Annotated in this window: 62 protein-coding genes and 4 pseudogenes (1 of these 66 cut by a window edge); 30 read left to right on the top strand and 36 right to left on the bottom strand. The window is 64.2% G+C overall.

From position 1 onward, the window contains the following. Positions 1-162, bottom strand: partial view of a monocarboxylate uptake permease MctP gene (mctP, locus tag AC1DKQ_RS18245; protein ID WP_476851064.1) — the start only. It extends 1533 nt beyond the left edge of the window; the window shows 162 of its 1695 coding nt (coding positions 1-162); it begins with the start codon at positions 160-162; its stop codon lies beyond the left edge, outside the window. Then, entirely contained in the window at positions 159-440 is a 282-nt protein-coding gene (locus tag AC1DKQ_RS18240; protein ID WP_476851065.1) for a DUF3311 domain-containing protein, read from the bottom strand. The genes mctP and AC1DKQ_RS18240 overlap by 4 nt, the downstream gene beginning before the upstream one ends. Positions 441-934: 494 nt before the next feature. Between AC1DKQ_RS18240 and AC1DKQ_RS18235 the strand changes: the two genes are divergently transcribed. Together AC1DKQ_RS18235 and AC1DKQ_RS18230 are read left to right on the top strand one after the other, a co-directional pair. Beyond that, complete coding sequence (locus AC1DKQ_RS18235; protein WP_476851066.1) at positions 935-1201, top strand: GlsB/YeaQ/YmgE family stress response membrane protein; 267 nt, start codon at positions 935-937, stop codon at positions 1199-1201. 598 nt (positions 1202-1799) lie between these two features. Beyond that, on the top strand, positions 1800-2093 hold the full coding sequence (locus tag AC1DKQ_RS18230) for a YsnF/AvaK domain-containing protein (protein WP_476851109.1): 294 nt from the start codon (positions 1800-1802) through the stop codon (positions 2091-2093). A 419-nt stretch (positions 2094-2512) separates the two neighbouring features. On the opposite strand, the gene AC1DKQ_RS18225 is transcribed toward AC1DKQ_RS18230, so the two are convergent. Beyond that, on the bottom strand, positions 2513-2683 hold the full coding sequence (locus AC1DKQ_RS18225; protein WP_476851067.1) for a helix-turn-helix domain-containing protein: 171 nt from the start codon (positions 2681-2683) through the stop codon (positions 2513-2515). A 126-nt stretch (positions 2684-2809) separates the two neighbouring features. Between AC1DKQ_RS18225 and AC1DKQ_RS18220 the strand changes: the two genes are divergently transcribed. The 3 genes and pseudogenes from AC1DKQ_RS18220 (at position 2810) to AC1DKQ_RS18210 (ending at position 5454) form a co-directional block, all read left to right on the top strand. Then, positions 2810-3649, top strand: coding sequence for a sulfurtransferase (locus AC1DKQ_RS18220; protein ID WP_476874432.1), 840 nt, complete (start codon positions 2810-2812; stop codon positions 3647-3649). 122 nt (positions 3650-3771) lie between these two features. Continuing rightward, positions 3772-4773: pseudogene (locus AC1DKQ_RS18215) on the top strand (IS30 family transposase); the annotation flags it as partial. Between the two features lie 504 nt (positions 4774-5277). After that, complete coding sequence (locus tag AC1DKQ_RS18210; RefSeq protein ID WP_476851069.1) at positions 5278-5454, top strand: hypothetical protein; 177 nt, start codon at positions 5278-5280, stop codon at positions 5452-5454. Between the two features lie 191 nt (positions 5455-5645). Here AC1DKQ_RS18210 and AC1DKQ_RS18205 read toward each other — a convergent pair whose 3' ends face one another. Together AC1DKQ_RS18205 and AC1DKQ_RS18200 are read right to left on the bottom strand one after the other, a co-directional pair. Beyond that, positions 5646-6164 carry an SRPBCC domain-containing protein gene (locus AC1DKQ_RS18205; protein ID WP_476851070.1) on the bottom strand — a complete coding sequence of 173 codons (519 nt, stop codon included), beginning with the start codon at positions 6162-6164 and terminating at the stop codon, positions 5646-5648. Continuing rightward, complete coding sequence (locus tag AC1DKQ_RS18200; protein ID WP_476851071.1) at positions 6161-6487, bottom strand: ArsR/SmtB family transcription factor; 327 nt, start codon at positions 6485-6487, stop codon at positions 6161-6163. The genes AC1DKQ_RS18205 and AC1DKQ_RS18200 overlap by 4 nt, the downstream gene beginning before the upstream one ends. Positions 6488-6829: 342 nt before the next feature. Here AC1DKQ_RS18200 and AC1DKQ_RS18195 point away from each other — a divergent pair, with 342 nt between their 5' ends. Together AC1DKQ_RS18195 and AC1DKQ_RS18190 are read left to right on the top strand one after the other, a co-directional pair. After that, entirely contained in the window at positions 6830-7990 is a 1161-nt protein-coding gene (locus AC1DKQ_RS18195; RefSeq protein ID WP_476856338.1) for an alkaline phosphatase family protein, read from the top strand. Between the two features lie 146 nt (positions 7991-8136). After that, positions 8137-8307, top strand: a complete 171-nt coding sequence (locus tag AC1DKQ_RS18190; protein ID WP_476884087.1) for a hypothetical protein — start codon at positions 8137-8139, stop codon at positions 8305-8307. Between the two features lie 156 nt (positions 8308-8463). Here the strand turns inward: AC1DKQ_RS18190 and AC1DKQ_RS18185 are convergent, their stop codons facing one another. From AC1DKQ_RS18185 to AC1DKQ_RS18165, 5 genes are all read right to left on the bottom strand, one after another. Beyond that, a complete protein-coding gene (locus AC1DKQ_RS18185; RefSeq protein ID WP_476851073.1) occupies positions 8464-8844 on the bottom strand; it encodes a VOC family protein in 381 nt (126 codons plus the stop codon). A 128-nt stretch (positions 8845-8972) separates the two neighbouring features. Beyond that, entirely contained in the window at positions 8973-9311 is a 339-nt protein-coding gene (locus AC1DKQ_RS18180) for a YciI family protein (protein ID WP_476851074.1), read from the bottom strand. Further along, positions 9308-10675 carry an RNA polymerase sigma factor gene (locus AC1DKQ_RS18175; protein ID WP_476851075.1) on the bottom strand — a complete coding sequence of 456 codons (1368 nt, stop codon included), beginning with the start codon at positions 10673-10675 and terminating at the stop codon, positions 9308-9310. Before AC1DKQ_RS18175 ends, AC1DKQ_RS18180 begins: the two co-directional genes overlap by 4 nt. Continuing rightward, positions 10675-11001 carry a YciI family protein gene (locus AC1DKQ_RS18170; RefSeq protein WP_476851076.1) on the bottom strand — a complete coding sequence of 109 codons (327 nt, stop codon included), beginning with the start codon at positions 10999-11001 and terminating at the stop codon, positions 10675-10677. Before AC1DKQ_RS18170 ends, AC1DKQ_RS18175 begins: the two co-directional genes overlap by 1 nt. Positions 11002-11335: 334 nt before the next feature. After that, positions 11336-12115 carry an alpha/beta fold hydrolase gene (locus AC1DKQ_RS18165; RefSeq protein ID WP_476851077.1) on the bottom strand — a complete coding sequence of 260 codons (780 nt, stop codon included), beginning with the start codon at positions 12113-12115 and terminating at the stop codon, positions 11336-11338. A 520-nt stretch (positions 12116-12635) separates the two neighbouring features. Here AC1DKQ_RS18165 and AC1DKQ_RS18160 point away from each other — a divergent pair. The 3 genes from AC1DKQ_RS18160 to AC1DKQ_RS18150 all read left to right on the top strand — a co-directional run bounded on the left by AC1DKQ_RS18160 (position 12636) and on the right by AC1DKQ_RS18150 (position 13697). Then, positions 12636-12800: a hypothetical protein gene (locus AC1DKQ_RS18160; protein WP_476851078.1), complete on the top strand. Its 165-nt coding sequence runs from the start codon at positions 12636-12638 to the stop codon at positions 12798-12800. Between the two features lie 354 nt (positions 12801-13154). Next, positions 13155-13316 carry a hypothetical protein gene (locus AC1DKQ_RS18155; RefSeq protein ID WP_476851079.1) on the top strand — a complete coding sequence of 54 codons (162 nt, stop codon included), beginning with the start codon at positions 13155-13157 and terminating at the stop codon, positions 13314-13316. Positions 13317-13394: 78 nt separating this feature from the next. After that, positions 13395-13697, top strand: coding sequence for a putative quinol monooxygenase (locus AC1DKQ_RS18150; protein WP_476851080.1), 303 nt, complete (start codon positions 13395-13397; stop codon positions 13695-13697). Positions 13698-13800: 103 nt separating this feature from the next. Here the strand turns inward: AC1DKQ_RS18150 and AC1DKQ_RS18145 are convergent, their stop codons facing one another. After that, positions 13801-14412 carry an ANTAR domain-containing protein gene (locus AC1DKQ_RS18145; protein WP_476851110.1) on the bottom strand — a complete coding sequence of 204 codons (612 nt, stop codon included), beginning with the start codon at positions 14410-14412 and terminating at the stop codon, positions 13801-13803. Next, a pseudogene (locus AC1DKQ_RS18140) lies at positions 14389-14499 on the bottom strand (response regulator receiver protein); the annotation flags it as partial. The gene AC1DKQ_RS18145 and the pseudogene AC1DKQ_RS18140, both read right to left, overlap by 24 nt. A 36-nt stretch (positions 14500-14535) precedes the next feature. Between AC1DKQ_RS18140 and AC1DKQ_RS18135 the strand changes: the two are divergent. The 5 genes and pseudogenes from AC1DKQ_RS18135 (at position 14536) to AC1DKQ_RS18115 (ending at position 18003) form a co-directional block, all read left to right on the top strand. Continuing rightward, positions 14536-15078, top strand: coding sequence for a hypothetical protein (locus AC1DKQ_RS18135; RefSeq protein ID WP_476851081.1), 543 nt, complete (start codon positions 14536-14538; stop codon positions 15076-15078). 219 nt (positions 15079-15297) lie between these two features. Beyond that, positions 15298-15489, top strand: a complete 192-nt coding sequence (locus AC1DKQ_RS18130) for an ANTAR domain-containing protein (RefSeq protein ID WP_476851111.1) — start codon at positions 15298-15300, stop codon at positions 15487-15489. Between the two features lie 271 nt (positions 15490-15760). Then, a pseudogene (locus AC1DKQ_RS18125) lies at positions 15761-15844 on the top strand (recombinase family protein); the annotation flags it as partial. A gap of 370 nt (positions 15845-16214) precedes the next feature. Continuing rightward, the gene (locus tag AC1DKQ_RS18120) at positions 16215-17063 is read left to right on the top strand and encodes a Rieske (2Fe-2S) protein (RefSeq protein WP_476851082.1); all 849 of its coding nucleotides are present in this window, start codon (positions 16215-16217) and stop codon (positions 17061-17063) included. A gap of 190 nt (positions 17064-17253) precedes the next feature. Next, the gene (locus AC1DKQ_RS18115) at positions 17254-18003 is read left to right on the top strand and encodes a GTP cyclohydrolase II (RefSeq protein WP_476851083.1); all 750 of its coding nucleotides are present in this window, start codon (positions 17254-17256) and stop codon (positions 18001-18003) included. A 137-nt stretch (positions 18004-18140) separates the two neighbouring features. On the opposite strand, the gene acs is transcribed toward AC1DKQ_RS18115, so the two are convergent. Together acs and AC1DKQ_RS18105 are read right to left on the bottom strand one after the other, a co-directional pair. Beyond that, on the bottom strand, positions 18141-20120 hold the full coding sequence (acs, locus tag AC1DKQ_RS18110; protein WP_476851084.1) for an acetate--CoA ligase: 1980 nt from the start codon (positions 20118-20120) through the stop codon (positions 18141-18143). A gap of 6 nt (positions 20121-20126) precedes the next feature. Continuing rightward, the gene (locus tag AC1DKQ_RS18105) at positions 20127-20801 is read right to left on the bottom strand and encodes an acetate uptake transporter (protein WP_476851085.1); all 675 of its coding nucleotides are present in this window, start codon (positions 20799-20801) and stop codon (positions 20127-20129) included. A gap of 296 nt (positions 20802-21097) precedes the next feature. Here AC1DKQ_RS18105 and AC1DKQ_RS18100 point away from each other — a divergent pair, with 296 nt between their 5' ends. Together AC1DKQ_RS18100 and AC1DKQ_RS18095 are read left to right on the top strand one after the other, a co-directional pair. After that, positions 21098-21793: a hypothetical protein gene (locus AC1DKQ_RS18100; RefSeq protein WP_441410677.1), complete on the top strand. Its 696-nt coding sequence runs from the start codon at positions 21098-21100 to the stop codon at positions 21791-21793. A gap of 272 nt (positions 21794-22065) precedes the next feature. Continuing rightward, positions 22066-23304: an IS256 family transposase gene (locus AC1DKQ_RS18095; protein WP_476851112.1), complete on the top strand. Its 1239-nt coding sequence runs from the start codon at positions 22066-22068 to the stop codon at positions 23302-23304. A gap of 78 nt (positions 23305-23382) precedes the next feature. Here AC1DKQ_RS18095 and AC1DKQ_RS18090 read toward each other — a convergent pair whose 3' ends face one another. The 6 genes from AC1DKQ_RS18090 to AC1DKQ_RS18065 form a co-directional block, all read right to left on the bottom strand. Further along, complete coding sequence (locus AC1DKQ_RS18090; RefSeq protein ID WP_476851086.1) at positions 23383-25149, bottom strand: glycoside hydrolase family 15 protein; 1767 nt, start codon at positions 25147-25149, stop codon at positions 23383-23385. Positions 25150-25231: 82 nt separating this feature from the next. Then, complete coding sequence (locus tag AC1DKQ_RS18085; protein ID WP_476851087.1) at positions 25232-26338, bottom strand: enolase C-terminal domain-like protein; 1107 nt, start codon at positions 26336-26338, stop codon at positions 25232-25234. Positions 26339-26343: 5 nt separating this feature from the next. Beyond that, positions 26344-28137 carry a thiamine pyrophosphate-requiring protein gene (locus tag AC1DKQ_RS18080; protein WP_476851088.1) on the bottom strand — a complete coding sequence of 598 codons (1794 nt, stop codon included), beginning with the start codon at positions 28135-28137 and terminating at the stop codon, positions 26344-26346. Further along, positions 28115-29776 carry a GMC family oxidoreductase gene (locus tag AC1DKQ_RS18075; RefSeq protein WP_476851089.1) on the bottom strand — a complete coding sequence of 554 codons (1662 nt, stop codon included), beginning with the start codon at positions 29774-29776 and terminating at the stop codon, positions 28115-28117. The genes AC1DKQ_RS18080 and AC1DKQ_RS18075 overlap by 23 nt, the downstream gene beginning before the upstream one ends. Further along, on the bottom strand, positions 29773-30423 hold the full coding sequence (locus AC1DKQ_RS18070) for a gluconate 2-dehydrogenase subunit 3 family protein (RefSeq protein WP_441410672.1): 651 nt from the start codon (positions 30421-30423) through the stop codon (positions 29773-29775). The genes AC1DKQ_RS18075 and AC1DKQ_RS18070 overlap by 4 nt, the downstream gene beginning before the upstream one ends. Continuing rightward, entirely contained in the window at positions 30420-30875 is a 456-nt protein-coding gene (locus AC1DKQ_RS18065; protein WP_476851090.1) for a hypothetical protein, read from the bottom strand. Before AC1DKQ_RS18065 ends, AC1DKQ_RS18070 begins: the two co-directional genes overlap by 4 nt. An 84-nt stretch (positions 30876-30959) precedes the next feature. Here AC1DKQ_RS18065 and AC1DKQ_RS18060 point away from each other — a divergent pair, with 84 nt between their 5' ends. After that, complete coding sequence (locus AC1DKQ_RS18060) at positions 30960-31445, top strand: MarR family transcriptional regulator (RefSeq protein ID WP_476919760.1); 486 nt, start codon at positions 30960-30962, stop codon at positions 31443-31445. Between the two features lie 357 nt (positions 31446-31802). On the opposite strand, the gene AC1DKQ_RS18055 is transcribed toward AC1DKQ_RS18060, so the two are convergent. Both AC1DKQ_RS18055 and AC1DKQ_RS18050 read right to left on the bottom strand, forming a co-directional pair. Beyond that, on the bottom strand, positions 31803-32822 hold the full coding sequence (locus AC1DKQ_RS18055; protein ID WP_476851092.1) for an SDR family oxidoreductase: 1020 nt from the start codon (positions 32820-32822) through the stop codon (positions 31803-31805). A gap of 370 nt (positions 32823-33192) precedes the next feature. Then, positions 33193-33338: pseudogene (locus tag AC1DKQ_RS18050) on the bottom strand (IS110 family transposase); the annotation flags it as partial. Positions 33339-33961: 623 nt separating this feature from the next. On the opposite strand from AC1DKQ_RS18050, the gene AC1DKQ_RS18045 reads away from it, so the two are divergent. The 4 genes from AC1DKQ_RS18045 to AC1DKQ_RS18030 all read left to right on the top strand — a co-directional run bounded on the left by AC1DKQ_RS18045 (position 33962) and on the right by AC1DKQ_RS18030 (position 36406). Then, the gene (locus AC1DKQ_RS18045) at positions 33962-34576 is read left to right on the top strand and encodes a hypothetical protein (protein ID WP_476851093.1); all 615 of its coding nucleotides are present in this window, start codon (positions 33962-33964) and stop codon (positions 34574-34576) included. 394 nt (positions 34577-34970) lie between these two features. Beyond that, positions 34971-35363, top strand: a complete 393-nt coding sequence (locus tag AC1DKQ_RS18040) for a GntR family transcriptional regulator (protein WP_476851094.1) — start codon at positions 34971-34973, stop codon at positions 35361-35363. After that, positions 35360-35518, top strand: coding sequence for a hypothetical protein (locus tag AC1DKQ_RS18035; protein ID WP_476851095.1), 159 nt, complete (start codon positions 35360-35362; stop codon positions 35516-35518). Before AC1DKQ_RS18040 ends, AC1DKQ_RS18035 begins: the two co-directional genes overlap by 4 nt. Positions 35519-35578: 60 nt before the next feature. Beyond that, the gene (locus AC1DKQ_RS18030; RefSeq protein ID WP_476851096.1) at positions 35579-36406 is read left to right on the top strand and encodes a DUF1648 domain-containing protein; all 828 of its coding nucleotides are present in this window, start codon (positions 35579-35581) and stop codon (positions 36404-36406) included. Between the two features lie 346 nt (positions 36407-36752). Here AC1DKQ_RS18030 and AC1DKQ_RS18025 read toward each other — a convergent pair whose 3' ends face one another. Beyond that, positions 36753-37157 (bottom strand): VOC family protein, encoded by a 405-nt coding sequence (locus tag AC1DKQ_RS18025; RefSeq protein ID WP_476851097.1) that lies wholly within the window; start codon positions 37155-37157, stop codon positions 36753-36755. A gap of 98 nt (positions 37158-37255) precedes the next feature. On the opposite strand from AC1DKQ_RS18025, the gene AC1DKQ_RS18020 reads away from it, so the two are divergent. Continuing rightward, entirely contained in the window at positions 37256-38443 is a 1188-nt protein-coding gene (locus AC1DKQ_RS18020) for an FAD-dependent monooxygenase (protein ID WP_476851098.1), read from the top strand. Between the two features lie 86 nt (positions 38444-38529). Beyond that, positions 38530-38760, top strand: a complete 231-nt coding sequence (locus AC1DKQ_RS18015) for an SRPBCC domain-containing protein (RefSeq protein WP_476851099.1) — start codon at positions 38530-38532, stop codon at positions 38758-38760. A 108-nt stretch (positions 38761-38868) separates the two neighbouring features. Here AC1DKQ_RS18015 and AC1DKQ_RS18010 read toward each other — a convergent pair whose 3' ends face one another. Continuing rightward, positions 38869-39846 carry an MIP/aquaporin family protein gene (locus AC1DKQ_RS18010; RefSeq protein WP_476851100.1) on the bottom strand — a complete coding sequence of 326 codons (978 nt, stop codon included), beginning with the start codon at positions 39844-39846 and terminating at the stop codon, positions 38869-38871. Positions 39847-40099: 253 nt separating this feature from the next. Here AC1DKQ_RS18010 and AC1DKQ_RS18005 point away from each other — a divergent pair, with 253 nt between their 5' ends. Then, positions 40100-40528: a hypothetical protein gene (locus AC1DKQ_RS18005; protein WP_441410660.1), complete on the top strand. Its 429-nt coding sequence runs from the start codon at positions 40100-40102 to the stop codon at positions 40526-40528. Between the two features lie 969 nt (positions 40529-41497). Here AC1DKQ_RS18005 and AC1DKQ_RS18000 read toward each other — a convergent pair. Both AC1DKQ_RS18000 and AC1DKQ_RS17995 read right to left on the bottom strand, forming a co-directional pair. Beyond that, a complete protein-coding gene (locus tag AC1DKQ_RS18000) occupies positions 41498-42385 on the bottom strand; it encodes a response regulator (RefSeq protein ID WP_476851101.1) in 888 nt (295 codons plus the stop codon). A gap of 25 nt (positions 42386-42410) precedes the next feature. Then, positions 42411-42839, bottom strand: a complete 429-nt coding sequence (locus AC1DKQ_RS17995; protein WP_476851102.1) for a hypothetical protein — start codon at positions 42837-42839, stop codon at positions 42411-42413. A 486-nt stretch (positions 42840-43325) separates the two neighbouring features. On the opposite strand from AC1DKQ_RS17995, the gene AC1DKQ_RS17990 reads away from it, so the two are divergent. The 3 genes from AC1DKQ_RS17990 to AC1DKQ_RS17980 all read left to right on the top strand — a co-directional run bounded on the left by AC1DKQ_RS17990 (position 43326) and on the right by AC1DKQ_RS17980 (position 44317). Continuing rightward, positions 43326-43700, top strand: a complete 375-nt coding sequence (locus tag AC1DKQ_RS17990; protein ID WP_476851103.1) for a hypothetical protein — start codon at positions 43326-43328, stop codon at positions 43698-43700. A gap of 100 nt (positions 43701-43800) precedes the next feature. Beyond that, positions 43801-43998, top strand: a complete 198-nt coding sequence (locus tag AC1DKQ_RS17985) for a hypothetical protein (protein ID WP_476919759.1) — start codon at positions 43801-43803, stop codon at positions 43996-43998. 172 nt (positions 43999-44170) lie between these two features. Continuing rightward, the gene (locus AC1DKQ_RS17980) at positions 44171-44317 is read left to right on the top strand and encodes a lmo0937 family membrane protein (protein WP_476919758.1); all 147 of its coding nucleotides are present in this window, start codon (positions 44171-44173) and stop codon (positions 44315-44317) included. Between the two features lie 455 nt (positions 44318-44772). Here AC1DKQ_RS17980 and AC1DKQ_RS17975 read toward each other — a convergent pair whose 3' ends face one another. The 7 genes from AC1DKQ_RS17975 to AC1DKQ_RS17945 form a co-directional block, all read right to left on the bottom strand. Then, positions 44773-44910, bottom strand: coding sequence for a hypothetical protein (locus AC1DKQ_RS17975; protein ID WP_476919757.1), 138 nt, complete (start codon positions 44908-44910; stop codon positions 44773-44775). Between the two features lie 155 nt (positions 44911-45065). Then, a complete protein-coding gene (gene trxA, locus AC1DKQ_RS17970; RefSeq protein ID WP_476919756.1) occupies positions 45066-45434 on the bottom strand; it encodes a thioredoxin in 369 nt (122 codons plus the stop codon). Positions 45435-45482: 48 nt separating this feature from the next. Then, entirely contained in the window at positions 45483-46046 is a 564-nt protein-coding gene (locus AC1DKQ_RS17965) for an OsmC family protein (RefSeq protein WP_476919755.1), read from the bottom strand. A gap of 204 nt (positions 46047-46250) precedes the next feature. Further along, on the bottom strand, positions 46251-46997 hold the full coding sequence (locus AC1DKQ_RS17960) for a helix-turn-helix transcriptional regulator (protein WP_476919754.1): 747 nt from the start codon (positions 46995-46997) through the stop codon (positions 46251-46253). Positions 46998-47166: 169 nt separating this feature from the next. Beyond that, a complete protein-coding gene (locus AC1DKQ_RS17955) occupies positions 47167-47373 on the bottom strand; it encodes a hypothetical protein (protein WP_476919753.1) in 207 nt (68 codons plus the stop codon). A gap of 73 nt (positions 47374-47446) precedes the next feature. Continuing rightward, on the bottom strand, positions 47447-48643 hold the full coding sequence (locus tag AC1DKQ_RS17950; protein ID WP_476919752.1) for a MalY/PatB family protein: 1197 nt from the start codon (positions 48641-48643) through the stop codon (positions 47447-47449). Positions 48644-48681: 38 nt separating this feature from the next. Beyond that, entirely contained in the window at positions 48682-49098 is a 417-nt protein-coding gene (locus AC1DKQ_RS17945; RefSeq protein WP_476919751.1) for a RidA family protein, read from the bottom strand. Positions 49099-49579: 481 nt separating this feature from the next. On the opposite strand from AC1DKQ_RS17945, the gene AC1DKQ_RS17940 reads away from it, so the two are divergent. Further along, positions 49580-51076, top strand: coding sequence for an amino acid permease (locus AC1DKQ_RS17940; protein ID WP_476919750.1), 1497 nt, complete (start codon positions 49580-49582; stop codon positions 51074-51076). A 663-nt stretch (positions 51077-51739) separates the two neighbouring features. On the opposite strand, the gene AC1DKQ_RS17935 is transcribed toward AC1DKQ_RS17940, so the two are convergent. Continuing rightward, positions 51740-52126 (bottom strand): winged helix-turn-helix transcriptional regulator, encoded by a 387-nt coding sequence (locus AC1DKQ_RS17935; protein ID WP_476919749.1) that lies wholly within the window; start codon positions 52124-52126, stop codon positions 51740-51742. Positions 52127-52208: 82 nt separating this feature from the next. Between AC1DKQ_RS17935 and AC1DKQ_RS17930 the strand changes: the two genes are divergently transcribed. Beyond that, entirely contained in the window at positions 52209-52610 is a 402-nt protein-coding gene (locus tag AC1DKQ_RS17930) for a nuclear transport factor 2 family protein (RefSeq protein WP_476919748.1), read from the top strand. Positions 52611-52659: 49 nt separating this feature from the next. Here the strand turns inward: AC1DKQ_RS17930 and AC1DKQ_RS17925 are convergent, their stop codons facing one another. Next, complete coding sequence (locus tag AC1DKQ_RS17925; protein WP_476919747.1) at positions 52660-53313, bottom strand: TenA family protein; 654 nt, start codon at positions 53311-53313, stop codon at positions 52660-52662. 73 nt (positions 53314-53386) lie between these two features. After that, positions 53387-53518: integrase core domain-containing protein (locus tag AC1DKQ_RS17920; protein ID WP_476919767.1), on the bottom strand; the 132-nt coding region annotated here is incomplete at its 5' end.

Raw genomic sequence — 53518 nt, 5'->3', positions numbered from 1 at the left:
CCACTCGTCAAGGCTGTGCAGCCCTGTCCCCTCTCCCCGCCGCCACCGCGCAGCCACGAACCCCAAGACCGCCACCAGGACGAAGAGAATGATCACAATGGTCAGTGGAACCCAGCTAATGGGCCGGTCCGGAGCGGCCAGCGGCACGGCTGCCCCGCTCATCGCTCCTCCTCATCACCGGTCACGCCGCGCACGGATTCGCGCCGGCGGCGATCCTCCTTGCCGACCAGCCAGTAGGAGATCCCCACCAGGGCCGAGGTGATCGGAATCCACATCATCTGGTACCAGTAGAAGAACGGCATACCGGCCAAACGCGGCTCACCGACAGAATACGCGGGCACATACAACGGAATCACAATGGCGATGGCCAACAGGATTCCGGTGACGACATATGGACCGGGTCTGGCCGGCCCGCGCGTTGGCACATCGGGACTGGACATCGACGCCTCCTCATTGAGACGGGCCCCCGGAGCGGGAGGACTTCCCGGGACGTGCCGGCGGCCTGTGGACCGTCTGTCACAGCGGTCTTTACACACAGGATAGACACTGGATTTATTCTCCAACAGGGCAAATGCATCCGCCTCCGACGGCGAGGAGCAAGCCAACAGCGGCGCCGATGTCCCCAATTCAGGTTGGTTGCCCAATCAGCCCCCCACGCCAGACTTCAGGCCGTCGACACGAGCTGAATACGATCCGCCAGCCGATCGACGCTCAGCTACGGTTTGGCCTTGTCCGCCACCGCGCGGGACCGTCTGGCATGAAAGGGTCGCCCCGGCGGAGTCCCAACGATCCAGTCTGATCTGTGAGGCCACTAGCGGCGGATATTGAGCACTGACGCGCCACCGCCCACGAGGTATTGCGTGCTACTAAGCATGCTGATTAGATCTTGATATCGGCCGCATTCCACGACCGGCAACCGAAAGGACGGACAGTCATGGGAATTCTTGCATTCCTCATTCTCGGCCTTATCGCAGGAGCTATCGCCAAGGCGGTCCTTCCCGGCCGGCAGGGAGGCGGCTGGGTGATCACACTCGTAATTGGCGTCGTGGGCGCCATCCTCGGAGGCTGGATAGGTTCGTTGATCTTCGGCGGAGGCCTCGCTGACTTCTTCGATTTGCGGACCTGGCTCCTCTCCATCCTCGGGGCCGTTATTGTGCTCTTGATCTATGGCGCCGTTGCCGGCCGCAGAAGCAGGGCATAAGGTCCACCGGCCCATTGCTGCCCCTGCTCAACCAAGGCGCAAATGTTCTTTCAGAGGACGGAGAATAGATCGGCTCCATCGGCCAGGCCTTCGTGGACAACAATGACGGACAGCCGAGCTGGGTAACCGCCAGGACGGGCCTATTCGGAATGTCCGAATCCTTCGTACCCCTGGAAGGAGCCCGAACAGAGGGAAATGACATCGTGGTCCCCTACAGCAAAAACCAGGTCAAGGACGCGCCGAGGATCGACGCCGATCGGCCACTGGAGCCTGCCGAGGAAGGCCGGCTCTACCAGCACTATCAGCTCGACACCGGACGCACTTACACCGAGGCGACGGCAGATGCGGCAGATTCCACCCCCGACCCCGGAACGCAACGCACCGGGACACCGACCACCACCGGGTACAACGCCACCACCGACGAGACCTTGGCCCCCGCCACACAAGACACCACCGCAACAGACCGCAGTACTCCCCCTGCCGCCACCGGCACCCCGGATACGACGCCACCGCGCCCACCACTGAAGACACCACAACCCGGCCCCAGCCGCGCCCGGCAGGGGGCGGCGCCGAACAGCCGGCCGCGGGCGGGGCACGCCTGCGCAAATACGTCACCTCGGAATACGAAACCAGGACCGTTCCAGTGCAGCGCGAAGAAGTACGGATCGAGCGAGAACCGATTACGGAGGAAAACCGCAACGACGTAGCGGACCGTGCGGACGATGAGAACGAGATCATCCTCCACGAGGAACGAATCATCGTCACCAAGGAGACTGTCCCGGTCGAACGGGTCCACATCGGCACGGAAACGGTCACCGAAGACGTGACCATCAAGGAGAAGGTCCGCAAAGAACACATCGACACCGAAGGACCCGAGGAGAGCGGCGGCTAAACCCTAGAACCAGCAAATGCCCCCAGGCAGGAACAGTCGCACTTGCCTGGGCGTTGGATCGAGCCCGTTGGAATAGGATCGGGCCTACCTGCGCCTTGGCACTGAGCTCCATTTCGGTGGCGCCAGGGAGTACTTGAGCACCGGTTCCATTGCCCCGCATTGGGACTAGTCTGTTGGCAAGATCTTCATAGAGGAGGGCCCTCATGAGCGCCTCTGACGAATTGGCCGCAATCGAAGCGGGGTCGTCGACAAGAACGTCCGGGACCGGCCCTACCTCCTGAATATGCCAGTCTGATGGGTGCCCGCCAGGACGGCCAGACCGGCACCCACCGGCGGGACGTGCCGGACATTCGCGGACGAGGGCTGGGCGGACCGCTTGGATGTCATCGCCGCGTTGTCGGGATCGCTCTCCGCGTTGCCTATATAAGGTATCGGTAGACCGTGGCGCGGGATGCTCCGAGCATCTTGCCGATGTCGCGGGCGCTGATTCCTTTGCCCTTGAGTTCCTTGGCCCTGGCAGCGGCAGCGTCGTCCACTTTGCGGGGTCTTCCGCCGTGGCGGTTGTTGGCGGCGGCCAAGACGTGCGGCACGTTTCCTGGGCACGGTGATCGACCGGCTTACGGGCGCCTGCCGTGGTGCGGCGCATCCTCTGCAGAATGTCCACATCATAGAACATTTTTGCTCAAATTATGGACACATCCTCTAGCCTGCACTGTATGGACGACAGCCGGATAACCCAAGAAGATCTTCCACCCTTTATTGATGCCGCGTGGCTCGAGGCGAACCGACGTAACGTTGTCACCGCTGATGTTCGCTGGTACCTCGACGGCGGGTCGGGCCGTGCAGCGTACGACGGCGGGCATCTTCCAGATGCGGTGTTCGTGGACCTGGCCGCATGGCTGTCGGGCAATTCGGGACCACACGGGCTGAACCCGCTTCCCGACTCTGAAGTGTTCGCACATGGAATGTCCTCCTTGGGAATCGGCGACGACACGACCGTCATCGCCTACGACGACGCGGGGGGAGTCATCGCCGCGCGGCTCGTGTGGATGCTGCGTGCGCTCGGGCACCGGGCGGCGTTGCTCGACGGCGGGATTGCCGCATGGACGGGACCGCTGGAGACGACGCCCGTGGAGCCGGCGCCCGCGACCTTCACGCCGTCTCCGTGGCCCGAGGCCCGTCTCGCCCAGCTTCAGGACATCACCGCAGGGGCTGCCGGGATCATCCTCGACGCCCGCAATGCCGACCGCTTCGACGGAAGCGTCCAGCTGCCCACCGATCCCCAAGCCGGACACATCCCCGGCGCAGTGAACGTCCCGTGCCGTGGGAACCTCGCCCCCGATGGACACCTGCGCCCGATCGCCGAGGTCCGACGAGCGTTTGCGAAGGTTGGGATCGAAGACGCGACTGCCGTCATCTCCTACTGTGGCTCAGGCGTCACGGCCTGCCACAACCTTCTCGCTCTCGAGCATGCAGGACTCGGCCGCGGCCGTCTCTACGCAGGCCGGTGGTCAGAGTACGGAGCCGAGCCTCGCCGCCGAGCCGAGCTTGGCTGACAACCGACCTACGATGCCCGCTCGGGTCGAAACCACGACCTCCATCCTGAAGAGTGGAGACAGTCTCAGTCTGGCCCGGTAAGGGATCCTTGGGTTCTTGCGGTGATTGCAACACTTAGCGGATGGGTGTTGTCGTGGCGAGGTATTCAATTTATGTAAGACCGGATCTTCTGCAGCTGTTTTGGGCCGGGATGCAGGCCGGCGATTTCATCACGGACGCTGTTGTGCCGATCGATACGAGCAGGCGGACCGGTCGCCGGGTCCTGGCCGAAGCCGGGGGTGTCAGGCCACGCCGCGGCCGGGATCTGAAGGGCAGGTGCCTGACCTTCGCCCAGCGTGAAGAGATCGCGGTGCTGCGCGCCCAGGGACACTCGCTGCGCCGGATCGGGGTCGTGATCGACAGGTCGGCCTCGACGGTGTCCAGGGAGCTTCGGCGCAATTCGGTGGCCGGGTTGCCCTGCCGGGCAACATCGGCTCACGCGTTGGCGTATGAGCGGGCTTCGCGGCCGAAACCGTCGAAACTGCACACGAACACGGTGTTGCGTGCGAAGGTGGAAGAGGACCTGAAAAAGAAGTACTCGCCGGAGCAGATCGCAGGACGCCTGCGGGTTGAGTTTCCCGATGAACCGGAGATGCGGGTGTCACCTGAGACCATTTACCAGTCCCTCTACGTTCAGTCCCGCGGAGCACTCAACCGTGATCTGGCCGCGTGTTTACGCACCGGACGTGCGCTCCGGCAGCCCTGCAGGAAGGCCGGTCAGCGGAAGAACCGGATCCCGGGGATGGTCAATATCTCCGAGCGTCCCGCGGAGGTTCAGGACCGTGCGGTGCCAGGGCATTGGAAGGGTGACCTCATCATCGGCAAGGGCAACCAGTCCGCGATCGGGACCCTCGTGGAGAGAACCACCAACTACACGATGCTCGTTCACCTGCCGGATAGATACAAAGCAGAACAAATGCGTGACGCCCTGGCAGCCAAGATCAAGACGCTCCCCGAGGCGCTGAGGCATTCCCTCACCTGGGACCAGGGCATCGAAATGCAGGACTGGAAAACCGTGAAAGTGGACGCCGGTATCGACATTTACTTCTGCGATCCGCACTCACGCTGGCAGCGGGGCATCAACGGGCCTAGTTGTTGCATGCGAAACGGAAGGCAGTCCCGAGTCCTATCCATTCCAGGTGCTTTTTGACTCTGCAGGGGGCGACGTGATGCCCGGCCGCACGCCGGTTGAGGAGAGCGTGCGGCCGGAGTCTTTGGGTCGAAGGCGGAGCAGGGGTCGGCATTTCGGGGCTATTTTCAATGTCCCTCTTCGCGCTGAGAACAGCCTGAGAGCCGACCCTCCACTGTCCCGCATCCCACCGGCCGGACCGGAGCCGTCAGCCCACACGTTTAGGTGGTCGGCCCGGGCGGGTTCCCACGCCACACCCGGGTCAACCACCGCCGCGCGGCGCGCCCCACTGCGGGCGGACGGCCACGGCTTGCAAAACCTACCTCCGCACCCGCCGCGCGGCAAGGGCCCGAGGCCCACCGGATCAGAGTGCCCGCGCTGCATCGACGCATGGGAGAGCCCCGCAGCTAGTGTTGACGAGAACGAGGCAAATAGAATCTGGCTGGAGGTCACGGTTGCATGAGCGAACCTCCAACGTTGAGTTTTACTCTGACGTACGCCGCCACACTTGGAGTGGCGCTGCCATTCTTCCTGGCTCAGATCATCGCCATGAGCGCACTACTGGCCTTGGCCGGAATCAGCGCTGCGCTGGCCGGGACAGTCCAGTCCATGGCTCGGCTCCTGTCACGGTTCTGATGGTTGTGTCACGTATTTCTGGCCCCTCGAGGGCGGTTGAAACTTGCCCCACCCTGCGATGACTGGGAAGTCTTGTCGCGGGCCCGTCTTCGGTGCCTCATCGACTTGGGGTCTCAGTCAGGGCGCCGCGGACGAAGGAGTTTCAACGTTGGAACCCGCTGGGGGTTGCGACCGGCAGATCTGCCGTCGTGCTAGGTGAGCCTTGCGGCCAGCTCCTGGTATGCGGGGTGGAGTTCTTGCCACCGCACCCGTGCGTCGCAGCGGTCACGTCCGGCGAGGTAGGCGGCGAGATCTTCGACGTGGATCTGGTCTCCTGCCCCGTAGGCGGCGATCTGCTCCAGAGGCAAGCCGCGGTCCTCAATAACCAGGATGGTTTGATCGCCGTCAGCGCTAAGCGTCGCCTCGATCACGCCGTCCGGTTCGTCTGGGGCCGTGGTCAGAATCCGGAGCCACTGTGGGGGCTGGCACACTTCCACACGACAACTGCCTTCCCACCCGCTGGCAAAGTAGCGGGCCCTGAAGTCACCGCCCTCGCGAAGATCGCCTTCTACCTCGCCGAGCCAGCGGGCGAGACGGCCGGAATCGGTGAGCGCCGACCACACGTCCTCCCTATCGGTGTCGAACCGGACCTCAAGTCGCACGATGCCGTTGCCCTCCACCGCTCGCAGGGTGCCCAGCGTGCGCACGCTTCCAGGGGTGTTGTTGGTCACGGGGTGCTCCTTCGCTCACGCTTGCCGCGTGCTATTTCGGTGTGCAGGACATCCAGCCGCTGTTCCCACAGGGCCACGTATCGATCCAGCCAGTCGTAGATCTCAGTGAGCGGCTGTGGGCGGAGGGAGTAAACCCGCCGTTGCGCTTCTTGGTGCACCTCGACCAGACCCGCTTCTCGCAGCACCCGCAGGTGCCGCGAGACACCCGGGCGTGCAATCGGCAGGAGCGCTGCCAGTTCACCCGCGGTTGCCGGGCCGTCAGCAAGGGCCTCCAGCATTCTCCGTCGGCTATCATCCGCGAGGGCCTTTAGAGCGGCTTCCATGACCCTTTTGTACCAAGTCGGTTACGTACCAGTCAAGGTACTTAAGCCGCCTTCGATTCCATCCGGACCGGCCTTCCGCCGCATCCATCCACTGGTGAATCCAACGCTGAAGGCGGTCACAGGTAACCGTCGCAAGTGCCCGGCGGGTCACCAAGTGGGGCCAGAAATAGCCGTCCTGTCTCTGGAAAACGTGCGGGGGCCCAGCCGTGGAGTCCCGAGCCCGAGAGGCTTCACAGGGCTTACTCAGGGGCTACAGACACAATGTTGATTCTGGTGTGGAACGGTAGACGCCACTTGACACCTGGCCCATTGGGAGCCGGGCCAGAGAGAAAGCCGGAACCGATGAGCCAGAATGTCGCAAAATTCTTGGGCCGGAGCCGCGCGGCACGACCGGCGGCGCTGATTCTTGCTGCAATCCTCGCCGTGGCGGCCACGGCTTGTGAGCCCACCCCGCCAGGAGGCGGGCCATCGCCGGGCCAGGGCAAGACAACGGCCGCCCCCGGCACTCCTACGACAACCCCCTCCCCACAACCCACACAGGCCTCGGGGAAACCCGGCCACGTCTTCGTGATCAACCTGGAGAACCACGACTACAACGACGTCTGGGGCCCCGAGTCGGCGGCCACCTACTTATCGAAGACCCTGCGCGCACAGGGCGTGCTGCTCTCCCAGTACTACGGGACAGACCACAACTCCCTCCCCGACTACCTGGCCCAGATTTCCGGGCAGGGCTCGAACGCCATGACGCGCGCCGATTGCCCTGTATATGCCGAGTTCCAACAAACCGGGACATCCGAGGCGGGCCAGGTGCAGGGTACCGGCTGTGTGTACCCCGCTTCGGTTCCCACCCTTGCAGGCCAGCTCAGTTCCGCCGGCAAGACCTGGAAAGGCTACATGGAGGACATGGGCACGCCCTGCCAGCATCCCGAGCCCGGCTCCACGGACGACCATCACAAGGCGAAGGAGGGCGACCAATACGCAACGCGCCACAACCCGTTCGTGTATTTTGACGAAATCACATCGTCTCCGGACTGCCCGAACAACGTGGTGGACTACACCCACTTCGCTGATGACCTGAAGTCCACGGACACGACACCGAACCTTTCCTACATCACACCCAACCTGTGCAACGACGGACACGACAGCCCCTGCGTCGACGGCAGCCCGGGCGGCCTCGAAAGCGCCGACAGCTGGCTGCAGCAGCAGATCCCCGCCATCCTGGACTCCCCCGCCTACAAACAGGACGGGGTGCTGGTCATCACCTTCGACGAAACCGAAGCCAAGACCTCCGGCCCGTCGGGAGTCACCGGAGGCACCGCGGGCGGCCGCGTCGGCGCACTGGTGATCTCCCCGTTCACCAAGGGCGGGACGACGTCGGACACGATGTACAACCACTACAGCCTGCTCGCCAGCATCGAGGACATCTTTTCAGTACCCCGGCTCGGATACGCGGGGGCACCGGGCCTGAACAGCTTCGGCCCGGACGTCTTCAACGCCCGGTAACCGCCCGCGTCACCGAACCTCCACATTGCCGTTCCCCGATCCGGGGCTCCCACAGTGCAAGAAAAAGCGCAGCTTCAGAACCTACTGTTGCGTTGTGGCACAGCAGCCCAGTCAGGGGCACGCCACAACGTCATTTCACCCTCAGAATGACGAAGCGCACCCCAGAGACCGGCTCCACCTCCCTTAAAGATGGAGCCGGTCTGAGCGGACCATGGAAAAACGCGCGGAGCGATGCCCTGCAGCTAGCGATCGACTTCGCCCAACGACAGCTGAGGACACCGGAGGAACTTGATCTCGACTTCGATCTCAGTGACTAGGAGTCGCGGCGCGACCTATGCGGATGGGGCCCATGGTCAGCGGAGCGTGCGCAGGTACCGTGGGCGCACGATTCGCTGCCCGATTCGACGGAGTGGGTAGGGTGTCCGCCAGGGTTGGTGTGAGGCCGCCGGCGTCGGTGAGCACCCCGGGCGGGGTCACCCCTTTCCGATTTCTTGTAGCGCCCACGAGTTGCCGTCGGGATCGCTGAAGTACGCGAACTTGACGCCTCCCATGTCCTCTATTTCGGTCACGGCGGCCCCGTGCTTGATGAGTTGGTCGCGCGCCGCAGCGATGTTTTCGACCACTAGGTGCAGGCCCTTGACCGTGCCGTCGTCTGGGCTGCTGTTGGCCATTCCGGCGCCGATGACTATGGAGCATGCTGAACCGGGTGGCGTGAGCTGCACGATCCGCATGCCGTTCCCGGGCTGCACGTCATGATCCAAAGTGAAGCCGACGGTGTCCGTGTAGAAGGTCTTACTCCGCTCGACGTCTGCTACCGGCAGCGGCACCAGTTCCAATTTCATTGGTACGCGCATTTACCTCTCCTAATTTTCGTCAAATGACGCTTGGATCTTGGGGTGAGCCTGTTCCAGCTTCCTCTGCCCGGTTGTGACGAGGCGGTACGGCGCAACTCTGATCACACAACTATTCAAGGCCGTGCGGGTCAGGGGTCGATCCGGCGTATTTCGATCGGCCAAAACTTGGCCTCTCCGAATTTTCCGGCGATTTCCACGGCGCGGGCCATGCCCACACAGTCGACGATGTAGTAGCCGGCCACGATTTCCTTGGTCTCAAGGTACGGACCGTCGGTCACGGTGCAGGTGCTGCCGTCACGTCTTACGAACTTCGCCTCTTCACCGAGCTGATGTGCCTCCACGAACTCACCGGATGCCCTGAGTTCCTGCTGCAACGAGGTATGTGCCTGCATGATCGCCTCGATTTCGGACGGGGAGAGTGCGTTCCAGGTGTCAACGTCGTTGGGGATCAGCATGAGGTGTTTCATTTGTACTCCTTCGCGGCGGTGCGGGGATCGGGTGGGGATGGGGACCCGGCGCTTGTCTCGGCCAGGCGTTTGGAGAGGTAGCGGCGCTCGGCCTCGGAGGGAGCGAGGTCACGGGCCCGCTCATACTCGAAGCTGGCCTCTGACTTTCTGCCAAGGCGGCGCAGGAGATCAGCCTTCGCCGCGGGCAGGAGGTAGTACCCCTCGAGGGACCGTGTCCGGTCCAGCTCGTCGATGAGGTCAAGTCCTGCTTCCGGTCCCTGAGACATCGCGACGGCAACGGCACGGTTGAGCTCGATGACCGGTGACGGTGCAATGTGCGCCAGGCGGTCATACAGCTGTGCCACCCGGGCGAAGTCCGTGCTGCCAGAGTCCGGGGCGATCATATGGCAGGCAGCAATGGCGGCCTGCACACGGTAGCTACCTGCTCGGGAACGGCGTGAAACGCCCATTTGCTCCGCGGCCGCCAGCAGCGCCACAGCCTCCGCGACCGCAACCTTGTCCCACAATCCGCGGTTCTGCTCCTCAAGGGTCACCAAGTCCCCTGCGGCGTCCGTCCGCGTCCCCCGCCGGGCATGGTGGAACAGCATGAGCGCAAGGAGGCCCAGGGCCTCAGGTTCCTGCGGGGACCCGTCGAGCAACACAACCAGCAGCCGGGTCAGGCGAATCGCTTCCCGGGCGAGTGGTTCGCGGATCAGTAAGTTGCCCCCGGTGGCCGAGTACCCTTCGTTGAACATCAGATACAGCACGGCCAGGATTCCGGCGGTGCGTTCGGATATCAGCTGCGGCGGCGGCACCCGGTATGGGATCCCGGCATCGCGTATCTTCGCCCGGGCCCGAACGAGCCGTTTGGCCATGGTTGCTTCGGAGACCAGGAACGCGCGGGCGATCTCCCCGGTCGCGAGTCCCGCGACTGTGCGCAAGGTCAGGGCCACCCGGGCCTCAAGCGGGAGGGCCGGGTGGCAGCAGGTGTGAATCAGCCGCAGCGTGTCATCCTCTGCCGCCGTCCCTATGCCGGCCTTGTCTTCGAGCCCTTCGAGCTCGGTGAGAATGGCGAGTTCACGGACCGCCCGCCTTTCGCTGGCGGCGCTCCGCATGCGGTCGATTGCCTTGTTCTTGGCCACGGTAGTCAGCCACGCCCCGGGATTCCTGGGAACGCCGTGCTCCGACCAGTCGACGAGGGCCCTGGCGAACGCATCCTGGACACAATCCTCGGCCAGGCCCCAGTCGCCCGTCACGCGGATGAGGGTTGCGGTGATTCGTGCTGCCTCACCGACGGACGCGGCCTCCACGACGGCCCGCACGTCCGTCAGCTCCGGCGCGTCTTCCCTACCCTGATCATCAATGCCGGCCTCGGGGCGAATCACTATTCCCCGAGCGGCCACACGGGCCTGATCTCGATCTTGCCGAACCGGGCCATGGGGTGCTTGGACGCCACCTCGATAGCCTCATCAAGATCGGCACAAGCGATGATGTCATAGCCCGCGATCCATTCCTTCGTCTCCGCGAACGGCCCATCCGAGACCACCACTTCGCCCCCGCGCACCACTACCGTGGTTGCGTCCTCGACAGGACGCAACCTGTCACCGTGACGGGCGACGCCCCGCGCCTCCATCTCGGCCCCCCATTCGACAATGTTGTCCTCGGCGGCCACATATTCCGGCGCTGTGGGATCGCTACAGATGAAAAGCATGTACTCCACGACGTCTCCTTCTTTCGTTAGTTACATCAGCACGACGACCGGGGAGCCGCCAAAAGGACATCTGGTGGGAAATTCTTTTCCGGGGCCATCCCCACGCATTCAACGCCAGGGCTCAGCACGAACTCAAGGCGGCGCGGATGTCCCAGACCGCGAACGGCTTCCCGTCCGGGATGAGATCACGTCGCCACGAGGGACGATGTCCAGTATCGTCGCGCGCCCGGCGGGAACATAGGCTCTACATAGGCTCGGGGTTCTCACCATCGGCCGAGTGGGTTAGCCTCAACGTCGTTTTCCAAGTTCCCGCCGTATTGGGGTCGATGGCAGCCTAGGCTGGGGCGCCGTTGAAGAACTTGATCAGGACCGGTGCGACAGCATCGCTGGCGACTGCGTGGTCCTGGCCTTCCAGCTTTTCTTTTTTCATGCCAGGAACGGCTGCGGCGACGGCATTGATGGCATTCCCGGCCCAGGAAGGGCTCGCACCACCGTAGATCCCGAGCGTGGGAACCTGAATATTCGACAGCCTCTCCGGGACGCTGCCGTCGGCCGTGAGGGTGAGGTCATACGGCAGGGTCTGGGCAACGCTGAGGAGCGCGGGCCACCACGGCATGGTTTTGATTCCTTCGTCGAAGTCAGAGCCGGTATGGCGGATGAACAGTTCCACGGCGGCTTCCCGGTCTCCCCCGTTCAGTGCCTCCTGGACCCGGTCCCTGAAATTTTCCCAAGGTTCTTCGGGGGCATGCCCGGTCAGATATGGCGGCTCGTAGGCCGCCAATTTGGAGATGCCCGCTCCGGCAGCCGCTGCTTCAAGAATCAGGATGGCACCCGAGGAATGGCCGTAAGCGTAGGCCGAACCGCCCGCCGCGGCTATCAGCGCTTCCAAATCCTCTAGTTCACGGCCGGGACTGTAGGGAAGGGTGTCGGAGCTCTCGCCTCTCCCCCGACGGTCATAGGCGTACACGGTGAAGTGCGGGGCCAGCCAAGGCACCAGCCCGTCGGCCGAACGCCGGCTGTTCAATGCACCGCCGATAATGATCAGAGGTGGTCCTTCACCTGTCCGTTCGAAGGCGATTTTCGTGCCGTCGGCCGAGCTCAGAAAGTCAATCATTTGCGCGTCCTGTTCTTCAGTGCCGGATGTCGGGCCGGTTCGGGTGAATGCTGAAGTTCATGCCGTCCCCGAACGGAAAACTCACCGTAACATCCCCTCCCTGTAAGCAGCAGAGGCGGTGGATAAACGGATCCGTGGGTAGCGGCCAACGAAACCCGACCGCGGTCCATCAAGACCCGCGACGGCATCGCAGATTCCGGCGCTGGCGAGCAACCCGAACAAGAACTCGTCCATCGTGGACAACAACCAAGAAATGTCGCAGACACAGTCAGTGCCCGATTTGGACCGAGCCTGCGTCGGACACCATTGGAACCTCTAGCTGGCCGCGCCAGCAGAGGCCGTCACAGGTTGGAGCGCGGCGGAAACCACCATCTGAGTTCGGCGGGAGTGTCTTGGGTGGGCTTCTCGCAACCGAGTTGGGCCGCCTGACCCGACGTTCCCTCGCGCCAGGCGGCCATCTGCTGTCGGCTCAGTGCGCGCCCGGACCGGGATGGACCGCAGCTTTGCCTAGACTCGGTGAATGTCTGAGATCGCAAATCTGAAGGACAGCGCCGAACACCGCTGGCCGGCCGTAATCGGGCTGCTCATCGCGCTGGGCCTCTATGCCGCCCTTCCCAGCGCCTTCCTGCCGGCCATCCGCTACACGGTGGTGGGAATCGGACTCCTGATGCTGATCCCCCGCTGATCCTCAACCCCCGCCGCCTGCACAAAGAGACACGCTGGTCCAAACGATTAGCGACGAGCCAGGCACTCCTCCTCGTCGCCGCCAACGGCGTCGCCCTGGTGCAGCTCATCATTCTTCTGACCGACTCCGGCAGCGGCGACGGGCGGCGCACGCTCCTTCTGGCAGCACTGCAGATCTGGGTAACGAACATCATTGCGTTCGCCTTGGTTTCTGGGAAATGGACCGCGGCGGACCGGTCGCACGGCGCAATACCCACCGGGGCAACCTCCCGGCCGCGGACTTCCGGTTCCCCCAAGACGAAGACCACGACGCCGTCACGGAAGTTGCGACACGGTCCGCTGGGTCGCTTCTTTCGTGGATTACACCTACTTCTCCCTGTCCAACTCCATGGCCTTCAGCCCCACCGACACCATGCCCCCGTCGCCGCGGACCAAAATGATGATGGGACTCGAAGCCGCCGGAGGCTTCGTTCTCCTGGCCCTCGTGATCGCCCATGCCGTCCCCCTGCTGGGCTAAGCCTCGATCCGACGCATTCCGGGCGCTGCGGGAGGGGCGCAGCAGGCCATATCTGCAGCCTTCGATGAGTATGGACTCATGACACACGCACGTTTGGCGACTCTCGGCACCAAGCCGGGCGCGCGCGATGGCCTCATAGAACTCCTCACCAGGCGAGCCGACGGGCTTGCGGAACTGGGTTGCCTCCTCTACGAAGTAGGGGTAAACGACGACCAACCCGACACGGTGTTCGTTGCCGAGTTGTGGATATCCGAGAGCGCCCACAGGGCCTCCCTGGAACTAGACTCGGTCCGGAGCAGCATTGCCGAAGCGATGCCGCTGCTGTCGGGATCGATGAGCAGCCAGGGTTTCGAAGTCGTCGGATCTCCACTGCACGATTGAGGTTCGGATTTTTCGATACCGGTTCCTGATCAAAACGACGCTAGGCCACTTTCTGTGGTGCCTCGGCACAGCCTTGCGCGAAGGCTTCCCAATACGCACGCCGCTAAAAAGCCGGCCCGGAACTTCGGTGTTCCTGGCGACGCGGCTTTCGTGATCGTTCGAGGGTGTCGCGCCGGATGGCCCCCCGCTGGAGCGTGACTGCAGTGGTTGGCCCAGCGGCGGACCGCCCGGAATTTCCAGGTTCGATGACTCTGGGAACATGAGTTACCGGACGACTGTATTGGGGGATCCAGCCGCCCGGACTCACTTCAACGTTACTCCGTTTCGTCGGTGAATAGGGTGAAGTGGATCTGCCCACGTCGCTACCGTGCAGGCCCAGCAGGCAGGCGTCGCAGTACGGCCGGACTGTCGGGTCTTGTGAAAGAGAGGCGACCACTGATGCGGCGATGTCCCGGAGTTTGACGTATCTGGTGCTGGAAGCAATTTTTAGGATTTTTATGGCCGTGTCCTGACTGCAGCGGTTTTGCGCCATGATGGCGCCGGTTGCCAGGTCGATGATCGTCCGGGATTCTATGGCAGCGGTGGGGTTTGTTTTCGCCTCGGCCAGTTGGCTGATCCGGACCGCGAGGCGGAGTGCTTTGGACGCGTGGTATGAGTACGCTTCGACCGTGTCGATATCCTCATCGGTGAAGCCATGGGACCGGGTGGAATACAGGTTCAGGCCCGCTTCTGCTTCTCCCTCAAGGACCAGTGGTACAGACAGGCCGGATCCCACACCCGCCTCCAGCGCGGGCGCCGTGTAGGCGGCCCAGCGGTGCTCGTTGGTTAGGTCCGGAACATGTACGACGACTTGGTTGCGGGCGCTACCTGCGGCGTCTCATCGCAAACCGCCCGACGCCGGGTGGAACGGTTTCTCGCTTCCGGTTACATCACGCTGAGGTGCGACGCGTCCTCCGCAGCGAACCGGGGCCTCCGGGAGGTGACGTTGATGCTCAATGTCCCGGCGCAATACGTTGACGATGCCGGCCGTTACTTCGCCGCCCAAACAAATTGCCGGCTGAGCGCCCAGGTTCTCGGCGCACAGAACCTGGAGGTCACGCTGTGGGTCCGCGACTACTTGGAGGCGCCGGCGTTTGAACGGGAACTGGCCGAGCGCGCGCCCGGCAGCATAGTCATCTCACGTCAGGCTGTGGTCCGGGCGTACACGCGACTTGGCCATATCCTCGATGAATCCGGACGGAGCCTCAGCGTGGTGACGCCGCCGCCGTGGAGGCACGACACACCACAGAATGCCACTGGCTTGCCTCGGGCTGCACAAAAACATTGGGCTGCACGGCGGGAAGAGGAAGCGTCGGCGACCGGCCGTCGGCGGCGGGTTTGACCGCGGCTCACCATGGAGCGAGACGCTGATGGGCCGACGGCGGGGTCAGGTCTACGATTTTGAGAGCCGGCCGCACGTGGGTTGAGGTTGGACGTGCGGCCGGGGCCTGCAACGACGCCAGAGGGCCAGATCTACAGCGTCCAGATACTAATCTCCCCCCTCGGCCTGAGAACAGCCTGAAAGTCTTTGGGCGCGTAAACCAATCCCCCCACTGCAGCCATCGAATCCCGGACCATTATCGACCTGGCGACCGGCGCCATCATGGCGCAGAACCGCTGCAGCCAGGAGACCGCCATCAAGATCCTGAAAAACGCTTCCAACACGCGAAACGTCAAACTCCTGGACATCGCCGCCTCGGTCGTCGCTTCACTATCCCAGGACCCGAGAGTCCGGACGCACTTCGACGCGTAAGCACGTTGCTCAAAAGGCCGGAAGCGCACCGGTGCGGGAGGTAAAACAGCGGTATCGACAGTGCGGCGCGGCAACGCCGCACCTGCGGCTTCGATGTAGGTGGCGATAGGGTCTACAAGCCCGCGGGGAAACGTCCCCCGCGAGGGTGTCCCGCACCTGTCAGGCCCCCAGACCAAGGTCCCGCCCGCGAACACCGGCAAATCCTGAGGTCGGCATAGGACCCGCCCGAGAAAATGCCCGGTGGCTGGGGATAAACGGTACGGGCACGACCATGACCGGACTGCTGATCGGATATGCGCGCGTATCCACCAACGACCAAGACCTCACCGCCCAGAACAATACCCTGGCCGCTCTGACGACGCCGAGCTCCGCGGCTACTGGGAGAAACTCTCAGCACCGGCATGAGAGTTGCGGTCTCCAGTGACTCCTTCCTCGCCTCGGGACCCGACTCTGGACCTGAGTTCGGGCATCTGACTCCGCCAGGCGGGCGTCCGGCTGGGGCGGGCCATGACGTCGGCGCTTCGTGAGGATCGAAGACGTATCCACGCGGCTCACGTACGCCGCTCATTCACGCCCCGGCGGCTCGGACACCTTGTCACGACGGCCGTTTCGGTGGAAAGCTTTGACCATTCGCCACCCGGACTTCCGCCGCTTCAGTGAAGACCGGTTGTAGACACAGTCCTGAACACTCCAGATTCAAGAACTGACGAGACAGAGGAGCTGCCGTGAACCCGCTGAATTCCGTGGTCGCCGCCATAGAACATTCCGAGCGGCTTGACGGGGTGGCTTCAGCCGTTGCCGCCGCGGTCGGGCGGGCAGTGCGGGCGCGCACTGTTCGAAACATCGTCAGCGGCACCGCCCTGGGCCATCCGCTGCATCCGGTCCTCACGGATCTGCCCATCGGAGCGTGGACCATGGCAATGCTCCTTGACACGATAGGGGGCGTGGATTCCGCCCCCGCCGCCGACATCCTGGTGTGCGCGGGCATTGCCGCTGCTGTTCCCACTGCGGCAGCCGGGCTCAACGACTGGTCGGACACCCAGGGGAAGGCAAGGAGAACAGGGCTAGTTCACGCGGTCGCAAACAGCACAGCCCTCTGCCTCTACACAATCTCCGCTGTGGCCCGCGCGCGCGGACACCGCGGTGTCGGAAAGTCACTGGGCATGGCTGGGTTCGGGATCCTGATGTTCGGCGGTTTCCTCGGCGGACATCTCACCTATGCCAGCGCCGTGAACGTCAACAAGACCGCAGACAGGAACGGCCCTACGAAGTGGACACCTGCGCTCAGTGAGAATGACTTGCCCGACGGCGACCAGCGCAAGGTGGACATTGCCGGCGTCTCCCTGCTGCTGCACCGCGCAGGCACCCAGATTCACGCCCTGGACAGCATGTGCAGCCACATGGGCGGCCCACTGGATGAAGGGAAAATCGCCGACGGCTGTGTCACCTGCCCCTGGCACGGAAGCACCTTTCGCCTCAACGACGGGAGCGTCGTGCGCGGGCCAGCCAGCCACCCGCAGCCCGCATACGAAACGCGGCTCAACGACGGTCAAATCGAGGTCCGCCGACGATAGGGCCGGCACTACGCACGCCTCAACCCGCAGCGCTCCGGGGAGCGTGAGGGCCTGCGGACGTCGGTCCAGGCCTGAGGCCGCGCCACCTCGCGACGATGTGCGCGGACCAGGAGCGCAATCGAATTCACGACGGAAAGGTCATCGCCAAAAACCAGACGCCGCGATTCCAAATCCCAGAAGGAGGGGCTCAATGTCCACGGAACGACTCACTGCAACAGGACCGGGGGCTGGAATGGACGGTGTCGGCACGGCGTCCGCCGACTCAGCCTCGTTTGGATCCGCCGGACGGGAGCGCTCGGTTCCCCCTGGGGCCCTGGTGCGTACCCGGGTGCGTATCCCTCTCAGGTTCACCGACGGCTTCGCCACGACCGCAGATGCGTTCACTTTCCGGGATCTGGTGGACCGCAAGGAGCACCTGCTGCTGGGGCTCGGTGATTGGCACGGCGCCCTCGCCGCGGCTGCCGCCCCCTTGGTGCGCCCTCACAGCGAATGCCTCACCGGGGACGTCCTGGGATCGCAGAGGTGCGACTGCGGCCCACAGCTCCGCGAGGCGGCCGAGCGGATCGCCGGTGAGGGCGGCTTCCTGCTGTATCTGAGGCAGGAAGGCCGGGGCATCGGACTCTACGAGAAGCTCGACGCCTACTCCCTTCAGGACCGCGGGCTCGACACCTACGCCGCGAACGTCGCCCTCGGCCACGGTGAGGACGAGCGGGACTATCGTGCAGCGGCCCAGATGCTGCTCGCCGTCGGAGCGCACCGGATCCGGCTGCTGAGCAACAACCCCGACAAGGCCCTCCAGCTCGAGGCCAACGGCGTCGCTGTGGCCGAACGCGTGCCCACCCGGGTCCACCTCTCCTCCGCAAATGCCCGCTACCTGGCCACCAAACGCGACCACACCGCCCACACCATCGTCCTGGGACCGATCCCGACCGACATGTGAAGGAATTCCGTCGCCTCCGGCCACTACCAGTTCCTCAAGTTTGCCGGAGCGGACCTCCGAAGTATCCAGGTAAGCGAGGAAGTCATCCATGTCATCTCTCCCGTTGAAGGCCCCGGCTGAACGCCTCGACCTGGCAATTAGTGCGGGCCGGCGGCGCCGCCTGGCATGCCGGCTTTGATCAGATCCATCACTGAGGAGTCGGCCAGGGTGGTGACATCCCCGATCGGCCTGTCCTGCGCCACGTCTTTGAGGAGCCGTCGCATGATCTTCCCGGACCGGGTTTTAGGCAGCTCGGTGACCACCATGATCTGCCGGGGCCGGGCGATTTTGCCGATTTCCTTGGCTACATGGTCGCGCAGCTCCTGCACGACCTCCGGTCCGCCGTCGCCCGCATCGCTGCGCAGGATGACGAAGGCGACGATGGCCTGCCCGGTGGTGTCGTCGAGGGCGCCGACGACGGCGGCTTCGGCCACCTTCGGATGGGCGACGAGCGCCGATTCGATCTCCGTCGTCGAGAGCCGGTGTCCTGCCACGTTCATCACGTCGTCCACCCGGCCGAGAAGCCAAATATCCCCGTCCTCGTCCTTCTTCGCGCCGTCCCCGGCAAAGTAGAGCCCCGGGAACCGTGACCAATACGTCTCCACGTACCGGTCGTTGTCACCCCAGATGGTGCGCAACATGGATGGCCAGGGTTCCCTGAGGACCAGATAGCCGCCGGAGCCGTTGGCAACCGGTGCGCCCGCGTCATTGACGACGTCGGCCACGACCCCGGGCAACGTCCTCATGGCGGCGCCCGGTTTACCCGCTGTGACTCCCGGGAGCGGACTGATCATGATGGCTCCGGTCTCGGTCTGCCACCAGGTGTCCACCACGGGCGTGTGGTTGTGCCCGATGTTCTCGCGGTACCAGATGTAGGCCGCCGGGTTGATCGGTTCGCCCACGGTTCCGATCACGCGCAAACTCCTGAGACTGTACTTGGCCGGTATCTGGGCGCCCCATTTCATGAAGGTACGGATGGCGGTCGGGGCGCAGTAGAGAATCGAGACTTTGTACTTGTCGATGATTTCCCACCAGCGGCCCTGGTGCGGGGTATCCGGCGTGCCCTCGTACAGCACGGAGGTGGCACCGTTGGCCAAGGGACCGTACACGATGTAGCTGTGCCCGGTGACCCAGCCGATGTCCGCGGCTGTCCAGAAAATATCGGTCTCGGCCTTTAGGTCGAACACCGCCCAGTGGGTGTAGGCGCACGCCGTGAGGTAGCCCCCAGTGGTGTGCAGGATGCCCTTGGGCTTGCCCGTGGTGCCGGAGGTGTACATCACGTACAGGGGATGGTCAGCGTCGAAGGCCTCGGCGTCGTGATCGGCGGAAGCCAGCTCAACCGAGTCATGCCACCAAATATCACGGCCCGGTGTCCAGTCGACCTCCTGGGCTGTGCGGCGGACCACCAGGACGTTGCGAACGTCCGGACAGTCCAGCAGGGCCTCGTCGACGGCGGGCTTCAACCCATTGGCCTTGCCGCGGCGGTAGGCGCCGTCGGTCGTTATGACGATCCGCGCGTCGCAGTCGTGGATCCGCGTCCGGAGCGCGTCCGCGGAAAACCCGCCGAACACGACGGTGTGCGGTGCTCCAATTCGTGCGCAGGCCAGCATAGCCACGACGGTTTCCGGGATCATCGGCATGTAAATGGCAACCCGGTCTCCCGGCTTGACGCCCAGATCGGTCAGCGTGTTCGCCGCCTGGCAGACCATGTGGGTGAGCTGGGCATAGGTGATGGCACGGGTGTCCCCGGCTTCTCCTTCAAAGTAGTAGGCGACCTTGTCCCCGCGGCCGGCAGCTACATGCCGGTCAAGGCAGTTGTACGCGGCATTGAGCCTGCCCCCGACGAACCATTTGGCAAATGGCGGATTCGACCAGTCCAGGACCTCACTCCATTTTTGGGACCAGTCCAGCCGCTCCGCCTGCCGCGCCCAAAACGCCAGCCTGTCGCCGGCAGCTTCGTCATAGTCCGACGATGTAGCGTTGGCCTGCGCCGCAAAGCCGGCGTCCGGAGGAAAGCGCCGCTGCTCGTGCAACAGGTTTGCGAGGGTCTCATCCGATTCTGTTGGGTCTGCTGCCATGGCCTGTCACCGTCGTCCCACCGGAAGCACAGTCCGCTTGTAGGTGGAGTTCGCGACCACCGCGAGGGAGCAGTACCAGGCAATCAGCGCCGTCACGATGCCCAGCCAGCCGCCCAGCATCGACAGCCCGGCTGCCCCGAAGAAGGCGCCGAGAAACAGCGCAATGAAGGTCAGGGTCAAGAAGACAAAAACGGCAAAGACACCCATGCTGACGCGCCAAGCTGAAACGGTCATATAGGCGGTAAAGATTGCCCAGCCCAGAAGATAGAGGCCGACAGCTTTGCCGGCGTCCGCTGCCGGAAGACTGCCCGCGCTGAACTGGCTCAGGAACCAGAAGGACAGCCAGAAGGCTCCGTACGAGCAGAACGCCGTCGCGCCGAAAACGTTGCGGTTGGCAAATTCCCAGATTCCGGCGGCGAACTGCGCCATGCCGCCGTAGAACAGTGCCAGTCCCAGGACAACGGGTTCGACTGCTTTGGGGATCAGGCCGGCATTGATGACACTGAGGACAAACGTGGTCATTGCGAAAGCGCCCAGACCCAAAGCTGCCGGATCGGCAAAGGGTGGGCTGGTGCTCCCCTGTGGAGAAACAACTGCGTCTTGGGCTGGTACGGGATTTTCAGCCCTGCGACCACCTCCCGCCGGGACGGTCCCCGCCGCGGAGCTTGATTCGACACTCATGGCACGACTCCTTGGTCAACACCAGCACCATTGCTGGTGACGTATAACAGGCTACTCCTGAATGCGCAAGGAAATTATCTGAATTTGTTGTGATTCAGGTCGCGCACCCTTGTGTCGCAGATCACATTGCTTGGCCCAGTGGTGAAGTGCCGGCAGGACCATGCCCCCTCTTGGCCTGAACCGTACCGCCTAGGGTCGAGCATGCGTGTACCGTTCGAACCGAACGGCGCCACGCCGGGCGGACCAAAAGTCGACTCTGCGGCTCCCGTCCCGGCCCAGGACCTACACTCCTGACCATGACCACCCACAATGAACGGCAGGCCCGGGCGGAACACCGTTGGCCTGCCGTCATCGGCCTTCTCATCGCACTGGCGCTATACGCCACGCTGCCCACGACGTTCCTTCCGGCGGTACGCTACTCCGTTGTTGTCGTCGGCCTGGCCCTGCTGATTCCGCTCATTATCCTGAATCCACGCAGGTTGGTCCGCGAAACCCGCTGGTCAAGGCATCTTTCCGTCGGCCAGGCGTTGTTGCTTGTCGTGGCCAACGAGGCAGCACTCGTCCAACTGGTCATTCTCCTCACGAACTCCGGAAACAGCAACGGGCCAACGCTGCTGCTCGCGGCCCTTCAGGTATGGGTGACAAACGTCATCGCGTTCGCCTTGGTCTACTGGGAACTGGACCGGGGCGGTCCGGTCACCCGGCGCCACGCCACGCGCCATGAGCTGCCCCGGGCAGACTTCCGGTTCCCCCAGGACGAAGACCACGACGCAGTGCAGGAAGTTGCCGCCCGGTCCTCCGTGAAGACGGACTGGACGGCTTCATTTGTCGACTACGTCTACTTCTCCCTTTCCAACTCGATGGCATTCAGCCCCACAGACACGATGCCCCTTTCGGCCCGGGCAAAATCCCTGATGGGACTGGAGGCCTTCGGAGGATTCGTGCTGCTCGCACTCGTCATCGCCCACGCCGTCTCCCTGCTTGGCCAGTAGGCCGCCGGGCAGCAAAGGGCCGGACACGAACGACAGCCGTTCCACGATCGAAGCGCCCTGCCCCTATATGTCACACACACCGGTTCACAACGAACAACTGCTCCCCGCCAGCCAATTTTCCGCAAGGTGACTTGCGGCTGGTCTCAGTTTTCGTCGAAATATCTCGGCCTCCGTATGGTCAGTGGCGGGGAGTGTCTGAATAACGGTGGATTCAGGGTTGGCCAGACACACCGGGCGATGCCTGGCGGGGAGGACTGATCATGAGCGGAACCATGGATCCCATGGCGACTGAATTGGATCAGCAAGAGTTAGCGCAGCAGCTCCTGGCCCAGGCCAAAGAGCAGGGTATCGATCTCGTCGGCCCGGACGGGCTGTTGAACCGGCTGACGAAAAACGTCCTGGAGACCGCTCTGGAAGCGGAGATGGACGAACACCTCGGATACGAAAAACACGACGTGTCCGGGCGCGGGAGCGGGAACTCCCGCAACGGCACCCGCACCAAGACCGTCATGACGGAGATCGGGCCGGTGGAGATCGACGTGCCGCGGGACACCGGTGCGACGTTCGATCCGCAGACCGTGAAGAAACGCCAGCGCCGGCTGACGGGAGTCGACGAGATCGTGTTGTCGCTGAGCGCGAAAGGGCTCACGACCGGAGAAATCGCAGCCCACTTCGCCGAGGTGTTCGGCGCCAGGGTCTCGAAGGACACGATCTCGAGGATCACCGAGAAGGTCATCGGCGAGATGACCGAGTGGCAGAACAGGCCGCTGGACCGCGTCTACCCGGTGGTGTTCATCGACGCTATCCACGTCAAGATTCGTGACGGGCAGGTCACGAACCGGCCGGTCTATGTCGCTATCGGTGTCAGCGTCAACGGTGAACGCGACATCCTCGGGCTATGGGCCGGGGACGGCGGCGAAGGCGCAAAGTTCTGGCTCTCGGTGCTGACCGAGATCAAGAACCGCGGCGTGGAGGACGTCTGCATCACGGTCTGCGACGGACTCAAAGGCCTGCCGGAGGCCATCAACACCGTGTGGGAACTCGCCGTCGTCCAGACCTGCATCGTGCATCTGATCCGGAACACCTTCCGGTATGCGGCCCGGCAGTACTGGGACGAGATGTCCCGTGATCTGCGCCCGGTCTACACGGCACCGTCCGAGGCCGCGGCCAAGGAAAGGTTCGTAGAGTTTTCGACCAAGTGGGGCCGGCAGTACCCGGCGGTGACCCGGCTGTGGGAGAACGCCTGGAGCGAGTTCGTGCCGTTCCTGGACTACGACGTCGAAATCCGGCGGGTCATCTGCAGCACCAACGCCATCGAATCCCTCAATGCCCGCTACCGGCGCGCGGTCCGGGCCAAGGGCCATTTCCCCACCGAGCAGGCGGCCCTGAAATGCCTGTACCTGGCGACCCGGGCACTGGACCCGACCGGCAAAGGCAGGGCACGATGGGCCTCACGGTGGAAGCCGGCCCTGAATGCCTTCGCCATCAGCTTCGACGGAAGAATCAACTAAATGCCAACGGTGAATCCACCGTTAAACGGACACTCCCCAGTGGCGGTGTCCTCCTGCAAGAGGGTGTGTTAACTGTCGTCATGGTGCCGCCGGCCGGGCGAGGCGGTGAGCTGTTTCGAGCATGGCGGCGTGGACGAACGCCTGGGGGAAGTTGCCGCGCAGCTGGCGCTGTTCGACGTCGTATTCTTCGGTGAACAGTCCCGGGGAACCGCAGGCGGCCCGGTTGCGTTCAAAGAGTCTGAATGCGTCTGTGGTGTTGCCCTGCTCATGTTCGGTCAGGGCCAAGAAGAAGCCGCACAGGAGGAAGGCGCCTTCGGCGTCCGCCAGGGGGCCCGGCCCGTGCCTGAACCTGTAAACGTATCCATCATCGAGGAGTTCTTTCCTCACGGCCGCTGCCGTGGCGAGGGAGCGGCCGTCGCCGGTGGGGACGGCTCCGCGGATGGCGGGAAGAAGCAGTGCCGCGTCGATCCTCTCGTCGTCGGCCGATCGTTGCCATCTGCCGCTGGGGTGCGTGCAGGTGTCGGCTGTATGTGCCAGAATCCTGTCTGCCAGTGGTCCCCAGGCAGAGACCTGGGTGGCGGGGGCATACCGGGAGACGGCTTTGAGGCCGGCGACGCACATCAGCCGTGAATGGGTCCACCGTTCGTTCTCGAGTTCCCAGATGCCGGCATCCGGCTCGGCCCACTTCTCCTCTATGGCCGCCACCGCCTGCTCCACTGCGTGCCAGTGCCTGTTGTCGAGGTGGTCATGGCGGGCGGCGGTGGCGAAAAGCAGCAGGGCTTCGCCGAGACTGTCCAGCTGGAATTGCCCGTTTACCCAGTTGCCGACCTTGTCCGTCCCGCCCGGGTAACCCGGAAGGTCGAGTGTGTGCTCGTCCGGGACCCTGCCGCCGCGGACGGTGTAAGCGGGTTTGAGGCTGGTTCCGTCCGCCAGCAACCGTTCGCTGACGAAGTGCACCGAGCTGTCGAGGAGGCCGGTGGCTCCGCCGGCACCGGCGGCCTGGCCGGCAATGCATTGATCCCGGATCCAGGCGTAGCGGTAGTCGTAGTTGCGTTTTGCCTCGTCACGCTCCGGCAGGCCCATGGTGGCGGCTGCGGCCATGGCACCGGTTGCGCCGGTCATCCCGCGCATGACCGCGTAAGCCCGGCGGGCGTCGGCAGGGGCAACAGTCCCGTTCATTGCAGGTACCGTTGTGGCCCAGGCGCGCCCGGTGGCCGTCCAGAGATCCGCAGGGACGGGCGGCCGGGTCGGTAGCGGCCTGGCGGAAAGCTCCATCACGACGTGGTGTTCCTCTCCGGGCCTAAGCTGCACATCCTGTTGCAGCACGCCATCGTTCGCGTTTGCCCGGCCCATCCCGCTGACGCGAAGGTGCAGTCCGCCGCCCTCACCGGACCACACACCGTCCCCGCCGTTGGAAAGGTCCACCCGGCACCGGCCGAAGCCCGGCCGGGGGTGCAGGAGGACCCGGACCGGCGCGGTGCCCGATACAACCCGGATATGACGCATCAGCACCGCCAGGGCGGGGTCCCCCGGCATCGCGAGGGCCTCGCGGCATTCGACGATGCCGTCCGTGGTGACCCAGCGACTGTTCCAGATCAGTGTGCCGTCGTCGTAGTGCCCTCCCCACACATAGCGCGGGTTCAGGGGTGTCACGGAAAATGCCCCGGCGCCGCCCACCAGGGACGAGAACACGGCGGGGTCATCCCATTGCGGGGCACACAGCCAGACAACGTCACCGCGCGGGCCGATCACCGCGCCCCGTTCACCGTCCGCCAGCAGGGCATAGTCGCGCAGAACCTGGGGCGGGAAGAAGACTTCCCCGCCATCGGGCTGGGCTGGTGTCATCAGGTGTCCGCCAGGCCCGTACCGGCGTGCCTGCGTCCCTGAAAAGCTGAGTGTTTCAAGCTGGCTCCTTCTGCTCCACGGCCTAGATTCGGTATGGTTCGGCGTCCAGGGCCCGGAAAATGAGTCCGTTGCCGGGCCGGTCGTCGCTGGGCCGAACGCTGCCTCCTTGTGGATCGGGCGTCCCGTCGAAGAACATCTCCTCGATCCGGACGTGGTCGTGGAACCACTCCAGGTGACGGAAATTGCGGGTGCTTGCAGCCGCGGGCACGGTCAGGTTCGGTGCACAGTGCCCGGAGACTTCCAGGCCGTGGGCCGCGGCTACCGCGGCGGCCCGGAACCACTCCGTGATTCCCCCGCAGCGGCTCACATCCACTTGAAGGCAGTCAACGGCGCCGGCGCCGCACATCTGCTGGAAATAGAACAGGGTCGTACCGTATTCGCCGGCTGCGACATCCGCCGTGACAGACTGCCGGACCTGGCGAAGCCCCTCAAGGTGATCGCTGGATACCGGTTCTTCGAACCACGTCAGATCCTGCTCTGCCGCGGCGTCGAAAACCCGAACGGCTTGCTTGGCGGTGTAAGCGCCGTTGGCGTCGACGAACAGCTGGACGTGCGGCCCGATGGTGTCCCGTGCCTGACGGATCCGGAGGAGGTCGCGGGCCGTGTTCGCGCCGCGGTCCTCGCCGATTTTGATCTTGACCCGCGGGATCTGTTGCTGGCCGGTCCAGCCCTCCAGCTGGCGTCGGAGCTGGGCCTCTGAATAGGTGGTGAACCCGCCGCTGCCGTAAATCTCCACCTCCGCCCGCGCCGCCCCGAGGAGCCGGTGCAGGGGAAGGCCGAGGATCCGTGCCTTGAGGTCCCAGAGCGCGCAGTCGACGGCGGAGATCGCGTAGCCGGCCAGTCCGGGGCGTGGAGTGTTGCGCACCGCCCGGGCCATGGCTTCGGCCGCTGCAGGAACGTCGAAAGGGTTGAGCCCGGTAACGGCCGGTTCCAGGGTCTCCTTGATCAGCGCCGCGCAGGCCCCCGGCGCGAAGGTCCAGCCGATGCCGGTCCAGCTGCCGGCCACGGCCTGGACCAGGACGATGGTGGTGGCGTCCCACGCCAAGGTTCCGTCGCCCTCCGGCGCGCTGGTCGGCACCGTGTAGGCCGAGACGTCAAGACGTCCCAGCTGAAGGCTTGAATCGATCATGACGGTCAATCCTTCTTGTGCGGGAGGAACTCCTGGGCCTTGGCTTTGACGCCTTCTTTGATGATGCCCCAGCCGCTGTCGTCGCCCTTCATGACCGCTTTTGCGCTGTTGAGTGCCTGTTCCAGGGTGGCGTGGGGCGGGATTGGCGGGATGTCCGGGTCTGTGCGCACATCCAGAACGGTCGGCCGGTCCGCTGCGAGTGCCTTCTCCCATGCGTCCCCGAGTTCGTCGGGGGACCCCACGCTGATGCCCTGCAGCCCGAGGCTGGACGTGAAAGCCGCGTAGTCGACGTCGGGAAGGGCTTGGGATTCACGGAACGCCGGGGCCCCTCCCATGGCCCGCATTTCCCAGGTCACCTGGTTCAGGTCATCGTTGTGCAGGATCGCAACGATGAGCCTGGGATCAGTCCACTCGCGCCAGTAGCGCTGGATGGTGATGAGCTCGGCCATGCCGTTCATCTGCATGGCACCGTCCCCGGCGAAGGCGATCACAGGACGTGCGGGGTGGGCGAATTTTGCTCCAATGGCGTAGGGCACCGCCGGTCCCATGGTGGCCAGGTTGCCGGACAAGGAGCCGCGGATGTGGCCATGAAACTTCAGTTGCCGGGCGTACCAGTTGGCCGCGGATCCGGAGTCTGCTGTGAGGATTGCGTCGTCAGGCAGCCGGTCGGAGAGCTCGGAGAAGAGCCGCATGGGGTTGATGGGGCTGGCTTCGACCATGGCCTCGGCGCGCATGGTCTCCCACCACCGGGTGATTTTCGTTTCCAGGTCTGCGCGCCAGGACTGGTTCTGTTTCCGCTGCAGATGCGGAATCAATGCCCGCAGGGCGGTGGCGGAATCGGCGACGATGTTGAATTCGTAGGGGTACCGCAGTCCGATCATGCCTGGGTCGATGTCGATCTGGACACCGCGCGCCTGCCCTTCTTCCGGCATGAACTGGGTGTAGGGGAAGCTTGATCCGATGGTCAGCAGGGTGTCGCAGTCGCGCATCATTTCGTAGCTGGGGCGGGTTCCGAGAAGGCCGATTGATCCGGTCACATAGGGAAGATCGTCGGGCAGGGAGTCCTTGCCGAGCAGCGCCTTGGCAACGCCTGCGCCCAGCAATTCCGCGACCTGGCGGACCTCCGCGGCCGCGCCACGGGCCCCCCGGCCAATGAGCATGGCCACTTTGCTTCCCTCGTTGAGCAGCTGGGCCGCGCCGCGAATCGCGTCGTCGTTGGGCTGGATTTCAGGCCAACGGATGCCGAGGCTGGAAGGAACCATCTTGAAGGCGTGCGTCGGTGGCGTGTACTCCAATTCCTGGACATCGGACGGGATGATGACCGCCGTCGGGGCCTTCCTTGCCAGGGCTATCCGTACGGCCCGGTCCAGGACGTTGGGGAGCTGCTCGGGGACCGTGACCATCTGGAGGTACTCGGAGGCCACGTCCTTGAAGAGGCTCAGCAGATCCACTTCTTGCTGGTAGGAGCCTCCCATCGCGCTGCGGGCTGTCTGGCCGACGATCGCCACCACCGGCACGTGGTCCAGTTTCGCGTCGTACAGCCCGTTGAGCAGGTGGATCGCGCCCGGGCCGGAGGTGGCCATGCAGACCCCGACCTTGCCGGAGAACTTGGCATAGCCGACGGCTTCGAAGGCACTCATTTCTTCGTGTCGGGCCTGAATGAATTTCGGTTCGTTGCCGGCTTTCCCGAAGGCAGCGAGCAACCCGTTGATGCCGTCCCCCGGAAAAGCAAAAACTTTGTCCACGCCCCATTCGCGGAGCCGGGCCAGCAAATAATCAGCAACTGTCTGTGATGCCATGATCAGTTTCCCTTCCAGTGCTCAGTCTTTCGGCGGCGCGGGCCGCCACCGCCATGATCGTCAGCGCCGGGTTCGCGCTTCCCTGTGTCGGCAACACGCTGCCGTCGGTGATGAACAGGTTCGGAACGGCGAAGCTGCGGCACATCTGGTCGACCACGCCATGGCGTTCGTCGGCAGCCATCCGCGCCCCGCCCACCAGATGGGCGAAGCGTTTGATGGTCATGACTTCGTCCGCGCCTGCAGCTTTCAGGATCTTCTCCATGACATCCTGCGCGGCGCCCATCAGTTGCCGGTCGTTCTCGCATTGGCTGTAGCTGAACTCGGCAACCGGCAGCCCGGTCCGGTCTTTTTCCTCCGCCAAGGTGACACGGTTTCCTTCCAGCGGAAGAAATTCGCACAGCGCGCCCAGGCAGGCCCAATGCGGAAAGTCGCTCATGTAGCGGCGCAAGTCCGCTCCCCAATGTCCCTGGGCGGAGACGTGCTCGGCCCAGGTGATGGGCAGCGGCGAAACGGTCTGAATGGAGAATCCGCGCTTGTAGGGCTTGGTGGGGTCCGTTTCATAGAAGTCCTCAGTGCTGACTTCCGGCGGCGGAGCCTTCCACATGCGTACCTCCGCGTCGAACCGGCCCGCCGTTTGCGGCGCGCCCTGGACCATCACGTACCGGCCGACCTGGTCGAAGTCGTTGCACATACCCTGCGGGAATCTCGCTGAGGTCGAATTCAGCAGGAGACGCGGTGTTTCGATCGAATATCCGGCGACGGCCACCATCCGCGCCCGCTGGAACCGTTCCCGCCCGTGCCGGGTGTAGTGGACACCGGTGGCCCTGCCGGTCCCTTCGTCGAAGCCGATGCGGGTCACCATCGAATCGGCCCGCACTTCGGCGCCGTGGGCGAGTGCGTCCGGAATGTGGGTTATCAGGGGCGAGGCCTTCGCGTTCACCTTGCAGCCTTGAAGGCAAAAGCCCCGGTAAATGCAGTGTGGCCGGTTGCCGAAGCGGCCGTTGGCGATCGCGACCGGACCGACCTTGGCCGTGATCCCGCAGGCGCGTGCACCGCGGAGGAAGAGCTCTCCGTTGCCCGAGACGGGGTGAGGCCGGTGCGGATACCGGTGCGGATCGCCCCACGGCCAGGGTTCTCCGGCCACCGGGAGTTCCCCTTCGATGTCCTCATAAAAGGGACGCAGATCCGCGTAGTCCAGGGGCCAGTCGGCGCCGACGCCGTCCGTGGTGAAGGTGCGGAAGTCGCTGGGGTGGAACCGGGGCGTGTATCCGGCGTAGTGCACCATGGAGCCACCCACCCCGCGGCCTGAGTTGTTCGATCCGAGGGGCACGGGGTCATCACCGCCGATCACGCGCGGATCGGTCCAATACAGTTGATGCGAGCCGGCCTCGTCACTCACCCAGTCACGCTCAGGGTCCCAGAACGGGCCAGCATCGAGGGCGACCGCCCGCCATCCCGCGCGGGCCAGCCGTTGCAGCATGGTTGAGCCGCCCGCTCCGCACCCCACGATAACGATGTCCACTTCGTCACGGTCATCGAACACGCGCATGTCATCGCGCAGCCGGTGGTTGCTGCCCGGGCCGGCCGGCAGCAGCCACGCGGATTCATTACGGCTCCGCACGCTCCGCACGTGGCTCACCTCCGGGTTCCACCGTCCAGCGCCACGGGGTCCTCCGTGGGTCTGGTATCGGCCACTTCGAACGGTTCCAGCCGGTTGAGTCCCACATTTTTATACCCGCGGGGGTACGCGGGCCCCCCGAATCCGATCTCGTCCCACGCCCACGGATGTGAGTAAAAGGCTGTGCACGCGTAGCGGGTCCACAGCCCCCACACGCGTCCGGCCGGCAGGCCCTGCCATGACGAAGCGCCCAGGTCCCTGACGGTCCGGAGCAGGTCGGCCTGCCGGTCGTCGTTGCAGCTGGCGAACGTCTGGTTGAACGCCTCTTCCGCCGCACGGTCCAGCGCCGACAGCGATGTCCGCCAGGCCTGTCCGTCTTCAGGCATGTCCTCGAAGCGCCAGCCGTCGGTCTGGTTCTCGGCCAGGCGCGCGTCGACGAAGTTAACGACCGGGACGCGGGGCTCGGCATGCTGGTCAAGGAGTTGGTCAAAGAGTGCCCTGGCAGTGGCCTCTTCGGCCGGGGTGAAGAAACGGATGTCGGCGGGTCGCGCCAGCCGGCCCAGGACCACGCCCGCGGTTGCCCGGTCCCAATGGCCGGACTGGGCGAGCGTGCTGAATCCCGGGTACCGGCCACCACCGGCGCCCCTATCCAGGGGAAGCCGGCTCATCGCTCCCGCCTGAGAACGGAAGCCAGCAGCCCCATGCCGCCGACCAATGTCACCAGCAGCGGCGCCAGCAGCGGCGGTCCCATCTCCAGGTTGTAGCGCAGATTGGAGAATCCGCCCGGTTTTTGGGCTATTCCCCGGGCATGCAGATAGGTTCCCTGCAGCCCATTGGCCACTATCGCGGCACTGGCGATCGGCAATACAGTTTTGGCCATCCTGCGGCTGAAGACCCCGGCAAGCCCGGCCGCGGCGCCCACCGGACCAAGCGCCACGGGCAGCCACATCCATTTGTTCCCGAAGCTGGCCTTGTCATGTTCGAAGTAGATTTCTGCCGCTGTCACCAAGGCCCCCGCTGCGGTGAGCCCGGAAAGAGACCGTTCGAATCTGCCCGTTTTCACGTTGCGGACCAGGCGATCAACGAGGTGGGTCATTTCCCTTTCGGGTGCATGCTTCATGGTGCGCTCCTCCGCAATCAGGAAAAATACGTGCCGCTGGGCAAACTTTGCTGCTCCGCAAGCACCGGGGTAATACTGGGGTGCGTGGAAAGAAACAGCGACGACCGCGCCGACGCCCAGATCGATGCGGTCCTTAGGGCCGCGAACGTCCTGCTGCGTGTCGTGGCCCAGTCAGTTGTCGAAGTCGAAGACATTGTCACCAGCCCCCAGCTGCGGGTGCTGGTAATGATTGCCTCGCGCGGACCGCAAAATCTCGGTGCGGTAGCCATGGAACTGGGGGTCCACCCGTCCAACGCCACCCGCACCTGCGACCGGCTGGTCAATGCCGGACTGATCGCGCGGCGCGATGACCCCGCGGACCGGCGGTACGTGGAGTTGTCCCTGACCCCTGAAGGCGCGTCGCTGGTCAACACCGTCCTGGAGCACCGGCGAAACGCCGTTGCCGCGGTGATGGGACGGATGACAAACGAGTTGCGCGGCGCCACGGCGCTGGGAATGGACGCGTTTGCCGCGGCGGACGGCGGCGAAGGCACCGAAGACGGCAGGTTCACCATCGACCTGCACGTGTGACCGGCGCCGCTGCCAGGCGCGCAAGCAACACCGCTGACGATGATCATCCGAACTCCCCCGCCGCGAAAACCAACGCAAGCGCCGCGCTGACTCCCGCAGACCTCCGATGACGGCTATCCAACACGGCGACCCCGGCCATACTCGCGGCGTGGACCACATCCACACTGCCTCCGACAAGGTGGGCAGAGCGCCCGCCGCGGACAGTCAGCACCGCCTGAACCAGGTGCCGTGCGCCCAGAATCCGGATCACCACGCGGGTCCTGCCATCCGGCATCTCACCCAGTAGCAGGCCGGAAACATAATCCGGTGCCAACAGCTCGCACATCCCGTACGCCGCCCGGACCAATTCCAGCGGCTTCACCGGTTCGCCGACCGCAAAAGCGCGCGGCCCGCGACGGCCACGGAGGCGAGGAGCCCGGCTGCGGCCGCGCCCACCGCTGCATAGTGCTGGGAGGCCCACAGCTGCGCGCTGCGGTTGGAGGCCCTGGAATCAAAAATACCGCGCGTCCCGAAATCCTTCCGTTTGTCGGCAGGTTCCCAGAGATTCTTGGGCTGGTCGGGATGGCGGGGTTCCGCGGTCTGCTGGGCGTTGAAGCCTGTCTTGGCCAGGTAGCGGTCGAGCAGGCCTGGGGCGACGGCGTTCGCGATGAGTGTCCCCGCAGTGCTGCCGCCGACCCAGTACTCCCGACGCTGTGGATGCTCCGCCGCGTACACGACCGCCCGGGCGGCCAGCTCCGGCTGGTAAATCGGCGGCACGGGCTGCGCCTGTCGCGGAAGGCGGGACAGGACCCAGGAAAACTGGGGCGTGTTGACCGCCGGCATTTGCACCATCGTGGTGTGGATCCCGCTCGACTCATGCAGCAGTTCACACCGCAGCGATTCATTGAAACCCTGGATAGCATGTTTCGCGCCGCAGTAGGCGGTTTGCAACGGGATGCCCCGGTAGGCCAGGGCCGAGCCGACCTGCACTATGACGCCGCGGTTTCGCGGCCGCATGCGCTTCAAGGCCGACATGGTTCCGTAGACGTAACCGAGGTAGCTGACCTCGGTCACGCGTGCGAACTCAGCTGCGGAAATTTCCGAAAAGGGGGAGAAAACCGAAGTGAAGGCAACGTTGACCCAGACGTCGATGGGCCCCAACTCGCGCTCAATTCGCTCGGCGGCAGCATCCACAGCATCGGCGTCGGCGACATCGACGCTCAAAGTCCACGCGCGGCCGCCGGCGGCCTCCACCTCCTGCGCGGCCCCGGCCAGACCTGCCTCGCCACGGGCAAGCAAGGCAACGGTGGCGCCTTGACGGCCAAAGGCAACCGCCGATGCGCGCCCGATTCCGCCACTGGATCCGGTAATAGCGACGATACGCCGGGCCTTGTCCATGAGGGTGACTCCTTAGAGTGTCAGCAATCGCGTCAGCTTCCCGCCCTTCCTGCACGGGCGCCGAGCCGGGTCCCCCACTAAGTCTTCAATCTAACGGGAATCATTGCGTAACCGCAACAGTATGCAGGCTTATGGATCTCAGGAAAATACCTGACTGTGGCGGCCCTTGGGTCGTTCTGGTCGACATGGCCCTTCCGCATGCTGGCGACTCTGCACTATTGCAAAGCATGCGTCACGACCAGGAACCCCGGATCAACCGTTATCCAGATACTCCTGGAGAGGGTTCCGTGGACGACCGATTCGGCACGAGTGGAGCTCCGCAGGCCCGTGTCGTCAGGTGGCCATAGAGCCCGCCTGCGGGAACTCGGATGTAGGTGGTGCCGTCGCGGAGCACGGCCCAGAGAAGGTTGAGGCGGCGCCGGGCCAGGGAGAGCATGGTCTGGGTGTGGGTCTTGCCTTCGGCGCGCTTTCGGTCGTAGTAGGTCCGGGAGGCGGGCTGCTCTTCAGGGCCGAGAGATCCGACCTGTAGAAAACCCGCAGGAGCTGCCGGTCGTAGCCGCGGGGCGGTGGAGGTTGCCGGGGCTCCTGCCGGAGTCCCGCGGGGGTCCGGTGTTTGGTCCGGATCACGGCCGGTGTGAAGCGGGGCGGCCGGGCTCCAACGCCCCACCCGGTCGAACCACAAATCGGGAATTTCCTGTCTCCGGAGCAACGACCGTGGCCTGCACTCCGGCTCCCAAGCTCGGAGATCGCCGCGGCAACGGCTTCCGCCAAGGCAAAAAGACCCCGGCCCCTCGCGGACCCTTCGGACGACGGTCAACGCGAGAGAGTCTTGAGCGGTTCGTAACTTGCGGCGGTGATGGCGTGGAAGTGGTTATGGCATGAGTGTCAACGCCGACGACAAACCGACGGAATTGCGCCACGATAGACACACCTGCCCCTTGTCTCGTCCCCGTTTCGCGGATAACCAGGCCGCGTTCGGTCGGACCCAGTCCGGTAGAGGTGACTCGGAACAGCACCGTCCCAACCCCGCCGCACGGGCTTCCGGGTCAAGTTACCGGGCGGCGAGCAAGTACCGTCGATGCCCGCGGACGGGCAAATTCGAAGGGCAGTTGGACCCAACATGACAGAAAGGAACCCCCATGAGCCCCGACTCGCGCAACGCGGGCACACCCAAGACCGGGCCACTTAACACCGACCCCGTTGAACAGGCTCCGAGCGCCAAAGATCCGGCGGCGGATGAGAAGGTGCAGCTCCAGCTGGCCATTTTCGAAGTCACGCAGGTCGCCCGGGGCAAGAGCCTGGGTGAGATCCAGCAGATGCTCTTGGCTGCGTTCTCGCGCCGCGGGGTGGAACCCCCGCCCGGCATCTGGCTGGACTCGGTGGCTTCGGCGGCCTATTACGGTGAGCCCTACATCGTTGACCTCCCCGCCGCGGTGGCAGCGGACGGCGTAATGCCCGCTCCGAATGAGAAAGTGCGGCGCAGGCTTGCCTCACGTCGGCGTCTCCGACAGCAGAGGCTTCCGGCCGGTATCTTCCCCTCCTCTGCCGAATGGGAGGTGACGGACAACGAGGTCACAGGTGGCAGCACCGGCCAGCCCGCACACGGGTTTCCCCGTGCCGTCACCGGGCGGCTGGGTGGACCGGGCACGGCCTTGGCCGCGGCCGTGCTGATCGTGGCCGCCGTAGTTGCCGTGCGCGCCGTGAGCGCGGTTCGCCAGGAGCGTGCAGGCAGTCGGTCGGGCCGCCCCGGGTAACCGAGGGGCAACGACGCGGTCCTGACGAGAGCACCGAACAAGAAGAACGAACAAGCTTTTCAAGGATCTGCGGGGTGACAAAATAGCGCTGCGAAAAGACCGCCATTTATCGCTGCGAGTCACAAGCCAGCACCTGCACGGAACGTAGCGGCGCGTTCCTGGGCACGGTGATCGACCGGCATACGGACAGCTGGTTCAGGGAAAATGAAGGGGTTTATCCTCAGTCGATGGAGCGATTTGAGAAACGGTTGATAACAGTTCGCCAGGGGAATGTCCGCCCGACCGGCTCGTGGCTTTATGTGTGGGTTGATACTGCTGATGGCGCGATGGCGTACGTCGGCGCCACCGGCTTTGACCCTGAGCTGCGATAGAACAACCGTGGGAGGTGGGAAGGATGATCCTCAACGTCGACCTGGCCAGAGAGATACCGATCTATCAGCAGCTCCGGGACCAGATCGTGGAGGCGATCGCCGAAGGCGCGCTGACCGAGGGCAGCACCTTGCCGGCCACCAGGACGGTCGCGGCCGACTTCGGCATCAACTTCCACACCGTGAACAAGGCCTACGACCTCCTGCGCCAGGAAGGCCTGATCCGGCTCAACCGCAAGACCGGTGCGGTGGTGACCCCGACGGTCGCGGATCCGCCGTTCCCCGCAGAGTGGACCGCGAGGGCTCGGACCCTGCTTGCCGAGGCCTTGGCCAGAGGCCTGCCGGCCGACGAGGTTCTCGCGACCTGCCGGGCGATAGTCGAGTCATTTGATGCCAAGAAGCCAGAGGACACGCCATGACCGTTGCCATCATCCTGAGCTCCGCGGTGCTGGCACTCGCGCTCGTAATCGCCCTGGCGCTGCCCTCGATCACCAGCCCCGCCGTGCCCTTCGGGGTCCGGGTACCGCCCCAGCATGCCGGGGACCCGACGGTGGTCCGGCAGACCAGCATCTAACGCTGGCGGGTACTCCTCGGTGGAATCGCCACCGCCGCGGCCGGCGTGCTCATCTTCGCCGTGACCGGCGCAACGTTGGTGTTGCCGCTGTCGGTGCTGGTGCTCGAGGGCGTCTGGTACGGCTGCTTCTTCCTGGCCAACCACGAGATCCGGGCCGCCAAGGCCGCCGGGGGCTGGTACCGGGGCCTGCACCAGGGCATCGCGGTGGACACCGAACTGCGGACCAATCCACCGCGGTTTCCCTGGCTCTGGCTGGCCCCGGCACTGATCATCACGGCCGCCACGGTAGTGATCGGCGTGATCAGCTACCCATCGATGCCCGAAGTTCTCGCGGTCCACTACGACGCGAACGGGGTGCCCAACCGCGTGGTCGCCAAGTCGGTCGGCGCCGCCTTCTCACTGGTGTTCGTGCAGATCGGCATGACCGCGCTGCTCGCCGGTATAGCAGCGGCCATCGTCCGCAGCCGGCCCGATCTCAACCCGGCACACCCCGTTACCTCAGCGCGCTGGTACCGCCATTACATGTCACTGGGTGCCGAGGCCCTGCTCGGGCTGACCGCGATGATCGACCTGGGAATGCTGGGATCATCGCTGCTGATGTGGACCGGGACGGTCACACCGTGGGCGCCGCTGGTAATCGTCCTCCCGATCCTGACCGCCGCCGTGGTGGCCGTCGTCATCCTGGCCAGGAACAGCCGGGAGCGGAACGACGCCGAGGAAGACACCGGCCTGATCCACCGGGACGATGACAAGCACTGGCGCGGTGGCCTGTTCTACATCAACCGCGAAGACCATGCGCTGGTCGTTCCGCGCCGGTTCGGTCTGGGATGGACGCTAACTTCGGCAATCCCAGGGCAGCGATGCTTCTGGCCGGTGCGGCCGCGCTGATCGGCCTGGCGGTCAGCCTCCGTTTTGGCGGCTGACCCAGACCATAGCGTCGCGAGTGGACTTGCGTCCCTCCCCAATGTCTATCGGTAACGGCGAAAGCCCCTGCCTCGAGAGGCTTTCCCATGTGCCGGGTGTGCGGGCGGGGCGGCGTTCACAGGCCGCCTGACCAGGGTCCCGGCGCGCCCCCGGCGACCCTCATGGAGCCAACTGCCGTCTGCTCGCAGCAACGGTGGCGGACGTTCGGGACCCGTGTCCTGCATGCCCGGCGTACGCCTAAAGACTTGATGCCTCATTCCCTCCGGACGAAGGGCACGACTGTGACTGTGTGGGCCCACCGCCATTGGGATCAGGATGTCGCGAGCCGAGCCTCGGGAATCGTCGGTTCGAATAGTTCGATCGGATTGCCCGAGGGGTCTTCGATCAGTACCTGATTTCCGCCCATGCCCGTCACGATGTCATTGCGGAACTGCACGCCTGCGTCGCGGAGGGTCCGCACGGTTGCCGCGAGGTCAGACACCTCCAGCGCGAATCGATTCCACCCGCCCGGCGCGGGCCTGGTGCCGTCGGGCATGCTCTGCCCTCCTCCGCCCTGGCCGCTCGGAGCGCTGAGCAGCAGCCGCAAATCACCGCGCTCGAGCATGGCAAAAGGCGGGGCCGGATGCATGACGAGCGTGAATGCCAAATGTTCGCGGTAAAAATTGATGGATGTATCGACATCATCGACGATGTAGCGCACGCTTACGGTGGCCATAAGGAGACCTCCTTGCTCTGCACTCAGGAATACGCGCCACCTCGCGGCCTGTCAACGCGCCGAATATCAGACACGCCTACGATCGTTCGGGGCAGGACATGAAGGCAGTGGTTGTCGGGGCGGGCATAGCGGGCCTCGTCGCGGCCCGCCAGCTCGGCTTGGCCGGCTGGGACGTCGAGCTTCTCGAGAAATCGGCCGCTCCGCGTCCCGATGGCTACATGATGGACTTCTTCGGTCCGGGAGTCGAGGCTGCGGAAAGAATCGGCCTCTACCCGCGGCTCGCAGAGGTGGCCTACCATGTCGAGGCAGCCGAGTATGTGGACGCAGAAGGCCGCCCGACGTCCAGCCTCGACTACGACCAGTTCGCCCGGCTTGCCGGCGGGAAGGTCCTGAGCCTGCTGCGCCCCGACATGGAGTGCGCAGCCCTCGCCGCGCTCGACGACGTGGCCCCGGGCCGGGTGCAGGTCCGCTACGGGATGCCCGTTTCCCTGGTGTGGAATGATGAGGACGGCGTGCGGGTCGCCGTCGATGACTCGCCGGACGTGACGATCTCCGCGGACGTCCTCGTGGGCGCTGACGGCATCCATTCCGGAGTGCGCGCCCGGGTCTTCGGGCCCGAAGAGGAGTACTTGCGCCCCTTGGGCATGCGTGCTGCCGCATTCATCGTGACCGAACCGATCCTGAATGCAAGCTTCCGGAACAGGTTCGTCCTCAGCGACAGCATCGACCGGATGGTCGGGCTCTACAGCCTCCGCTCGGACGAGGTGGCGGCATTCATGGTCTACCGGGACGCCACAGGCGCACCACGGCACCTGCGGCCCGGGAGCCCGCGGGAGCGGCTGCGCCGCGAGTTCGCCGGACTCGGCCACGCGGTCGACCGGCTGCTGGACTTGTGCCCCGAGCATCCCTACGACGATGTCGTCGCACAGATCGCCATGCCGGGCTGGCAGAGGGAGCGGACCGTTCTCGTGGGGGACGCCTGCGGGGCCGTATCGCTCCTCGCGGGCCAGGGCGGCTCGCTCGCCATCGCCGGTGCCGCGCTACTGGGGGACATCCTTGGACCCGTGGCCTCACCCGAGGGGATCAGTTCGGCCCTCACCGAGTTCGAGCGACGCTGGCGACCCGTGGTCGAGGAGGCTCAAGCCGCCGGGAGACGCACCGCGTCATCGTTCCTCCCCGCGAACCGGACCCAGCGCCTCCTGCGCCGGTGGACCATACGGGCAACCCATCTGCCAGGAATCGACCGACTGGTGGCCCGCCAGATCGTGGGCAGAATTGCAAAATAAGCCCGACCCACGCCATCCCCAGTGACCATTAGTGGAAGCCGCATGAAAGACCCGCACAACACCCTGGGAATCCGAAGGACACCCTGATGTCAGCAGGCAACGACCTGAACAGCGCGGTGACGTGGTCTCTGATTCTCGAAGGCGGCGGCACGCGGCTGATCCTCATTCACGAAGGGTTCGACCCGCAGGCGCATAGTCACGTGAGAGCTCACCGCCTCATGGCCGGCGGCTGGCGCGGACAGATACTCAAGAAGCTGACGGAAACGCTGCGCAGACCGAGGAGTGGGTATCCGCCAGTCCGGGGTAGTCGAACCTGACGACATGGCCTGCCATTGTGGTTATACGCCCGCCCGGGCCGAGCCGGCGCCTTTGAACCGGAGGAGCAAATCTCCCTGCGACGCCCATCTCTCAGAATCCTTAATCGCCTATGTTTCGGCCGTCCTTTTCGTTTCGGTCGCCGGAGGTGTCTCTCCGCCTGCCCGGCCCGGAGGCGTGGATTCCTGCAGCCTGATGCGCGCATGGAGGACGTCGCCGATGAACCAGTCGTAGAGCAGCACGCCGATCACTGCGCCGATGAAAGGCCCGACGATCGGCACCCAGAAATACCAGCTGAAGGCCCCGTCCACGGTGCCCGGCAGCGCCGTCTGCCCCCATCCGGCCAGCCAGGCAAACAGCCGTGGCCCGAAGTCACGGGCCGGGTTGATGGCATAGCCGGCGTTCGCGCCGATCGACATGCCGATGGCTGCAACGGCCAGCCCGATCATGAACGGACCCAGGTTCGCCTGGACCGCGGTATTGCGCATGTCGATGATGGCCACCACGAACATGAGGAGGAAGGCCGTGCCGACAATCTGGTCGACCAGCGGCCCCACGGGGCTGCCGTTGAAGTAGGGTGCGGGGAAGGTGGCGAAAATGGAGTAGCTGGCAAGCCCCTTCGGATCTGCACGCCCGGTCCCGACGGCCTGGTTATAGGCATCGATGGCGTCGTGATACAGCAGGTACACCATCGCGGCGCCGACGAAGGCGCCCAGAACCTGGGCGACGATATACGGACCCACTTTGCCCCAGGGAAATTTACGCCGGACTGCGAACGCCAGGGTCACTGCCGGATTGATGTGTGCGCCGCTGACGCCACCGGCAACGTAGATGGCCATCGTCACCGCCAGTGCCCATCCCCAGGTGATCAACAGCCAGTCCCCGGCGGCCAGGAAGATCGTCGTCGATGTAGCGGCCCGGCCGGATCCCGGCAAAGCGGCGACTGCCATGGCCACAACGCCGTCGCCGAAAGAGATCAGCACAAAAGTGCCGAGAAACTCTGCAAGAAGTTCACCCCAAGTGCCGCCCAACTGCTTAAGGCCGCTGCCATGACGGACTGCATTTCTGAGTGGACTGATATCGCTCATCGCGAGTGCCTCCTCGAGTCATCTGATCTACCTACCGAAATTGACAACCCCAGTAGATTTATGCTACGCCGATAGTGTCCGTAGGCAACGGTCTAAGATCTATCCGCCGTGGGCAGCACCTCGGGCCCGCCCCTCCCGTCCCGTCCCGGCAAGCCCCAGCAGGCCCGGAGGCGGATTCTGTCGGGGAGCGCGGCCCACGGTGGGCTTGGATTGCGCCGCAAAGACGCGGATTTCGTTTGGGAAAGGCACCACCATGTCCGACGACAGCAGCATTGAAGACACCCCCGATGAGGCAGGCCCGGAGAAGAAGCCGGAAGAACCAGACCTGCGCGGCCGGTACGTCGAAGGCAACTACGGCAAGGCCGGAGCGCAAAGCGGCCGCCATGCGGACGACGAGGAAGGCCAATACATCGAAGGGGACTACGGGGCGGCCGGCAGCGAAGGCGGACTGCCCGAACCCCTCGGAGACAAGGCAAAGGAATCGGGACGCTACGTGAAAGCCAACTTCGGCGACGCCGGGTCGACACCGGGCCGCACCGCTGAATCTGAAATCGGTCAGTATCCAGAGGGCAACTACGGAGCAAGCGGTTCCGTGGATCCCGTCCGCAAACCGCGCACCAAGACCGACACCGATACGGACACCGGCACCGGCACCGGCACCGGGACAGATAAACAGGAATAGTCCGGCACCTGCACCCCGCAGAACAGGCCGGGAGCGCCGTCGACCACCAGTAGTGAAACCCCCAGGCTGACGCAATATTCGGTGCCGCTGTAAACGGCACTGCTGGTCACTGACTACCCGGTCAGCAGCCCGGGTGAGAAGCCGGCCGACCGCTCACCCGAGGCGCGGCGCATTCTTTGCCTAGCCGATTCCAGAGGGAGGGCGTGGCCGGCAGCAACGCGTGACCCGCCGGTGCTTGAGTCAGCCACGAATTGAGGCACGCCTGCTCTTCCGGGGAGCGCGGGAGCTGACCTTTACCGTCCCTCACGGGCAGAATGAACGACATCGTTAATCCCGGCACGATAACGCAGAACCCTGCCCTCGAACGTGCCAGGGCGACACAGAACCGTGCAAACGACAGCTGACGCGCGCCTCCTAAACAACGCAGCCGGCGCCGCCCCAAACAAGGAACGAGCACACGGCGGGCAAGCCTCCCCCACACCCGTAGCTCCGTTGGCAGAGCAGTGAACTCTTAATCCTCGGGACGAGGGTTCAAAGCCCACAGGCGCACCCCAGGACCCCCACCGCATCACGCGCCCCCGGCGCGGAGGCAGCCCGGGCGAGTTCCAACGGCACCCGGGCCAACCATCACCGCACCCGCCTATCGGAGGGAACCCGCTGCGGCATATCAATACCTATGGCCGGGCAAGAGTAACGGTAAGAGTCCTATGGCCCTGAAACTACAAATGCCTGGCCAGCTTTCGGTCGGCCGCCCATGCCTTACCGGACCTTGGCATGCCTTCAGTCGCTTCGTTCATGTTCGCCACGGATAGCGGCCAGGCGGTGGTGACGGCCTTATCCGTCCATGTCCCCGTGCGCCCCTTCAGCGAGCCGCCGTTAAGCCTCGAACTTGGCGGCCGTCCCGGACACCACTGAGGCTCTCCGGGTCCATCAGGTTTGGAGAGCCCGCGGAATCTCCGCTCCGGACTCTTAAGTGCTGCTCTGTTGAGGACGCCTGACTCTCAGCCCGGTCCGGGCCGCAGTAAGGGCGGCGGCAAGCCGGGCGGCGTCCGTTGCCCGCTTCTGGTCCGTAGGTGGCACGGTGCCGGCCTCGCCGGTGCAATTCAACAGTGCTGCAGTGACTTCGGGGATCAGGTCCGGGAATTGGCTGGACCGGTAGCCTCCGTAGGAGGGGTTTTCGGAGTGGTCGAGGGTTGCGGTGACAAGCAGGGCGGCCTGCGTCCTGGTCGCGGTGCCGAGTTTCGTCAGGATGGTCGAGACCATGTTCTTCACGGTTTTTTCTGCCAGAAACATCTCCTTGCTGATTTGGCGGTTGCTCAGTCCTTTCCCCAGGCCGATCGCGGCAGTCATTTCCTGTTTCGTGAGGGTCAGGAGATTCTCATCCGGGCGCTGTGGCTGGAGCAGGAAGAACGGGGCCACGATCGCCGGATAAAAGCGGCCGCTGTACGCGGTGTGCCCGGCCAGGGCCCGTCGGATGAGCCTGAGCTGTTCGCTGCCCTCATCGTCTTTGGACAGGCATCCCCACGCGCCGGCCAGAATGGCGTCGATCAGCACGGTCTCGCCGCCCTCCTCGGTCATCAGCACACACCGGATCCGCGGGTCCGCCACGGCAACGGCACGGCACACCTCGGCACCGGAACCGTCCGGAAGGTCATCATCAATAATGACCAGCTCCGGGCGAAGGGCAGGAATCCGCCGGACCGCTTCGCGCGCGGATCCGGATTCCCCGGCGATGCCGAGACCATCGAACTCCAGCAGCTGGCGCAACCCCCGCCTCACGACCTCGTGATCGTCCAGCAGGTATACGCCCCGACCGACAAAAGCGGTGCACGGACGGCGTTCCGGGTCAGCCATCATTGCTCCGTTCCCTAGCCCCAGGGTGTCAGTCGGGTATCTCCATTTGGAACCCGCAGCTGCAGCGCAGCACCCTGGTGCGCAGGTACACCTCCAGGGGGCCTTCACCGGTCAGTTCCGTTGAGAGCGTGGCATGGATGCTGCGCTGCTGGGATCCGGCCATTGTCATCGGTTCCCCGCAATGGAGGTAGTTGCCGCCGAACTGCAGCACCCCGGATCGTTGGCCCGGCCGGTTCAGGACCACAGCAACATCCCCCACCGAGGCGGTGTGGGCGTAAAAGAAGTCACATTCAACGCAGGTGTACGCGACGTCGACCAGCCCCATGCGCGGTGGCCGGAGGGTGTCGATGGATTCGATGATCAGGTACTCATCCGTCTGGCATTGAGCGCACCAGAGCCGCTGCCCCTGGGACCAGCTGGACGGCCCCGGTTTGCTCGGATGGGAAACGGTAGACATGACAGACTCCTTTGTCCGGGAAAGCTGGCCCACATCCAGCGGCCCCGCTTCACTCGTCGTGCCCCCGTGAATCAGGCTAACTCCCGGTCCTGACACTGACAAGGAACCGGCCAGCCGAGGGGGCCATCCCTGCACCGCCGCCCGCTGGGTCAGCCCACCCGTCCGGAACCGCGGGACGAGCCAGGCTCCGGGGCCCACTTGGAACCGTTGACCGATGCAAACCATTGCCCCCTGTAAATTCACCCACCGGACCAGGCCTTTGTCATTGCTTGCTGCCAGGTTCCAGGGACAAGGGAACGCCCTCAAGGCCCCTGCAGACACTCACGTCCGCTCCATGATGCGCCTCGAAGTCAAGGCGTATGCTCCGGTTGACAGTCGCAGCCCGGCATCTTAAATTTTCTATGTACCCGAAGCCGGGACGGTTTTGCTTCACCCCTTGATAGCTGTGCCAGTTGAGCGGCTACGCCGCGGACGCAGGAGGCCAAGATGTTGAAGTCACCGCTACACGAATTCGTCAATGACTGCATCGCCCGGAACCAGGACGCTGACGGACTCACCCAGGAAGAGCTGTACGGTCTATACCTCAGCTGGTGCTCCCTCCGGAGAACCACACCCGCTCCAGCCAGAAGTTTCAGAGCCGGGCTGCGCGCAGCGAACATCCAGCCCGACCACCCGGGCGGCCTGTGCACCGGGCTGGCGATGATTGGCCCCGCGGCCTGCGATTACATCGTCCACCGGGAACTTCCCCTCGCACCGCTCCCCCAGGGATTCCAAACCAAGGGTGCCGACGCCGACCGGACCACCCCGATCGGCCGGGGACCGGCGAAAGAAAACGGCCCGGCATCGGCTCCGGCTGCCTAGACCCCGGTCCGGTTCCTCGATCCGTGGGGGAACGCTTGCGCTCCCAGGCGTTGCAAAATTGTGCCTTTTGCCCAGAAAGATCGTGTGCGACGATGCGGTCATGAGCGAACCCACCGAACCCGGGCCGGCACAACGTCCCGCCCCGTGGACGCGCCGCGAGGACCTGACCACACACCAGATGCGCACCATCGGGCAACGGCGCGCTGCAGCTGAGGAAAAGCTCGCACGCCATCTCAAAGAAGCACACCACCTGGCCGGAGAACACCCTCCGGCCAAGGAAAAATCTCCTGACGTCTAACCGGACACGTCAGCCCGCCCTACGCCGGACCGGCCCGGCGCGGGTGCGGGCGGCACGGGGATCCAGACCGAATCTGCCCGAGCCCTTTTCAGGGAACGCCGCGCGCCAAAATTCGCAGACCGGCCAGGGCAGAATCAGCATTTCCATCCGCAGACAAACAAGGGAGACTCTCATGTTGCTTTGGATAGCCATCATTATCGCTGTTCTCTGGCTTCTCGGCCTGCTCGGAGGCATCGGCGGCGGGTTCATTCACCTGCTTCTGGTAATTGCCGTGGTCGTTCTGATCGTCCACTTCCTCCGCGGCAGGTCCCGCTTGTAAATACGAACTATGTTCCCGCCGCCGCCGAATTGTAGGGCAGTCCGCAGGTGCCGGAAGAGCATCCAGCGTCAACAACGGTCGATTGACTAGTCGCCTTGAAGGGGCTTCCATGGGCCTCTGACCGCCGAAGGAGTAAGCATGAGAACTCGGGTATCCGATCACAGCCGGCAACTCTCCCGTATTCTCTCAATCCCGAACAATTCGCTGTTGTGAGACCGCCTTTTGTTTGACGGCATTTCGAGACAGCGGCGGCCCTTGTGGTGCCGGGAACTCTTGGCGCCTCCGGGAGAGCGGCCGCGGTGTCTCATTAATCGATCGTATTTGAGATGCCGGAGACGCGCCGCAATCGACTGCAGACTGGGACTCAACGCTGTAGTGCTGCCGTTTGGTGCAGACGACCGTTGACCAAATGCAGGACGGTGCATGACTTGCTGACCGCGCCCCGGCCGAGCGGTCTAGTCGCGAAGGGCGCTAGTGGTCATGCGGTAGGAGAAGATTCCTTCGAGTTGTCTGGGTTCAACCCAGACCTGGAAGCCTTGAGCGGCTTCGAAGAGTGTCCTGGTGGACTTCTCGTCGGATGCGATCCAGATCATGGCACATGGACGCTCTCTTGAAATCTGTTCTGCAAAGGCTAGAGTAGGCCAACGCCCCTCCCCAGTCGTTCGCCGAAGCTGATCCGTTGCCGGCCGATGTTGGCGGCTCGGCCGGCAACGCGAAGGTGGCTCCTTTAGCCCAGTCTGCAGGGTGATCAGTGCTGGGACGGTGAAGCCGCGAGTTTGGTGTGAACTTCCGTCATGTCCAGCGCCCTGATGGCCTCAACGATGTTGCCCAGCTGGGGTTCGCTGAGAACGCCTGAATGGGAGAACACAAGGACGTTCTCGCGGAAGCCCATGACGGTTGGGATTGAAGAGATCTTCAAGGCCGCGGAGAGTTCCCGTTCGGTTTCTGTGTCGACCTTCACAAAAGCCACGTCGTCATGTTTTTCCGAGACCTTCTCAAAGATCGGGCCGAATTGGCGGCAGGGCCCACACCAAGCGGCCCAAAAATCAACGAGAACAATGTCGTTGCCCTCGATTGTCGCGGTGAACTGTTCTCCGGTGATGTTGGTTGTCGCCATGATGTTCCTTCCGTTGAAAATTTAGGCCCGGGTCGGTTACGGCCGGCCTTAGCCGAGACGGGTGACGACTGGGACCGGGTTCGCCAGAGTGTCGCGGATCGGCGAGGTCGCTTCGAGCGCGCCGATTAGGTCTTCAAGGTCCTCGCGGGACGTGCCGGGGCTGTCGATTTGGACGTCCACAGTGATCTGCTGGGCACCCTTGCGGACGCTGTCGTCAATTCCGAGGAAACCGCTGAGATCGATGTCGAAGCCCAGGGTCAACGCGACGTGCTTCAACGGGATGTTCCTGGCTGCAGCCAGGGACGCCAGGGTGACGATGTAGCAGCCTGCCAGGGCTTTGAGAATGTATTCAGCCGGGCTGACGGCTGTGTCGGTTCCCAGCAGGGAGACCGGTTCGTCGCTGTGCAGCGTGAATTTGCCGCGGCGCGATTCGTCGGCTACGCCTGCCTGGGTCAGGGGTCCGGTGATCGTCTCGGCGGTCAGCCCGCCGGCAGACTCGCTGAGCATACTGAAGCTGACCTTGCCAAGCTCGCGCTGCTCGGTGACGGCTGCCACTGTGGCTTCGATGGCTGCGAGGTCGGCGAACGGCTTCGTGGTGGTGGTCGTGTTCATTTTTTCTCCTTGATTTATTTGACGATTGTCTGGTTGAGGGAACGATTGATCCATGCTCCGATGATTGCCCGCATGACTGGGCTGTGTGATGCTCAGGTGCGTGGTTTCGGGCATGACAGGGTCGGGAATTGTTCAATGCTGGTGATCCGGCGATGAGGAAGGCTTGAGCTCCAGGAACCGGGTAATGCTGGCTTCTGTCGGGGGTTAGGCTGTCTCTTCGACCTCTCCGCCGAGCTCGTTGAGGTAGTTGTAAATGGTGAACCGGGTGACCCCGAGCGCGGTGGCCGCTGTCTCGGCAGCCTGCTTTACGAGGAAGAATCCACGACGTTCGAGCTCCGCCACGACCTGCACTTTGTGTTCCTTGCGCATTTGCTCAACGGGGACCCCAATGGCCGCGATCGCCGCCTCGACGAGCTTGGAGCTGAGTTCCTCCACGCTGTGCGGGAAGTATTCGCTCTCCTGGGGGCCGACGGACGTCGCTCTGTTCACGGCAGGCGCCGCGAGCATGGAGCTCCCGTCGTGTCCGAGAACGAAGCGGTCCAAGGCCGAGCGGAGCGTGACCCAGGCCGACACGTCAGCGTTCAGACACAGGGCTGCGGCGGCCCGGCCTTCCTTGTCGATATAAATGATCGTCGTACTCTGGAGGATTCTCCCGTCAGGCAGTTGCGAGCGGTAGCCGATCTCATGGGAGAAGTCGCCGGCGGCCACGCGTTCGAGCAATTTGTCGGTAGGCGGGTCTCCGATCTGACGGCGAGTAACGTCTCCGGCGATAGCACGGACGGTGTTAGGGATTCGCTGCAGATCGTGCAGGACGACCTCGGTGGGCTGTGGCACCGCGGCCTGAAGGGGTGCCACCAGGAGCTCGAGGACTAGGTTGATGGACTCGGCGTCCATGCCGTGCAGCGCGTCCGGGGACGGAGCTGTTGAGCCGACCGAACCAATCTGGGTCATTGCTGCTGTCCTTCCGATTAGTAGGCGATCCGGGATTCCCGGAACCGCCGTAAATTGTGCCTTTTGTTGAAGCGTATCCGCTACCGCCCGTGATCCACGCCTAGGCTCGCCCTCCTTCCTTCAACATGCTGTTGCAGTGCAAGGATCACGCTGGTTCTCCGTTGCGGGCCTACCACTGGTGGTTGAGCCAAACTTCGAAGCCGTCGCTCCGCTGGAACATCGCCCGTGGCTGCAACTCGCCGCCGGCGATCCAGAGAATCGAGTCGTCCGGGGTGACTGCGTCGACGATACCTTCGCGCACGATGATGCCTCCGCGGCGCATCTGGACTCTTTGGCCGATGACAGGATGCCAGGTGTGGTGGATACGCAAGGCCATCGTGTGCTCCGTGGTCGGCGGTGCCGGGCGGGGTTAATTGCTAGATCCTGAGGCACGGCTGATGAAGTTTGGTTCAATCGGCGTGGGCGGCTCGGCCCATCCGGGTGATGGCCTCGGTGAGATTGGCCTGGGGCGTGGCAAAGTTGAGGCGAACATGTCCCGCCCCGCCCGTGCCGAAGACATGGCCGGAGCTCAGGGCGACCCTCGCTTTGTCGAGGAACATCTTGGCCGGCCCGGCAAGGTCGGCAACGGTGGCGAGGCCTTCGGGGCCGGGTGACGAATCGAGGGCGAGATGGCTGCAATCCAGCCAAGCCAGGTATGTCCCCTCGGGAGCGGCGTACGCGACGCCGGGAAGATGCTCGGCGAGCAGCTTTCCGAGGAGAGCCCTGTTCGCGTCGAGGCCTTGGAGGAGAGCATCCAGCCATTCTTCACCATCACGGAACGCGGCGGTGTGGGCGATGATCCCCAGGTGGCTCGGTCCGTGGCTGACCTCTTCGGGCATGCGGTCCAGATCATCGGCCGAGTCGGGTCCGGCGATTGCGAGTGCTGCCTTGAGGCCGGCGAGGTTCCAGGCCTTTGACGCCGACGTGATTGCAAACGCGTTCTCGGCCCCGGGCACGCTGAGATATGGCGTGAATGCTGCTCCCGGAAGGACGAGCGGGGCGTGGATCTCATCCGAGACGACCCGGACCCCGTAGTTGCGGGCGAGGGCCGCGACAGCTGCGAGTTCTTCAGGGCTGTGGACCACGCCGGTCGGGTTGTGTGGATTGCTGATCAGGTACGCGGCTTTGCGTCCCTGCGACCGTGCATGCTTGAAAGCTTCCTCGAGGGTGCCGAGGTTGATCCGGAGATCTTGTCCTAGCGGCGCCTCAATGATCCTGCGCGAATCATGGGTGATGAAGGCGTAAAAGGGCGCATACACCGGGGAGTTGACGATAACGGCGTCTCCTGGATCTGTGATCAGCCGCAGGATTTCGACGACGCCCACCATCACATCGGGCACGATGGCGGTGCGCTCGATTGCCAGCCCGTCCCAGCCCCACCGCCGGGATGCGAACGCACTTAGCGCCTCCGCGAACTCCGTCCCGGCCGGGTATCCGGTGTCTCCGGCATCGATGGCCTGGTGCAGTGCTTCCGATACGGGCGGCGCGAGCCGGACGTCCATCTCGGCAACCCACAGAGGCAGCACGTCGGAGGGATGGGTGCGCCATTTCATGCTCGTGCGCTGGCGGAGCTGTTCGAGGGAGAGCTCCTCAAGCGGGTTCCCCATTGCCGTGAAGCTGCGGGCTTGAGTCTGCTCGGCTGTCCTTAGCACTGGACAGTCATTTCAATCTCGACGCATGCACCCAGCGGCAGCGAGGCTACTCCCAGTGCCAGCCTCGCATGGTGCCCCTTTTCTCCAAAGACATCGAGGGCGAGCCGGGACGCACCATCGACCACGGCGGGCGCATCCACGAATCCTTCCCCTGCTGAGACGTACCCTCCGATCCTGGCGATACCCTTGACCGCATCCAAGGACCCGAGTTCGTCGCGGACGACGTCCAGGCAACGGCTGGCAGCGAGCACGGCAGCCTCACGCGCCTGCTCGACTGTAACTTCCTGGCCCACGCGTCCGGGATAGAGCAACCCACCCTCTCCGATAGGGAGTTGGCCGGAGACAAAGAGCAGATCGCCCACCCGGACCGCGCGTTCATAGAGCGGTGTGGACGTAACGGACTCAGCCATGAGAAACCTTCCAGACGTTCGAGAGACAGACGCGGCACAGTAGGTACGCCACGTCGATCCACTTTCAAGTGGTATTCAACTTACAGTTTGGATGCAGCGGAACTTTCTACGATTATTACACACTTTGTTTATATGCGGTAGGCCGAACGTCATGGAATAAACCGCGACATCTCACCAGTTCCCCAGATTCGCGGCAGAATCGGCAAAATCTATCCAACAAAAGGTTGATCTTTTGATGTGATATCCGGCATACTCTCAACTGTGATTTGAATCTCCGAGAAGTCGGGGGTTCAGGTCTTGCCATATCCATCGTTCTGCTCATCACTGCCGACCGCGGGCGGGCCCAGAACGGCAATCACCTCGAATGCCTGGAAGCCCCGCAAAGGGCGGACATCCGCCGGGGCCCAGGCCCCAACTCCGGCGGTTACGCCATAGACCATCAGGCCTCGCATCGAGCTTCACATCTATAGGAAGGCTTCCCATGTCGATTCAGCCGCCCGTCACAGACGCCGGGCACGCACACGCACCCGATCCCGTCCTGCACGCCGAGGATGCCGGCTACCAGAAAGGACTCAAATCCCGACAAATCCAGATGATCGCCATCGGGGGCGCGATCGGCACCGGCCTGTTCCTCGGCGCAGGTGGCCGCCTTGCCGTAGCCGGGCCGTCACTCTTCATCGCCTACGCGATCTGCGGAGCCTTCGCCTTCCTGATCCTGCGCGCCCTCGGGGAACTCGTACTGCACCGGCCGTCGTCGGGCTCGTTCGTTTCCTACGCCCGGGAATTCTTCGGAGAGAAGGCAGCTTTCACCGTGGGATGGTTCTACTGGCTGGTTTGGGCCGCGACGACGATCGCCGACACGACCGCTGCCGCGCTCTACATGAGCTTTTTCGGCAGGTACGTCCCCTGGATCGCCGCGGTCCCGCAGTGGAGCTGGGCACTGATCGCCCTGGTTCTCGTCCTTGCCCTCAACCTTGTCTCCGTCAAGGTCTTCGGCGAGATGGAATTCTGGTTCGCCCTCATCAAGGTCACCGCACTGATCGCGTTCCTCCTCGTGGGCATCTATTTCGTCGTCTTCGGCACCCCTACCGGGGGTCCGGTCGGCTTCCAGCTCATCTCCGATAACGGCGGGATCTTCCCGAACGGCATCATGCCGATGGTCCTGCTCATGTCGGGAATCATCTTCGCCTACGGCTCAATTGAGCTCGTCGGCACCGCCGCCGGCGAGACCGAGAACCCGGCCAAGGTCATGCCGAAGGCGATCAACGCCGTCATCGCCCGCATCGCGGTCTTCTACGTCGGATCCGTCGTCTTGCTCTCACTGCTGCTGCCCTACACCACCTACGAAAAGGGCGTGAGCCCGTTCGTGACGTTCTTCAGCTCAATCGGCATCAATGGCATCGACTCCATCATGAACCTCGTCGTGCTCACAGCCGCCCTGTCTTCACTCAACGCAGGGCTCTACTCAACCGGACGAATCCTGCGCTCGATGGCCGCCGCCGGCTCAGCGCCGAAATTCGCGCTCCGAATGAACAAGGCGGGCGTTCCCTACGGCGGCATAGCCATCACCGCAGCAGTCTCCTTCCTCGGCATCCCGCTGAACTACATCGTCCCCAGCGACGCATTCGAGATCGTCCTCAACATCGCCGCCGTTGGCATCATCGTCGCGTGGGCCGCGATCGTCCTGTGCCAAATCCAGTTTCAGCGGTGGAGCAGGAAAGGGTGGACCCAACGCCCCTCGTTCCGCATGCCCGGAGCCCCATATACCGGCTATCTAACAGTTGCCTTCCTAGCCCTGGTCCTTGTCATGATCCTTATCGACTCCCCGTTGACCATGGTCGTAACCGCAATCGCGGTCGCGCTCATGATCGCAGGCTGGTACGCCTGCCGCGGGCGGATCCACGAGATCGCCGCTGCACGCGACGGCTACACCGAAGCGGCACCCATCGTCACCCACGCCACAGCCCGGCAGCCCTGACACCACCGGATAACAGGGGCGGACGACCATGACCCGGCAGTGGTCGTCCGTCCCGTCCCGATCGCTCTGCTGTTCACTCCTCACACCACAGCCGCGGGAGGGAGCCGATGAGTTCCACGCAGACACCACCGTGCATGGACCGATTTTGATTGTTTCGACACCTATCCAAGGGCCCAAGGGGGTAGACATCACTCCCTATCACGCATATAGGGCACTCGTGGATGAGACGCAGACAGCCGATTCCGGACGCATCAGCGTCTATTTGACGAACGGTCAGCCATTGCTCCCGTGCCTACTCAGTTAGGGACATAAACCCGGTGGTATCAACCGGAATCGGCCACTGCTCCTTGCTCAAGCGCCGCAGAAATCGCCTCCGGAAGGGAGTCATAGGTGTACGAGCTCACGGGCGACAGGCTGGGACGAGCCGTCCAGCGCGCATCTCAGCCGGACCCGTCCTCGCAATCCTGGGATATTCCGGGCCGGCAACGGCAACGATGGCACTCGTGGCAGCCGTCATCGCGTGGGCAACACTCCGCCAGCGACCCTCGCAACGACCACAGACATGACCATCACGGTAACCACGGAGAAAACCGAACTCTGGGCACGCCCGCTAGCGAATCACTACAGGAAACGGCAGCAACGAGAATATCCGCGACTGTAGTACTAGTAGCCCCACGCCCTTGGGGCGGCGCGGCGGTCATAGGAATCCCGGGCTGACAGCACGTCTTCGATGTGTTGTTCGGCCCAGCGGCCCAGCGCCGCCAACGGTTCACGCAGCGTTTGGCCCAGAGAGGTCAGTTCATATTCAACGCGTGGGGGCATTTCGTCATAGGCCGTCCGGTCTACGATCCCGTCACGCTCCAGATCCCGCAGGGTATCGGCCAGGACCTTGCCGCTGATGCCGTCTACAGCATCACGCAGTTTGCCGAACCTCAGTGGACCGCCACTGAGGGCGATGATGATCATGGCAGTCCACTTGTTGGCGATTTTCGCCAGGGAAGTCCGCGAGGGGCAGGTGGCCACCATGACGTTCCAGTCGGGTGCGTTCATGAATCCGGCTCCTTAGTTACGTTGATGTAACAGGTTACCGAATGTAACCATGAGCTTCGTAACCCAAATCAAGGAGAGCAAAATGACTGACCAGACACCCGTTGCCGTAGCCGGATCGTACTTCGACGCCCTCGGCCGGGGCGATGTGCCCTCGGCAATGGCATTGCTCAGCCCCGACGTCGTCTGGCACCAGCCGGGCTCGAACCGCTTCTCCGGTGATCACAGGGGAATCGACGGTGTGGGCGCGTTGCTCGGCGGGATGATGGAAACGAGCCAGGGAACCTTCGGTCTCGCCGTCACCGGGCCTGCGATGGCAAACGGCGAATTCGTCGCCGTGCCGGTGCAGTTCTCCGGCAAGCGCGCGGATGCATCGATGGACATGTCCGGCGTCGATCTCCTCACGATCCGTGATGGAAGGATCGTGGAGGTGAGGCTCTTCTCGGCGGAGGAACAGGCGGAGGACGCGTTCTGGGGTCAGTCCTAAGCCCTGCGGCAACGGGCGGCCGGCAGGGCCGGAAGTATGCTGCCGGCCGTCAGCCGGCCGCCATCGCCGAATCGAAGAACGCCCGCTCCAGGCGGACGGCTTCCTTGAACGTGGCCGCCACGCGTGCGCGGATCACCGCGTCGGCGGGCTCGACGGCGTCGAAATCTTCCGGCAGCCACGTCAGCCAGCCGTTGTACTCCGGGTTGTTGTGCAGCCGGATCCATTCGCTGCGCTTCGGGGCTGCCGGCCAGGAGCCCGGCTCGCTGGCACGTGCCGCCCAGTCGCAGTACAGCCACTCGGCCACCAGCAGCACCGCAACAACGTCCGGGTAGCAGCGGGTGTCCAAGGCGCGGCGCATCAGGGCGTCGAAGTCCTGGGTGGCCGCCGTCAGCTCCGGGCTGTTGCGCTCCGCTTCAGGGACGGCCAGTTCCTTGAAACAATCCTGGAAGTAGCCGTTTTCATCCGAGGCGAAGGCTCCCAGGACACCGGCGAACACCAGCCTGGACGGCAGCGACGGCGCGGAGGCCACCGCCTGCCGCAGCAGGGCAACAAAGGCATCGCAGAACTGGTAATCCTGCACCAGGTAGTGCCGCAGCACGGAATCCGGGAGGCTGCCGTCCAGCAGCCGGACAACGAATCCGTGCCCGACGGCGGCGTCCCAGTCCGCGGCGCAGCGGTTTCTCAGCTCTTCGGCAAAGCCCATGATGTTCCCTCCTGGAATGTCAGGTGGGAGCCTAACAGTTCCCCAGACGCGCCGTTCTAGATGTACTGAGCCATCAGGTTGGTGACACCCGGGTGATGGGTGTGGTTCCGATGCCGGTGTGGATTCGTTCAGTGTTGTAGTGCTGGAGCCAGGGCGCAAGTGCGGTTTGGCGGTGGGTGCTGCTGGTGAAGACCTGCCGGTAGGC

The organism is Arthrobacter sp. 05L421, assembly GCF_056397785.1.
This window is presented reverse-complemented; position numbering and strand designations above follow the sequence as displayed.

Bases quoted from the DNA above. Each gene is read 5' to 3' on its own strand.
- AC1DKQ_RS18240 (WP_476851065.1), bottom strand. From the start codon at position 440: ATGTCCAGTCCCGATGTGCCAACGCGCGGGCCGGCCAGACCCGGTCCA.
- AC1DKQ_RS18235 (WP_476851066.1), top strand. From the start codon at position 935: ATGGGAATTCTTGCATTCCTCATTCTCGGCCTTATCGCAGGAGCTATC.
- AC1DKQ_RS18220 (WP_476874432.1), top strand. From the start codon at position 2,810: ATGGACGACAGCCGGATAACCCAAGAAGATCTTCCACCCTTTATTGAT.
- AC1DKQ_RS18210 (WP_476851069.1), top strand. From the start codon at position 5,278: ATGAGCGAACCTCCAACGTTGAGTTTTACTCTGACGTACGCCGCCACA.
- AC1DKQ_RS18200 (WP_476851071.1), bottom strand. From the start codon at position 6,487: ATGGAAGCCGCTCTAAAGGCCCTCGCGGATGATAGCCGACGGAGAATG.
- AC1DKQ_RS18195 (WP_476856338.1), top strand. From the start codon at position 6,830: ATGAGCCAGAATGTCGCAAAATTCTTGGGCCGGAGCCGCGCGGCACGA.
- AC1DKQ_RS18190 (WP_476884087.1), top strand. From the start codon at position 8,137: ATGACGAAGCGCACCCCAGAGACCGGCTCCACCTCCCTTAAAGATGGA.
- AC1DKQ_RS18185 (WP_476851073.1), bottom strand. From the start codon at position 8,844: ATGCGCGTACCAATGAAATTGGAACTGGTGCCGCTGCCGGTAGCAGAC.
- AC1DKQ_RS18180 (WP_476851074.1), bottom strand. From the start codon at position 9,311: ATGAAACACCTCATGCTGATCCCCAACGACGTTGACACCTGGAACGCA.
- AC1DKQ_RS18170 (WP_476851076.1), bottom strand. From the start codon at position 11,001: ATGCTTTTCATCTGTAGCGATCCCACAGCGCCGGAATATGTGGCCGCC.
- AC1DKQ_RS18165 (WP_476851077.1), bottom strand. From the start codon at position 12,115: ATGATTGACTTTCTGAGCTCGGCCGACGGCACGAAAATCGCCTTCGAA.
- AC1DKQ_RS18160 (WP_476851078.1), top strand. From the start codon at position 12,636: ATGTCTGAGATCGCAAATCTGAAGGACAGCGCCGAACACCGCTGGCCG.
- AC1DKQ_RS18150 (WP_476851080.1), top strand. From the start codon at position 13,395: ATGACACACGCACGTTTGGCGACTCTCGGCACCAAGCCGGGCGCGCGC.
- AC1DKQ_RS18135 (WP_476851081.1), top strand. From the start codon at position 14,536: ATGTACGACGACTTGGTTGCGGGCGCTACCTGCGGCGTCTCATCGCAA.
- AC1DKQ_RS18115 (WP_476851083.1), top strand. From the start codon at position 17,254: ATGTCCACGGAACGACTCACTGCAACAGGACCGGGGGCTGGAATGGAC.
- acs (WP_476851084.1), bottom strand. From the start codon at position 20,120: ATGGCAGCAGACCCAACAGAATCGGATGAGACCCTCGCAAACCTGTTG.
- AC1DKQ_RS18105 (WP_476851085.1), bottom strand. From the start codon at position 20,801: ATGAGTGTCGAATCAAGCTCCGCGGCGGGGACCGTCCCGGCGGGAGGT.
- AC1DKQ_RS18100 (WP_441410677.1), top strand. From the start codon at position 21,098: ATGACCACCCACAATGAACGGCAGGCCCGGGCGGAACACCGTTGGCCT.
- AC1DKQ_RS18095 (WP_476851112.1), top strand. From the start codon at position 22,066: ATGGATCCCATGGCGACTGAATTGGATCAGCAAGAGTTAGCGCAGCAG.
- AC1DKQ_RS18090 (WP_476851086.1), bottom strand. From the start codon at position 25,149: ATGACACCAGCCCAGCCCGATGGCGGGGAAGTCTTCTTCCCGCCCCAG.
- AC1DKQ_RS18085 (WP_476851087.1), bottom strand. From the start codon at position 26,338: ATGATCGATTCAAGCCTTCAGCTGGGACGTCTTGACGTCTCGGCCTAC.
- AC1DKQ_RS18080 (WP_476851088.1), bottom strand. From the start codon at position 28,137: ATGGCATCACAGACAGTTGCTGATTATTTGCTGGCCCGGCTCCGCGAA.
- AC1DKQ_RS18070 (WP_441410672.1), bottom strand. From the start codon at position 30,423: ATGAGCCGGCTTCCCCTGGATAGGGGCGCCGGTGGTGGCCGGTACCCG.
- AC1DKQ_RS18065 (WP_476851090.1), bottom strand. From the start codon at position 30,875: ATGAAGCATGCACCCGAAAGGGAAATGACCCACCTCGTTGATCGCCTG.
- AC1DKQ_RS18055 (WP_476851092.1), bottom strand. From the start codon at position 32,822: ATGGACAAGGCCCGGCGTATCGTCGCTATTACCGGATCCAGTGGCGGA.
- AC1DKQ_RS18045 (WP_476851093.1), top strand. From the start codon at position 33,962: ATGAGCCCCGACTCGCGCAACGCGGGCACACCCAAGACCGGGCCACTT.
- AC1DKQ_RS18040 (WP_476851094.1), top strand. From the start codon at position 34,971: ATGATCCTCAACGTCGACCTGGCCAGAGAGATACCGATCTATCAGCAG.
- AC1DKQ_RS18035 (WP_476851095.1), top strand. From the start codon at position 35,360: ATGACCGTTGCCATCATCCTGAGCTCCGCGGTGCTGGCACTCGCGCTC.
- AC1DKQ_RS18025 (WP_476851097.1), bottom strand. From the start codon at position 37,157: ATGGCCACCGTAAGCGTGCGCTACATCGTCGATGATGTCGATACATCC.
- AC1DKQ_RS18020 (WP_476851098.1), top strand. From the start codon at position 37,256: ATGAAGGCAGTGGTTGTCGGGGCGGGCATAGCGGGCCTCGTCGCGGCC.
- AC1DKQ_RS18015 (WP_476851099.1), top strand. From the start codon at position 38,530: ATGTCAGCAGGCAACGACCTGAACAGCGCGGTGACGTGGTCTCTGATT.
- AC1DKQ_RS18010 (WP_476851100.1), bottom strand. From the start codon at position 39,846: ATGAGCGATATCAGTCCACTCAGAAATGCAGTCCGTCATGGCAGCGGC.
- AC1DKQ_RS18005 (WP_441410660.1), top strand. From the start codon at position 40,100: ATGTCCGACGACAGCAGCATTGAAGACACCCCCGATGAGGCAGGCCCG.
- AC1DKQ_RS18000 (WP_476851101.1), bottom strand. From the start codon at position 42,385: ATGATGGCTGACCCGGAACGCCGTCCGTGCACCGCTTTTGTCGGTCGG.
- AC1DKQ_RS17995 (WP_476851102.1), bottom strand. From the start codon at position 42,839: ATGTCTACCGTTTCCCATCCGAGCAAACCGGGGCCGTCCAGCTGGTCC.
- AC1DKQ_RS17990 (WP_476851103.1), top strand. From the start codon at position 43,326: ATGTTGAAGTCACCGCTACACGAATTCGTCAATGACTGCATCGCCCGG.
- AC1DKQ_RS17985 (WP_476919759.1), top strand. From the start codon at position 43,801: ATGAGCGAACCCACCGAACCCGGGCCGGCACAACGTCCCGCCCCGTGG.
- AC1DKQ_RS17980 (WP_476919758.1), top strand. From the start codon at position 44,171: ATGTTGCTTTGGATAGCCATCATTATCGCTGTTCTCTGGCTTCTCGGC.
- AC1DKQ_RS17975 (WP_476919757.1), bottom strand. From the start codon at position 44,910: ATGATCTGGATCGCATCCGACGAGAAGTCCACCAGGACACTCTTCGAA.
- trxA (WP_476919756.1), bottom strand. From the start codon at position 45,434: ATGGCGACAACCAACATCACCGGAGAACAGTTCACCGCGACAATCGAG.
- AC1DKQ_RS17965 (WP_476919755.1), bottom strand. From the start codon at position 46,046: ATGAACACGACCACCACCACGAAGCCGTTCGCCGACCTCGCAGCCATC.
- AC1DKQ_RS17960 (WP_476919754.1), bottom strand. From the start codon at position 46,997: ATGACCCAGATTGGTTCGGTCGGCTCAACAGCTCCGTCCCCGGACGCG.
- AC1DKQ_RS17955 (WP_476919753.1), bottom strand. From the start codon at position 47,373: ATGGCCTTGCGTATCCACCACACCTGGCATCCTGTCATCGGCCAAAGA.
- AC1DKQ_RS17950 (WP_476919752.1), bottom strand. From the start codon at position 48,643: ATGGGGAACCCGCTTGAGGAGCTCTCCCTCGAACAGCTCCGCCAGCGC.
- AC1DKQ_RS17945 (WP_476919751.1), bottom strand. From the start codon at position 49,098: ATGGCTGAGTCCGTTACGTCCACACCGCTCTATGAACGCGCGGTCCGG.
- AC1DKQ_RS17940 (WP_476919750.1), top strand. From the start codon at position 49,580: ATGTCGATTCAGCCGCCCGTCACAGACGCCGGGCACGCACACGCACCC.
- AC1DKQ_RS17935 (WP_476919749.1), bottom strand. From the start codon at position 52,126: ATGAACGCACCCGACTGGAACGTCATGGTGGCCACCTGCCCCTCGCGG.
- AC1DKQ_RS17930 (WP_476919748.1), top strand. From the start codon at position 52,209: ATGACTGACCAGACACCCGTTGCCGTAGCCGGATCGTACTTCGACGCC.
- AC1DKQ_RS17925 (WP_476919747.1), bottom strand. From the start codon at position 53,313: ATGGGCTTTGCCGAAGAGCTGAGAAACCGCTGCGCCGCGGACTGGGAC.